This is a genomic window from Aeribacillus composti (assembly GCF_007827555.1).
Taxonomy (GTDB): domain Bacteria; phylum Bacillota; class Bacilli; order Bacillales; family Aeribacillaceae; genus Aeribacillus; species Aeribacillus composti.
This window is the reverse complement of record NZ_VISS01000001.1, coordinates 57,483-115,153: the sequence shown is the minus strand read 5'-3', so window position 1 is coordinate 115,153 and position 57,671 is coordinate 57,483. Positions and strand designations below refer to the sequence as shown.

The 57,671-nt window shown below is 39.0% G+C and carries 48 protein-coding genes, 1 pseudogene, 1 riboswitch and 1 other annotated feature (1 of these 51 only partly in view); of the genes and pseudogenes, 31 read left to right on the top strand and 18 right to left on the bottom strand.

Annotated elements, in window-relative coordinates:
- The 3 genes from FB379_RS00545 to FB379_RS18385 form a co-directional block, all read left to right on the top strand.
- On the top strand, positions 1-3,302 hold the 3' portion of the coding sequence (locus FB379_RS00545) for a lamin tail domain-containing metallophosphoesterase family protein (RefSeq protein WP_144596644.1). 2,167 nt of this gene lie to the left of the window's left edge; the window shows 3,302 of its 5,469 coding nt (coding positions 2,168-5,469); the start codon falls outside the window, past its left edge; the stop codon is at positions 3,300-3,302.
- Positions 3,303-3,906: 604 nt separating this feature from the next.
- A complete protein-coding gene (locus FB379_RS00540; RefSeq protein ID WP_144596642.1) occupies positions 3,907-4,704 on the top strand; it encodes an ATP-binding cassette domain-containing protein in 798 nt (265 codons plus the stop codon).
- Positions 4,652-6,046: a hypothetical protein gene (locus FB379_RS18385; RefSeq protein ID WP_158640142.1), complete on the top strand. Its 1,395-nt coding sequence runs from the start codon at positions 4,652-4,654 to the stop codon at positions 6,044-6,046. Before FB379_RS00540 ends, FB379_RS18385 begins: the two co-directional genes overlap by 53 nt.
- Before the next feature lie 909 nt (positions 6,047-6,955).
- Here FB379_RS18385 and FB379_RS00525 read toward each other — a convergent pair.
- A complete protein-coding gene (locus FB379_RS00525) occupies positions 6,956-7,825 on the bottom strand; it encodes an SDR family oxidoreductase (RefSeq protein WP_066248403.1) in 870 nt (289 codons plus the stop codon).
- Positions 7,826-8,350: 525 nt separating this feature from the next.
- On the opposite strand from FB379_RS00525, the gene FB379_RS18940 reads away from it, so the two are divergent.
- Positions 8,351-8,476, top strand: a complete 126-nt coding sequence (locus FB379_RS18940; RefSeq protein WP_277874769.1) for a GH36 C-terminal domain-containing protein — start codon at positions 8,351-8,353, stop codon at positions 8,474-8,476.
- Complete coding sequence (locus tag FB379_RS18935; protein WP_199757321.1) at positions 8,463-8,633, top strand: GH36 C-terminal domain-containing protein; 171 nt, start codon at positions 8,463-8,465, stop codon at positions 8,631-8,633. Before FB379_RS18940 ends, FB379_RS18935 begins: the two co-directional genes overlap by 14 nt.
- A 196-nt stretch (positions 8,634-8,829) precedes the next feature.
- On the opposite strand, the gene FB379_RS00515 is transcribed toward FB379_RS18935, so the two are convergent.
- The 4 genes from FB379_RS00515 to FB379_RS18380 all read right to left on the bottom strand — a co-directional run bounded on the left by FB379_RS00515 (position 8,830) and on the right by FB379_RS18380 (position 13,427).
- Positions 8,830-10,500: an ABC transporter ATP-binding protein gene (locus tag FB379_RS00515; protein WP_144596638.1), complete on the bottom strand. Its 1,671-nt coding sequence runs from the start codon at positions 10,498-10,500 to the stop codon at positions 8,830-8,832.
- A 15-nt stretch (positions 10,501-10,515) separates the two neighbouring features.
- Positions 10,516-11,754, bottom strand: coding sequence for a radical SAM/SPASM domain-containing protein (locus FB379_RS00510; RefSeq protein WP_066248394.1), 1,239 nt, complete (start codon positions 11,752-11,754; stop codon positions 10,516-10,518).
- A 13-nt stretch (positions 11,755-11,767) separates the two neighbouring features.
- Positions 11,768-13,228: a radical SAM protein gene (locus FB379_RS00505; protein WP_144596636.1), complete on the bottom strand. Its 1,461-nt coding sequence runs from the start codon at positions 13,226-13,228 to the stop codon at positions 11,768-11,770.
- Between the two features lie 70 nt (positions 13,229-13,298).
- Entirely contained in the window at positions 13,299-13,427 is a 129-nt protein-coding gene (locus FB379_RS18380; RefSeq protein WP_158640141.1) for a huazacin family RiPP peptide, read from the bottom strand.
- 151 nt (positions 13,428-13,578) lie between these two features.
- On the opposite strand from FB379_RS18380, the pseudogene FB379_RS00500 reads away from it, so the two are divergent.
- Positions 13,579-14,093: pseudogene (locus tag FB379_RS00500) on the top strand (ATP-binding cassette domain-containing protein); the annotation flags it as partial.
- A 296-nt stretch (positions 14,094-14,389) separates the two neighbouring features.
- A complete protein-coding gene (locus FB379_RS18660; RefSeq protein ID WP_242009261.1) occupies positions 14,390-14,668 on the top strand; it encodes a hypothetical protein in 279 nt (92 codons plus the stop codon).
- Between the two features lie 234 nt (positions 14,669-14,902).
- Here FB379_RS18660 and metH read toward each other — a convergent pair whose 3' ends face one another.
- The 8 genes from metH to FB379_RS00455 form a co-directional block, all read right to left on the bottom strand.
- Positions 14,903-18,325, bottom strand: coding sequence for a methionine synthase (metH, locus tag FB379_RS00490; RefSeq protein ID WP_144596634.1), 3,423 nt, complete (start codon positions 18,323-18,325; stop codon positions 14,903-14,905).
- The gene (locus FB379_RS00485) at positions 18,318-20,177 is read right to left on the bottom strand and encodes a bifunctional homocysteine S-methyltransferase/methylenetetrahydrofolate reductase (protein ID WP_094245331.1); all 1,860 of its coding nucleotides are present in this window, start codon (positions 20,175-20,177) and stop codon (positions 18,318-18,320) included. The genes metH and FB379_RS00485 overlap by 8 nt, the downstream gene beginning before the upstream one ends.
- A gap of 108 nt (positions 20,178-20,285) precedes the next feature.
- Positions 20,286-20,407, bottom strand: a riboswitch (SAM riboswitch).
- 101 nt (positions 20,408-20,508) lie between these two features.
- On the bottom strand, positions 20,509-21,000 hold the full coding sequence (locus FB379_RS00480; protein WP_063387028.1) for a YajQ family cyclic di-GMP-binding protein: 492 nt from the start codon (positions 20,998-21,000) through the stop codon (positions 20,509-20,511).
- A 144-nt stretch (positions 21,001-21,144) separates the two neighbouring features.
- Positions 21,145-21,423 carry an HPr family phosphocarrier protein gene (locus tag FB379_RS00475; RefSeq protein ID WP_063387027.1) on the bottom strand — a complete coding sequence of 93 codons (279 nt, stop codon included), beginning with the start codon at positions 21,421-21,423 and terminating at the stop codon, positions 21,145-21,147.
- A 342-nt stretch (positions 21,424-21,765) separates the two neighbouring features.
- A complete protein-coding gene (locus FB379_RS00470) occupies positions 21,766-21,897 on the bottom strand; it encodes a DUF3941 domain-containing protein (protein ID WP_082829462.1) in 132 nt (43 codons plus the stop codon).
- A gap of 31 nt (positions 21,898-21,928) precedes the next feature.
- Complete coding sequence (locus tag FB379_RS00465; protein ID WP_063387026.1) at positions 21,929-22,807, bottom strand: DegV family protein; 879 nt, start codon at positions 22,805-22,807, stop codon at positions 21,929-21,931.
- A gap of 315 nt (positions 22,808-23,122) precedes the next feature.
- Complete coding sequence (locus FB379_RS00460) at positions 23,123-23,263, bottom strand: hypothetical protein (protein WP_063387024.1); 141 nt, start codon at positions 23,261-23,263, stop codon at positions 23,123-23,125.
- Positions 23,264-23,395: 132 nt separating this feature from the next.
- Positions 23,396-24,205 (bottom strand): Cof-type HAD-IIB family hydrolase, encoded by an 810-nt coding sequence (locus tag FB379_RS00455; protein WP_066248385.1) that lies wholly within the window; start codon positions 24,203-24,205, stop codon positions 23,396-23,398.
- Positions 24,206-24,334: 129 nt separating this feature from the next.
- Between FB379_RS00455 and FB379_RS00450 the strand changes: the two genes are divergently transcribed.
- The 11 genes from FB379_RS00450 to clpB all read left to right on the top strand — a co-directional run bounded on the left by FB379_RS00450 (position 24,335) and on the right by clpB (position 38,390).
- Entirely contained in the window at positions 24,335-25,084 is a 750-nt protein-coding gene (locus tag FB379_RS00450) for an alpha/beta fold hydrolase (protein ID WP_066248429.1), read from the top strand.
- Positions 25,085-25,150: 66 nt separating this feature from the next.
- Positions 25,151-25,459, top strand: coding sequence for a metal-sulfur cluster assembly factor (locus FB379_RS00445; RefSeq protein WP_063387022.1), 309 nt, complete (start codon positions 25,151-25,153; stop codon positions 25,457-25,459).
- A 329-nt stretch (positions 25,460-25,788) separates the two neighbouring features.
- Positions 25,789-26,826, top strand: coding sequence for an N-acetyl-gamma-glutamyl-phosphate reductase (gene argC, locus FB379_RS00440; protein ID WP_130158453.1), 1,038 nt, complete (start codon positions 25,789-25,791; stop codon positions 26,824-26,826).
- 18 nt (positions 26,827-26,844) lie between these two features.
- Positions 26,845-28,065 carry a bifunctional ornithine acetyltransferase/N-acetylglutamate synthase gene (gene argJ, locus FB379_RS00435; RefSeq protein ID WP_063387020.1) on the top strand — a complete coding sequence of 407 codons (1,221 nt, stop codon included), beginning with the start codon at positions 26,845-26,847 and terminating at the stop codon, positions 28,063-28,065.
- Positions 28,028-28,840, top strand: a complete 813-nt coding sequence (gene argB, locus FB379_RS00430; protein WP_242009260.1) for an acetylglutamate kinase — start codon at positions 28,028-28,030, stop codon at positions 28,838-28,840. The genes argJ and argB overlap by 38 nt, the downstream gene beginning before the upstream one ends.
- Positions 28,837-29,994, top strand: coding sequence for an acetylornithine transaminase (locus tag FB379_RS00425; RefSeq protein WP_144596632.1), 1,158 nt, complete (start codon positions 28,837-28,839; stop codon positions 29,992-29,994). Before argB ends, FB379_RS00425 begins: the two co-directional genes overlap by 4 nt.
- Positions 29,995-30,051: 57 nt before the next feature.
- Positions 30,052-31,116 (top strand): carbamoyl phosphate synthase small subunit, encoded by a 1,065-nt coding sequence (locus tag FB379_RS00420; protein ID WP_063387018.1) that lies wholly within the window; start codon positions 30,052-30,054, stop codon positions 31,114-31,116.
- Positions 31,109-34,186: a carbamoyl phosphate synthase large subunit gene (locus FB379_RS00415; protein ID WP_144596630.1), complete on the top strand. Its 3,078-nt coding sequence runs from the start codon at positions 31,109-31,111 to the stop codon at positions 34,184-34,186. The genes FB379_RS00420 and FB379_RS00415 overlap by 8 nt, the downstream gene beginning before the upstream one ends.
- On the top strand, positions 34,183-35,103 hold the full coding sequence (argF, locus tag FB379_RS00410; RefSeq protein ID WP_144596628.1) for an ornithine carbamoyltransferase: 921 nt from the start codon (positions 34,183-34,185) through the stop codon (positions 35,101-35,103). The genes FB379_RS00415 and argF overlap by 4 nt, the downstream gene beginning before the upstream one ends.
- A 358-nt stretch (positions 35,104-35,461) precedes the next feature.
- The gene (locus FB379_RS00405; RefSeq protein ID WP_063387015.1) at positions 35,462-35,641 is read left to right on the top strand and encodes a YjzC family protein; all 180 of its coding nucleotides are present in this window, start codon (positions 35,462-35,464) and stop codon (positions 35,639-35,641) included.
- Between the two features lie 109 nt (positions 35,642-35,750).
- Complete coding sequence (gene clpB / locus FB379_RS00400) at positions 35,751-38,390, top strand: ATP-dependent chaperone ClpB (protein ID WP_144596626.1); 2,640 nt, start codon at positions 35,751-35,753, stop codon at positions 38,388-38,390.
- A 540-nt stretch (positions 38,391-38,930) separates the two neighbouring features.
- On the opposite strand, the gene FB379_RS00395 is transcribed toward clpB, so the two are convergent.
- Positions 38,931-39,113: a YjzD family protein gene (locus tag FB379_RS00395; RefSeq protein WP_063387013.1), complete on the bottom strand. Its 183-nt coding sequence runs from the start codon at positions 39,111-39,113 to the stop codon at positions 38,931-38,933.
- A gap of 146 nt (positions 39,114-39,259) precedes the next feature.
- On the opposite strand from FB379_RS00395, the gene FB379_RS00390 reads away from it, so the two are divergent.
- The 3 genes from FB379_RS00390 (at position 39,260) to FB379_RS00380 (ending at position 42,210) form a co-directional block, all read left to right on the top strand.
- Complete coding sequence (locus tag FB379_RS00390; protein WP_066248368.1) at positions 39,260-39,997, top strand: hypothetical protein; 738 nt, start codon at positions 39,260-39,262, stop codon at positions 39,995-39,997.
- 139 nt (positions 39,998-40,136) lie between these two features.
- Entirely contained in the window at positions 40,137-40,985 is an 849-nt protein-coding gene (locus tag FB379_RS00385) for an NAD(P)-dependent oxidoreductase (RefSeq protein WP_144596624.1), read from the top strand.
- A gap of 274 nt (positions 40,986-41,259) precedes the next feature.
- The gene (locus FB379_RS00380; protein ID WP_066248363.1) at positions 41,260-42,210 is read left to right on the top strand and encodes a BMP family ABC transporter substrate-binding protein; all 951 of its coding nucleotides are present in this window, start codon (positions 41,260-41,262) and stop codon (positions 42,208-42,210) included.
- Positions 42,211-42,256: 46 nt separating this feature from the next.
- On the opposite strand, the gene FB379_RS00375 is transcribed toward FB379_RS00380, so the two are convergent.
- Positions 42,257-42,529 (bottom strand): hypothetical protein, encoded by a 273-nt coding sequence (locus FB379_RS00375; protein ID WP_063387009.1) that lies wholly within the window; start codon positions 42,527-42,529, stop codon positions 42,257-42,259.
- Between the two features lie 213 nt (positions 42,530-42,742).
- On the opposite strand from FB379_RS00375, the gene FB379_RS00370 reads away from it, so the two are divergent.
- The 5 genes from FB379_RS00370 to FB379_RS00350 all read left to right on the top strand — a co-directional run bounded on the left by FB379_RS00370 (position 42,743) and on the right by FB379_RS00350 (position 48,530).
- Positions 42,743-43,675 carry a beta-ketoacyl-ACP synthase III gene (locus FB379_RS00370; protein WP_144596622.1) on the top strand — a complete coding sequence of 311 codons (933 nt, stop codon included), beginning with the start codon at positions 42,743-42,745 and terminating at the stop codon, positions 43,673-43,675.
- A 69-nt stretch (positions 43,676-43,744) separates the two neighbouring features.
- Positions 43,745-44,989 (top strand): beta-ketoacyl-ACP synthase II, encoded by a 1,245-nt coding sequence (gene fabF, locus FB379_RS00365; protein WP_063387007.1) that lies wholly within the window; start codon positions 43,745-43,747, stop codon positions 44,987-44,989.
- Positions 44,990-45,123: 134 nt separating this feature from the next.
- The gene (locus FB379_RS00360) at positions 45,124-45,903 is read left to right on the top strand and encodes a DUF2268 domain-containing putative Zn-dependent protease (RefSeq protein ID WP_063387006.1); all 780 of its coding nucleotides are present in this window, start codon (positions 45,124-45,126) and stop codon (positions 45,901-45,903) included.
- Positions 45,904-45,994: 91 nt separating this feature from the next.
- Complete coding sequence (locus FB379_RS00355; protein ID WP_158640140.1) at positions 45,995-47,641, top strand: peptide-binding protein; 1,647 nt, start codon at positions 45,995-45,997, stop codon at positions 47,639-47,641.
- A 136-nt stretch (positions 47,642-47,777) separates the two neighbouring features.
- The gene (locus tag FB379_RS00350) at positions 47,778-48,530 is read left to right on the top strand and encodes a YjbA family protein (RefSeq protein ID WP_144596617.1); all 753 of its coding nucleotides are present in this window, start codon (positions 47,778-47,780) and stop codon (positions 48,528-48,530) included.
- Positions 48,531-48,644: 114 nt separating this feature from the next.
- Here the strand turns inward: FB379_RS00350 and trpS are convergent, their stop codons facing one another.
- Positions 48,645-49,637, bottom strand: a complete 993-nt coding sequence (trpS, locus tag FB379_RS00345) for a tryptophan--tRNA ligase (RefSeq protein WP_144596615.1) — start codon at positions 49,635-49,637, stop codon at positions 48,645-48,647.
- A gap of 46 nt (positions 49,638-49,683) precedes the next feature.
- Positions 49,684-49,902: a binding site (T-box leader), on the bottom strand.
- A 336-nt stretch (positions 49,903-50,238) separates the two neighbouring features.
- On the opposite strand from trpS, the gene spxA reads away from it, so the two are divergent.
- Positions 50,239-50,634, top strand: a complete 396-nt coding sequence (gene spxA / locus FB379_RS00340) for a transcriptional regulator SpxA (RefSeq protein WP_063387002.1) — start codon at positions 50,239-50,241, stop codon at positions 50,632-50,634.
- A 50-nt stretch (positions 50,635-50,684) separates the two neighbouring features.
- On the opposite strand, the gene FB379_RS00335 is transcribed toward spxA, so the two are convergent.
- Positions 50,685-51,341 carry a TerC family protein gene (locus tag FB379_RS00335; RefSeq protein WP_144596613.1) on the bottom strand — a complete coding sequence of 219 codons (657 nt, stop codon included), beginning with the start codon at positions 51,339-51,341 and terminating at the stop codon, positions 50,685-50,687.
- Between the two features lie 268 nt (positions 51,342-51,609).
- Here FB379_RS00335 and mecA point away from each other — a divergent pair, with 268 nt between their 5' ends.
- From mecA to pepF, 4 genes are all read left to right on the top strand, one after another.
- On the top strand, positions 51,610-52,272 hold the full coding sequence (mecA, locus tag FB379_RS00330) for an adaptor protein MecA (protein ID WP_144596611.1): 663 nt from the start codon (positions 51,610-51,612) through the stop codon (positions 52,270-52,272).
- A 118-nt stretch (positions 52,273-52,390) separates the two neighbouring features.
- On the top strand, positions 52,391-53,902 hold the full coding sequence (gene cls / locus FB379_RS00325) for a cardiolipin synthase (RefSeq protein ID WP_144596609.1): 1,512 nt from the start codon (positions 52,391-52,393) through the stop codon (positions 53,900-53,902).
- Between the two features lie 289 nt (positions 53,903-54,191).
- Entirely contained in the window at positions 54,192-55,385 is a 1,194-nt protein-coding gene (locus tag FB379_RS00320; RefSeq protein WP_144596607.1) for a competence protein CoiA, read from the top strand.
- A gap of 84 nt (positions 55,386-55,469) precedes the next feature.
- Positions 55,470-57,287: an oligoendopeptidase F gene (pepF, locus tag FB379_RS00315; protein ID WP_144596605.1), complete on the top strand. Its 1,818-nt coding sequence runs from the start codon at positions 55,470-55,472 to the stop codon at positions 57,285-57,287.
- 170 nt (positions 57,288-57,457) lie between these two features.
- Here the strand turns inward: pepF and FB379_RS18375 are convergent, their stop codons facing one another.
- Positions 57,458-57,631, bottom strand: coding sequence for a hypothetical protein (locus FB379_RS18375; protein WP_158640139.1), 174 nt, complete (start codon positions 57,629-57,631; stop codon positions 57,458-57,460).
- Positions 57,632-57,671 lie beyond the last annotated feature (40 nt).

Sequence of the window (57,671 nt, the reverse complement as noted above, 5' to 3'; positions counted from 1 at the left end):
CACCCGGATCGGTAAAAGACGGACAAACTCCGAAAGTGAAAGTAACTGTTCCAGCCGATTCAATGGCGCCAACTATTGAAAATTTAACAAATACTGAAAAAGCCATGGAAACGGATAATATTTTCATCAAAGCGGAAGTAAAAGATAATATCGAAGTCAAAACCGTTTCTTTATACTACCGGACAAAAATACAAGAACCATTTAAAAAAGTGAATTTAGAAGAAAACTATAATTCGAGATTATATGAATATACGATTTATTCGCCTGAATTAATTGGGAAAAATGTAGTAGAGTATTATTTTGTCGCTGGCGATGGAGTGAATATCAAGGAGTCTCCTAAGTTTACCGTTCAAATTGGAAATGCAAATAAGAAGCAGGGATTGCGGTTAAATGTAGAAAATGGACAAATTGTTTCAAAAGAAACCGTAGTGAAGGCAACAGGCGATCTTACACCTGAGGAGGTTTCCTTATATATTGATGGAGCAAAACAAACAAATACTTTCCGCACGATTGAATCAGACGTTTATTTTGCCTTTGATGTTCGTAAAACGAATCTTTATTTTCAAAACGGTGTGACGATAGGAAATGACATTTTGAGAATATTTGATGACACCATTAATCAATATACAACAATTACGGTTCCGATTTCGTCGGAAAGGCTGAAAATCGGTGAAGATTTATCAATTGCGATTAGGGCAGGCACAAAGGTCAGTCCATTTGATGAAACATCTGAAGAAAATCGAGATGATTTTTATGTAAAAAATGTGCGATTAGTTTTATCTGACGGCACAACTCTATACAGCAGCGAGCATCAAGATCAAAAACAGGAGATTTCCGTCGGCGACAGTGCCGGATTAAGCCCGGTTGTCGAATTTACGTTCAATATTCCGGATGAAAAATTTACTTCCCTCGGTTACTTATGGAACAGCGAAAATGAAGAAGATGGCGAGCATGAAGTGAAAGCAGTTGACCAAAAGGGGAATGAAGTGAAATCGACAGTTATTGTCGATAACACAATGCCAATCATTAAACCAACTATTGAGGAAGGAAAAAAATATAAAGGACCTTTTGTTATTGATGCTGAAATTCAAGATAAATGGAGTAAAATTAGATCGATCACTGCCAAATTAGATGATCAATATATCGATCTTCCATTTGCAGCTTCGTCAGCACAGCTTCAATCAGGCAAACATCAACTTGTCATTACAGCTATTGATGAGGCAGGCAATGAAGGAAAAAGCGAAGTCACTTTCTATACAGTGGACGAACATCCGCTCTTACCTGATTTTTCCGAAACAGATGAGGATGCTTTAAGTGCTAAATTGTCCGTAAGGGTGGCGGATCCGACAATGGACGATCTTGATGTATCTTTCTTTCAAGCTTTTCAGTATAAAGCATCAGATGAAGAACATGTAGATATTTTGCAAAATGCATCTGATACAGAACCGCCTGCTGGATTTCAAGTTGAAGGCGAAAAAGTTCTTTCGAAAGATGAACGCAGGAAGTTGGAAAACGTAGATGGCGAGGCGCTTGCAACAACATCAACTGAGCAGTTTCCGTATCATCGCTTCAACGTTACCGTTGATCAAAAAGTTGATGAAAATGATGAAATAGAACTTATTTGGAACGGTTCTTCATTGCCGGGACGAAAAGTGACGATGTATGCCTGGAACAATATAGAAAATAAATGGAAGGAAGTTGCTTCACAAACTGCCGGTGAAGAAAGATTTCAATTGAAAGGGAGCGTAATTGCGAAAGACTATGTGAAAAACCAAAAGGTGAGCGTGATCGTTCAAGACCAAATCGCGCAAACTATAGATTATGATTATACGTTTGTATGGATGAGCGATACGCAATATTATTCGGAAAGCTATCCACACATTTATCAAAAACAAGTCGAATGGATTCGAGACCAAAAAGATAATCTCAATATTCAGTATGTATTTCATACAGGTGATCTAGTCGATGAAGCAGATGATCACAATCAATGGGCAGTGGCCGATCAAGCTATGAAAGTGCTAGATGATGCAGGAATCAGATATGGAGTTCTAGCCGGCAATCATGATGTTGGCCATAAAGACGGAAGCTATGACAATTATTATCAATATTTCGGCGAGAATCGGTTTGCAGGTCGTGACTATTATGGAGGTTCTTATAAAAATAACCGCGGTCATTATGATTTAATTTCGGCGAACGGTAATGATTATATTATGGTGTATATGGGATGGGGCGTTTCGGATGAAGATTTGGACTGGGTGAATTCGGTGCTTGAAAAGTATCCCGATCGGAAAGCAATTTTAGCATTCCATGAATATTTACTAGTCAGCGGAAACCGCAGTCCGATTGGAAATCAAATTTTTGAAAAAGTTGTTAAACCAAATAAAAATGTGATGGCGGTATTATGCGGACATTATCATGACAGCGAGACATTAGTCGATGAGATTGATGATAACGGAGATGGAGCGCCTGACCGAAAAGTATATCAAATACTTGCTGATTATCAAGGCGGTCCTGAGGGCGGCCAGGGCTATATCCGTTTGCTGCATTTCAATACAGATACGAATCAAATTTATGTAAAAACATATTCGCCTTATTTAGACGACTACAACTTTTACGATCCGGAACAGTATCCAGGAAAAGATGAATTTATCATTGAAACCGATTTACAACCGCAAGAGAAAAAAGTAGCAACAGATTCTTTTGTTGTCAACGTCTATACCGACAGCTTGATCGGCAAAGTCGAAAACGTTCCGAGTGGCGAAGTGGCCTCTGTCATGTGGCATGATTTAGAGCCAAACCAAGTGTATTATTGGTACACGGAAGCGGAAGATCAATTTGGCGGTAAAACGCGCTCATCGATTTGGTCTTTCCAAACGAAAGAAGGTGAAATTGTTCCAAATCCGGCTGATCCGGGAGAAGGCGGAAATGATCCGGAAAAAGACAACAGGGATAAAGGTGGTCAAGACGATAAAACACCTTCCGAAGGTGGCAGCAAAGAACATAAAACACCTTCCGAAAGCGGCGGCCAAGAAAAAGATCAAGATCATTCGGGTAACGAAGTTCATCCTGAAAACGAAAATCATAATGGAAACAACGGTAGCGGATCAGGCGGCACAAATAATCCTTCTGGTACGGATGGAACTACGGATGGAACGAAATTTGAACAGGTGAGTGAGAATCAAGCTTCGGCATCACTTCCGGATACAGCAACGTATGTGTATCGCTGGCTGCTGATAGGCATGCTGCTGATAGCAATGGGAATGATGCTGAAGATTCGTCACCGCAAAGCTATTTACAAATAAAATAGGCAACCCCCAAAGCACATGTGCTTTGGGGGTTTCTTGGTGCGCCCGACATGGGTGTAATCTCTAGGGTGAAAGTCCCGAGCTCTGAAGGCAGAAGCAGCAGTTAGCATAACGCAAGGGGTGTCCGTGGTGACACGGATTCTGATGGAAGCGGGCGGCAAACTTTGGGTCTCTTGCCTGAATAGTCAGCCGTCCTATGATTTTTTCTATTAAAAAATGACCATTTGAAAACTTCTTCTATATCTATTATGAAAAAACAATTTCTATAAAGTTTGTAAATGATCGGAAATTAAAATTGACAAAAAGAAAAAAGTATTGATAAAATTACCAATGAATTGGAAAATTTCATATAATATTCAAAAAATGAAAGTGAAGTTTAGAGTTTACAAAGAAAATAGATTTTTCCATTATTCATCGGGATAAGCAGTGGTTTTAGCACAAGTATCTTTATACAAAATAAAAGAACTATTTTCAGTTATTGTTGATCGCTGGACAGTGCATTTACGTGAAGAAAAAAGGATAGAAAACATGATCCCGTTTTCTCTCTTTCGATCTATCATAATTGAATGTTTCCAATCAACTGCAAAGCGGGGAATATAGAATGCTGTCATTATATATTCAACACAAGAGACACGGTGATGAATTTGAGCTGAAAAATATAGAAGTGACCATCATGCCTTCTCAAATCACATTATTATTAGGTCATAATGGGGCGGGGAAAACAACCATTATTAAATCACTCTTTGGATTAATGGATTATGTCGGTACTTTATCCGTAAATAACAAAAAGATTGATTTGAATGTTTCTGAAGATGTGGATTATTTGAAGAAAAATGTTTCCTATATTTCAGATGAGATTGCTCTTTTCGATTATTTGACGCCGAAAGAATACTTCTCTTTAATCGAAAACTCATTTAAACATCAGGTAGACCATCAGTTATTAGAAAAGCTTATAAAAATTTTTGAACTTGAAAGGTATCTGCATATACCGATAAGCAATTTATCTCATGGCAATAAGAAAAAAACACAAATTGTTTCACAGCTTTTTAAAGGAAGTGAATTTGTCATCTTTGACGAGCCGACGAACGGGCTGGATCCCGATATGGTCATTATCTTGCGAAAAACTCTTCATTTTTTAAAAACAAAAGGCATCGGGATTCTATTGTCCACCCATCACCTTAGTTTTGGGGAAGAATTGTACGACAAGGTTATTTTGCTTCGAAACGGAAAAGTAAAATTAAATTGTACGCGGGATCAAGTATTTGAGCAGTTTGGCAGAATGTCTTTGGAAGAAATATATGAAGAGGCAAACAAGGATTATTACTTGAAAGCAGAGGAGATTTTAAATGCCCCCGATGTTCGAGATAATAGCGAGGATCGAGATTCCGAAGCAGGTTAAAAAAGCAAAAAATATCTTTTTGAACTACCCGACTCATTTATTGGCAGTTGTTTTAGGAGCGATTCTCCTTTATGTCGTATATGCCTTAATTTTATTTCAATATTTGGATTTCATTCCATTGAATAAGACAGACGCGTTTGATTCAATTTTGGTGTTCAGCATCTTATTGGCATGTTTCCTTATGATATTTTCCAGAGAAAAGCTAAAAAGAAAGGAGTATGCCTTTTTCTTTTTAAACACTTCTATTAATGCGGGTCAATTTGTTGCGGGAAGCTATTTTTTGTTATATGTCTTTTTTAACATCTTCATTTTTTTCGCATTTTTGCCTTTGCTCATTTCTTTTTATATAAAACATATTCAAATACATATCTTTCATATTTTTCTAGTTCTTCTTTTGTTGTTTATTATTTTTTGGTTCATCCTGTTTATTTGGATTTTATCCTCTTTGATTGTCGGAAAATGGCTGGGCAGACATAAAGATGGACTTTATTTCAAATCATTATTATTTATGTCCATCATATGGGGGCTGCATTTTGTTTCTAAACATATGGCGGAGCGTATAGGAAATTTCGGCTTTCTGTTTTGGATCGGTTGTTTGGCCGCTCTTTTAATATTATGGATAGGGATAAAAAATTTATCGGGAAGGTATTTATTTGGTTTATTTCAGCAAAGCCATACAGGTAATTATCCTAAAAAAATAAAAAGCAAGGAATTTAAGCTTAATCATTACGTTATTCATTTTGTATTGGAAGCAATCTATTATTTTCGAAATCGACTTTTTGCGGAAATGGCTCTTATGTTCTCGATTCTCTATGCTCTCACCATAGGGGTTTATATTTTCTCGGATGCAATGACCTTTGCCATTGTATATTCATTTATTATGAATTTAGGTTTAAAAGAACTTATGATTGTTTTGCCTTTATGTATTGGGATGCATTTTAGGCAATATAATCTTTCCATATTTATGATCAATGCACCGGCTTCCGTCTATTTTTTTCCGAGAATATTCATGGCAATAGCAGTAAATTTTATGATTTATTTTTTATTTGTAGTTTTAAATTGTTTTATATTAAATCAAGATTTTCTTCCGCAATTAACCGGAATTTTTTCTATTTTTTTCGTCACAATGCTCTCAACCTTTGCCGGATTTATAGCGAGAATTCATGACGGGAATAAGGCTGTAGCGTTAATTATAATCCTTGTCATTGTGGCAATCATTGATTCTTTTTTACATTATTTCATTTCGCAAAGTTATTATATTGATTTTATATATGTTGCAGGCGGGATTTTTCTATACTTGATTTCTCAAAATATTTTTTTAAGAAGGCCTGTTTTCAAATGATAAAAGTGCTATTAGCAGTCTGGCCTCCAATTTTTCATGAGACGGGATATATCGCAATGAATTATAAAGAGGGGATGAAAAATATTGGACTTCGGCAAATAATCAATTTGAAGTATTTTTATGTAATATATTTCAATTCTGAAATAAATTTGTGCATTTGCTCCAATGGCAGTGTCGATAGTGTGAATAAATATGACTGACAGCTTTTTTGTGAAGATGTTATTTTTAACATCGTTATGTAATTTGCTCTTTTTGTCCTCAAATGGCCTGATGAAAAAAATTGTAAAAGCAATAGAAGAAATGAGGAAGATGTTATGACAACTTTCTTTAGAGCGCTTATGGGCGGAATCAGTTTAGTTTTTCTGTACGCTTTAATAGTTCTAATAACTCCTTTTATTATTCGGTTATCCGGCATCACCCACATTGAATCAAGTCCGAAGATTCTGAACCTTCCCTTATATGTCATCAAAATAGAGGGAAGTAAATTTGTAGCGGAAGCGACCTGGTTAGGCTTAATTCTTTCACTTGTAGCAGGCACGGCTTTTTATTACTTGGTTCATTTCTTTACAAGAAACAGATCCCGTTAATTCATTGAAGGAGCCGCTGAAGAGAGGGGCTTGTAAAAAATTTTGCTTATTTTTCACGACATACCGTCAAGCAAAATATTGAATGCCACGAAATTTTCTTCTTTACTTTGGATTTGAAAGCGATTGATGCAGTCTGTAGAATTTTCCAGAAATTAATAATCCAGTGGAATTCATTTATCAGCATCTGACAGGAGCGAACATGTATCGATGACTTTTGTTTAGCGTATTGATCTGGCCATGTGGATATTGCTCTCAGATATGCCAAGAGCTATTTACAAATAGAAAAGCCCCAAAGTATTGGATTTTGGGGCCTTTTTGCAGATTAACCATTTACGATCGTGCCGCCGTTTACGTGGAGAATTTGCCCTGTCATATAAGTAGAATCGTCACTTGCTAAATATACATAAGCAGGCGCAACTTCCATCGGCTGTCCGGGCCGCTTCATCGCTGTGTTGGAGCCAAAAGAAGCTACTTTTGTACGATCAAAAGTAGAAGGTATGAGCGGTGTCCAAATGGGTCCTGGCGCTACACCGTTGACTCGAATGCCTTTAGGGGCCAATGATAAAGCAAGAGAACGGGTAAATGACGCAATGGCGCCTTTTGTTGCCGAATAATCAATGAGCTGTTCATTTCCATGATAGGCTGTAACAGATGTCGTATTTATGATCGTGCTGCCTGTCTTCATATGGGGAAGAACAGCCTTTGTCATGAAAAAGAACGAAAAAATATTGGTCCGAAACGTTCGTTCAAGCTGTTCTGCTGTAATAAATTCAATTCCTTGCTGCGGATGCTGCTCGGCTGCGTTGTTTACTAAAATATCCACTTTTCCAAATTGATCTTTTGCTCCCTTCACCGCTTGCTGGCAAAATGCTTCGTCGCCGAGATCGCCGGCTATTAAATGACATTTGCGCCCGAGCTGTTCAACATATCCTTTTGTTTCCTTTGCATCTTCATGCTCATTTAAGTAAATGATGGCCACATCGGCACCTTCTTTGGCAAACAGCACCGCAACCGCCCTCCCGATGCCGCTGTCGCCGCCGGTAATGACCGCTGTCTTTCCTGCAAGCTTTCCGCTGCCTTGATAAGAAGGATCATCAAAGATTGGTCTTGGATTCATAAACGATTCAATCCCCGGCTGCACATTTTGCTGTTGAGGCGGAAGTGTATTTGGCTGATTTTGCTGCTGAACCATAAAAACCTCCTCCTAAAACAAGTAAGTATACAGTTAGTATGGGAAGTGGACGGGAATAATAAACAAAAATTGATTAACAGTATATTTTAGAAAAGAATGATTTTTCAAAAAACTATTGATACTATAATCTGTTTTATGGTTATATTTAGGTGAAGTAACAGTATTTGGTTATAAAATAAAATGGAGAATATTTGATATGACATTTGGAAAAAGCGAACCGTTAATAACAGAATGGCTTTTGGGTGATGAAATGTTAATAATAAAGTGGCTTAAATGGAAATTAATGATAAGATGGAGAAATAAAATCGGAGAATATAAAACTGATTCCTGATAAATATTTAGAAGGAAAGACATTATTTTGATTGAGTATCTTAAAAGATAAACTTATTTTTTCGATGAATCTCATCATTTTAAATATTCTTTTTCAACTAATATCGCGAGATTATATCGAATAAAGATCATCGCAAATGGATTCAAAAAGGAACATTTTACCGCTTAATAAGCCCATTTGACGGGGACGGAAATGTGACGGCATGTATGGTTGTTTCAAAAGATCAAAAAGAAGCGCTTGTAGGTTACTACCAAGTGCTGGCAAAACCAAATCACGGATATTCACGCATTCTGTTAAAAGGGTTAAATGGCGATTTTTGAATATGAAATAAAAGGAGTCGAAAACACATTTTTTGGCGATGAACTGATGAACGTCGGCATTCAGCTGACGAACAATATCTTTGATGCCCGCTTCGGGGTCAATGAATCGGGCGATTTTTCTTCAAAACTCTTTAAGCTCAAAGCAAAAGAATGGTAGAAACCGGGGCGCCTGCCTCGGTTTTTTCATTCGAGCCTCAAATACTTCCCCTTACACCCAGAAGGAGTGATGGATTTTTCCCGCAGGCTGGGGCATGGATCGGGGAGGAGTCAAATTGCCCAAAGTGCACAAAATCCGGGCAATTTGCAAAATGCGAACGGTATTTACGGATTTTAGGTTGAAGTCATGAGTTTTGCTAATTGGCAGCGATTGTTGCTTCGCCTTGTGGATGATCATGTAAGTGAATGATTTTGTTGCATACTGTGTCAAAATCATTGCTATGGTCTATAATGATAAAAATGGATTTTGATGAGCCGCTTTCAATTAATTTCTTTATCTTTTCTTTACCGCTAAAATCCATATGAGAAATTGCTTCATCAAACATAATGATGTTTGCCCCTTTTAAAAGGGCTCTGGCAATAGCAATTCTTTGAATTTGGCCTCCTGATAAATTTTTTCCGTTTTCCCCAACTAATGTATTTTCTTTATCAGGCAATTTTTCTATAATATCATCTAAACCAGTCGTTCTCAGCACTTCCATATAAGTATTCGAATCAACGTTTTCTACACCATATTTAATATTGTTTTCAATTGTATCGTTAAATAAATATATTTTTTGCGATACGATGCCAATGTTTTTCCGAAGTGATTTTTTATCTATGTCATCAATCGGTATTCCATTTATAAGAACTTGTCCTTTTCCTTTTTGCACATTATATAATCCCATTAATATTCTAAGTATTGTTGTTTTGCCGGTTCCATTTTTCCCCTTTATTAAAAGCTTATCAGCAGGGGCTAGCGAAAAACTTACATTATTCAAGATATATGGCTGGTCTTCTTTATACCTAAAAGATACACCTTTAAACTCAATGCTCTTAATATCATTTATTTTGACTTTATTCTGTTCCTCGTCTTCTCCTATTTGTTCAATAAATATATGGAGCCTTTTTAAACTTACTAATGCCGGCTGGATCGTTAGAACAGTAGCCGATATATTTTGAATTGGCGAATACAGTCTGGGAAGGTAGTTCATAAATACCATATACCCGCCTATTGTCATACTATTTATTATGACATCTTTTCCACCCATAACGATTAATAAAACAGAGGACAGTGAACCAACCAAAACAATTAATTCCATACCAATTGAATAAAAGATTGATTGTTTAATATTGGCATCCACTAGATCTTTAGCTGCTGAATTGATTTTTTCTGTTTCCTTATCCTCTACCGAGAGATTTTTGACTTCTTCGATACCCTGTACTGACTGCTGTATTTTGTTGTTTAAAACGGCACTTTTTTCAGCTGTTTCAGTAGATATATGAAATATTGAAGACAAGAATTTGTTTGAAATGATGTAATATGCCGGCATTAGCAGACATAAAATTAATGTTAATTTGAAATTGATTGCTGCCAGAATAATAAGGGTAGCAAACAGTTCAAAAAAACTTAGCAAAATTTTAAATGTGTTGGCAGAAAACAATCCCCCTATATTATTTACCTCATTTAATCTTGATGTAATATATCCGCTGGGGTAAAAATTGAAAAACTCCATAGGCAGTTTCAGCAGTCTTGTTGATATATTTTGCCGAAGCTTCAACACTATATTCTGGCTTACTTTTGTAAAAACTACATTGGAAAAATAGTTGAGCATACTCTTAATTACATATATTAATGCAAGTATTGCACTGAATAAAAGAACATAGTGATAATCTTTTTTTGCTATTCCAAAATCAAAAATATTCTTAATGATTAATCCTGGAAGTACAGTGATTGCAGAAAGAACAACTAATAAAAGAAAAGCTATAGACAAGCTCTTTTTAAATTCTTTTAAATAGCTAAACAATAATTTTACGCTGTTGTTCATATATATCGCCCCGGTTTAGTTAGTAGAGGTAACCGTTGATTTTTCTATTTTATTGCAATAGACCATTCCATCAATCCTTTTGGATTTAAAATAATCTAGCGCACGGCAATCAAAGCAAAATAAATTTCTCTCACAATTTGAACAATGTTGAATTTTCGTTTTAGACATCTCCCAAAAAATTTTGTATTCTTTTCTGTGGAAAGCTTCCCAAAGTTTCTCTTTTTTTAAATCTCCCAACTCATAATCCCTTATCATCATGCAAGGATAAATTTTGCCGTCAGAGGAAATAAAGATTTGGCCGTATAAACAGTTGTTATATTTTTTTAAATAGGGAACTGAATTCAAATTGATAGGAATTTCTCTATTTTCAGGGTTCATCATTTCAGCTATTCTGCTAATAGAGTAATATTTATTTGTAGGATATATATAGATATTTTGGTAATTTCTCTTTCCAAATTTTGATTGAATCTCTTCAAAAGAAGAATCATCTAAAGAAGAGACTATTATTGAAACAGTATGAGGTATTTTGTGTGTATCAATTATTCTAAAAGTTTCCTGAATACGTTCAAAAGAGCCGTCAACTTGGGTGATTTTTTCATATTGTTTATTTTTGGAACTGAAAATTTGCAAAGCTAATGAAACATTTTGATCTTTTAAGAACAGGCCAATATCGTTATTTATTAAAGTGCCATTTGTAAAAATGGTAACGTTGATTTTGTGTTTAAAAAGATAATTTAGCAGTTCTTTTAATAAATGCCATTTTAAAAATGGTTCTCCTCCTGTTATAAAGCATTCCTGTATCCCTAGTTTTATGCTTTGATCAATTATATCCTTCCACTCATTGAAATTCATCTCTTCTTTGGCCGGCCATTTTTTACATCCGCATGATCTGTAGATTACATTTTCTTCGGTACAAAATAAACACTTTAAATTACACGTCCCGGTTAACTCAATTACCAATCGATTTAGTCTAAAAGGGATTAATTTATCGTATTTTAATGTAGCAATTCTACTTGTTTTTATTTTTTCCAAGTATACACCATCACGATAATAAGCACCTAAATCATGTTCCAATAAATAATCTATTAATTTATCAGGAATGTTTTCTTTATCCTGTTCGTTATTATTTAATGATTCTATAGCTTCGGCATCAGTTTTATTAAATTGAAATTTCTTTCCGCTTATTAAGTGATAAAGTACCGCCCCTTCATTTCCCTTCAAAAATATGACTTCCGGATGAAGTTTAAAGTTCATACGTTTCCTCTCCTTATTCTCTAATCTCTTGAAATATTCCCGGATTATTTTCTAAAATAGAGTAGTATGTAGAGAAAGAATTTATAATTCCTTCTCTAAAGTTTTTGCAAAAAGTGTCTTTTAATTGAAATCCTTGTCCGTCAGTTTCAGTTATTACATAGCAAAGGTTGCAAATATTATTTAAATTACAATTTTTGCATCCTGCTAAAGCAGAGAAAAAATTATTCATGTAATTAGCTTGCTTAGTTGGATCCAAGCCGGTTTCTATATTTCCAACAGGATAATGAGGATTAATTTTTTCGCACATATGAAAATTTCCATCACTATCTACAGCCAATTTATGGATTCCAGGCAGGCAAGTACCTCTTAACTCATTATTGCTATAAGCAGTATTCATCATAGGATCGAAGATGATGCTTTTAAGAATTGTTTTGGAAAAGTTAGTTGCTTTCTTTTCAAACTGTTTATCTTTCGCTCTTTCAATGAGTCCTTTGATAAAATCTTTTCTTCTTTCTAAATAGGATTGCTCCAACTGGACACCTTTATAGTACTCAGTATTTATATTACTTACCCTGTTTACTCGCTGAATCCGCTTATCCAGTTCAGGATGCTCCATAAAGTATTTATCTAATTTACTAAAATCTGTTAAATTATCATAAGTTATTAATATTCCATAAGGTAGTACCGGTTTATTTAGTCTCACTTTTTCCCGATATATATCATCCATTAAAGCCAGATTTTTAAAAACTCTGTCAAACGTTCCCTTTTCATTGATTGTAACACGGTTTCTATCATGGTTTTCCTTATCACCGTCTAAACTTACAGAAATAGAAAAATTTTTATCAAACATATAATTGATTTTGTCTTCAGTTAATAAATATGCATTGGTTGTTATTGAAAAGAAAATATTGTCAAATACCTTTTTGTAATTATCGTTGGTGTACTCAACAACCTGTTTTATAAGTTTCCAGTTTATTAAAGGCTCTCCCCCATAAAATCCAATGGATATACTTAAATTGGGGTTGTATTGGATACTTTTTATATTTACATTCATATAGTAATCAATAGCGGATTTTGCGGTTTGAAAATCCATACGTTTATTTGAAAAATTCTTTGAATAAAAATAATGATCAGAGTAAATACAATATTTGCATCTGAAATTGCAAGCATCGGTAACAATTAAGCATAGATGCGATATTCCCTCTGTCAGTAGTTTTTCTTTAATAAATTGTTCAGTGATTTTTGGCAATTGAAAATCTGATTGAAAGAGGTTATATTTTACAATTTTATGAAGCAATTCATTTAGATTATTTTTTTTGAAGTCTTCTTCATGAATGGTGTCACCTATCTTAATTTCCGACAAAAAGTTTTTTTCTGATTTATTTACTGGAATAACTATTCTCGTACTGTTGTCATAGCAATAATTACCTTTCTCGGTATCAAATAATAATGGTTCAGTTAAAAATTTAATCATTTCACTTCCTCCTCACTTATAAAGTACCAAGAGCCACAAAATGCGTCATGGCTCTTGGCCTATTAAGATATTAAGCTTTAAAGAAGCGTGCTTCCCCTGCTGCAAACCCTAATACGTCTGCGATCGGTGAGACTGTGTCAGCTGCACATGCAGCACCGCATGTTGCGATGCATTTCACCTGACAGAATAAGGTTGCCATTGTCATCCTCCTTTCTATTTTAACGTTAACCCTGTTGCAACCATCTTAGGGGGAGAAAGTGAAGAGGCCTCTCTACCAAAAATTATAAATGATGAACTCCATTAATTTACAGAAAAATTTTACATATTTTTGAATTTTTCCAACTATATGGGAGGCTATTAAAAAGGTCAATCTGACAGGGCATGAAAACAAGAAAATGATGGAATGATCCGGCGGAATGAGAAAATGGGTGGGAATCGCACAGCTGTTAATGAGAAAGCCGTCGATCTTAATTTTTGATGAACCGACAGCGGGATTGGACATTGAAGAGCGGATTCGCTTCCGCAATTTGCTAAAAAACCTTGGTTTGGAGCATACCGTCATCATTTCGTCGCATATTGTCGAAGATATTGAGTTTTTATGGACAAAGATCGGTGTTTTAAAAAGCGGAACGTCCTATTCGAAGGAACGCCAGCCGAGCTGAAAGCCCATGCGGAAAGATATGTATGGGAATATCGTGTCTCGCCGAATGAATTGGATACCATCATGGCGGAAAATGAAGTGATTCAGCTTCTCGAAGAGGGAGACGACGTGAATGTACGGGTGTTTGCGAAAAAAGAGGAAGAAGGGGCGAAACAAGTCGCACCAAGACTAATTGATCGGTATTTAGCCGTTGTTAGGGGTTGAACTAAAATGAGAGATTATTTAGAAAGCAATTATGCACCTTTGTATTTGACCGAAAGACGATGGGGCTCACTTTTTTTGTCCCTGCTGTGATGTTTAGCTTATCTATGTTGCTTATTCTGTTTGTTCCAAGAGAGGAAGATGATATTCACAGTAATATCATTATTATTCAAGGTTTTTTTATACCGTTTACTTGCTGGTGCCTTATGTATCGGCTGAGTGAAATGTATGAAGAAGGGGCGTATGAAACGTTAGTTCCATATTACTAAAAACGGTTTGGGATGGATTTCTTCCAGTACTTGATTGTCAATATTATCGGGGTTTTTCATTTATGTACCGTTTTTGTGATGAAATACGGGATGACTTCGTTATCTGGTCTTAACGTGATTCATTTTATGATTTTAGTATTATTCTATATGCTTTTTGGCACATCACTTATCGTGCTGATTATAAACATTGAGATTTCTCTAACGATTATCATGATTTACACGGTTTTAGAAGTGCTTACGTTAGGAGAATTTATCCATGGCCGCACATCTTTCTATTCGATCCGCCTGTTTGGGATCCATTTTTATTGAGAAAATGGTTATTTTTGTCGATAACCGTTATCGTGCTAATGTTTATAACAGTTGTTTTCATTCAGCGGGCGGATAGGAAACCGCAATAGGCTATTTTAATACAATTTATTCAAGCTTATGGTTAGGAAAAGCTTTGAGGCGATTTAATAAAAAATGGATAACGAATTGCTAAACGAGCACTTCGTTATCCATATGCATCCGAAAATAGCTTGCCCTTAACGGCGAGACGAAATATTAAAGGACATTAAAATATCGAGCTTCAGGGTGTGAGACGACGAAGGCAGAGACGGATGCTTCCGGTTCCATCATAAAGCCTTCCGTCAGCTGGATGCCGATTTTTTCAGGCTTTAACAGCTTAAACAGCTTCGCTTGATCTTCTAAGTCTGGACAAGCCGGATAGCCAAATGAATAGCGCTGACCTTGGTATTTTGCTGCAAACCGTTCCTGCATTGTGAAGTCAAGCGGATCCGGGAAGCCCCATCGGTCGCGGATCAGCTGGTGCGTCCGCTCTGCAAGACCTTCTGCCAGCTCCAGCGCCAATGCTTGAATCGCATGGCTCCGGAAAAATTCACCGCTTTCTTTAAACTGCATGGCGATGCTGCGAATGTCTTTTCCAGCAGTTACGGCAAACAGGGCGATATAATCATGCGGTGTTTCATCTGACCGTTCGCTTACATAGTCGGCAATGCATAAAAACGGCGGCTTTTCCTGCCGAGGGAATGTAAACGTCTCAATGATTTTATCTTTTGCAGCCGGATCTAAAATGTGAATGGAGTTTCCTTCGCGATAGGCCGGGAAAAATTGATAAATAGCAGATGGACGGAACCAGCCATATTCTTTCCCTAAACGCAGCAATTCATCTATTTCATTTTTTAGTTCTACCGCTTTTTCCTGTTTTTCCAGAAGCATCTGTTTGACATTGCCTTTTAATCCGAGATGGTGTCCTAAAAGCATTTGCATGTTCACATACGGGACGACTTGGGCAATATCAATGTTTTGAATAATGTGTGGATTGCAGTCAGCTGGATGATATACGGTCGGTTTGGACACAGATGATTTTTTTTCAATGATCATAACAGGTTTGCTGCTTTTCTGTCTATTCTGTTTTTCCTCAACTGCGACCGTTCTTTTCTCAAGGAAAGCATCCGGGTTTTCTCTCAGCTTATTGGCAAGCGACAGCCCGTCCATTGCATCTTTCGCATATAACACAGGACCGTCATATTCCGGTGAAATTTTTTGATCGGTAAATTTGCGTGATAATGCAGCACCGCCGACTAAAATCGGAATCGAAATGTTGGCTGTTTTTAAGTCTTGTGCTGTTAACACCATTTGCTGGGCTGATTTGACGAGCAGTCCGGAAAGACCGATAATATCAGGCTTTTCATTATTGACCGCTTCAATCAGCTGCTGCGGCGCAACTTTAATGCCTAAATCAACGACGCGGTAGCCGTTGTTGGAAAGAATAATGTCAACTAAATTTTTGCCGATGTCATGGACGTCGCCCTTGACTGTAGCTAAAATGACTTTTCCTTTGCCGCTGTCATCTTTTTTTTCCATATACGGTTCTAAAAAGGCGACAGATGCTTTCATCACTTCCGCACTTTGAAGCACTTCAGCAACAATCAGCTGATTGTCGTTAAACAGTTCGCCGACAATTTCCATTCCTTTCATTAACGGTCCGTTGATGATATCGAGAGGATCATCATATTTTTCTAGTGCCAGTTGTAAGTCTTCGATTAATCCTTGCTTTGTTCCTTCCACAACGTATTGTGCGAGCCGTTCCTCCAAGGTTAATTCCGTTTTCGGCTTTTTTTCCTCTTTCTTTTTGTCGCGGTAAAAGTTCGTAAATTGTGCGAGCGTCTGATCATTTGTTTCAAATAATAAGTTTTCTGCCAACTTCCGCTCTTCCTCAGGGATCGAAGCGTACCGCTCTAATTTTTCCGTATTGACGATCGCATAATCGAGCCCTGCCTGTGTGCAATGGTATAAAAAAACGGCGTTTAATATTTCTCTGCCGACCGGCGGAAGCCCGAAAGAAACATTGCTGATCCCGAGAATAGTTAAACAGCCGGGAAGATGTTCTTTAATTAAACGGATCCCTTCGATCGTTTCTTGGGCAGATCCGATATATTGCTCATCACCTGTGCCGACAGGGAAGACGAGTGGGTCAAAAATAATGTCGCTTGGACTTATACCGTGTTGATTGACTAAAATGTCATAAGACCGCTTGGCAATCTCCAGCTTTCGCTCCGCAGTCAGAGCCATTCCGTCTTCATCGATTGTTCCGACGACAACAGCTGCACCGAATTGTTTCACAAGCGGGAGAACTTCTTCAAACCGTTCTAAGCCGTCCTCTAAATTGATCGAGTTGATGATCGCTTTCCCTTGTGAGTATTCGAGCGCTTTTCTGATGACATTGGCGTCGGTTGAGTCAATGACAAGCGGCGCTTTTACTTTTTTTACAACCTCGCGGATGAAGTTTTCCATATCTTCAAGCTCGTTTCGGTCCGGATCTGCGAGACAGACATCGATGACGTGGGCGCCGTTTTTCACTTGAGCGCGGGCGATCTCCGCTGCTTCTTCAAATTTTCCTTCCGCAATGAGACGCTTGAATTTACGCGAACCGATGACGTTTGTGCGTTCACCGACAAACAGCGGGCGCATTGATTCATCATAGCGAAGGGGCTCGATGCCTGATACCGTATGTTGATTTTGCTTTTTGACGATTTTTCGCGGTTTTAAGCCTTCCATTGCCTCCCTTATTGCGCGAATATGTTCGGGAGTTGTTCCGCAGCAGCCGCCGACCATATTAAGCCAGCCTCTTTCTGCAAACCCTCTGATTTTTTTTGCTAAAGATTCCGGTGATTCATGGTAGCGACCTTCTTCATCAGGCAGTCCGGCATTCGGATAACAGCTGACAGCGGTATTGGCGATTTCAGACAATGTGCGGATGTGATCGGTCATGAATTCAGGACCTGTCGCACAGTTTAAGCCGACGGCAATTGGATTCATATGTTCAGCTGAAATGTAAAACGCTTCAATATCTTGACCGGCAAGAGTTGTTCCCATCGGTTCTATCGTTCCGGACAGAATGATCGGCACTTCTTTCTTGAGCTTTTGAAAAGCTCGTTGAATTCCTAAGTAACCTGCTTTTACATTGAGCATATCTTGGCTTGTCTCAAGGAGAAGTACATCAACGCCCCCCTCTAACAGTCCTTCCGCTTGAACTTGATAAGCTTCTGCCAATTGTTGGAATGTGACGCCGCCTGTAACGGAGAGCGTTTTAGTCGTTGGCCCCATTGATCCTGCCACAAAACGAGGCCAATCCGGTGTTGAATATTTTTCTGCAGCGCGCTTTGCAATCTCCGCTGCTTTTTTATTTATTTCAAAAGCAAGGTGCCCCAAGTTATATTCCTCGAGGACGATGCTTGTACCGCCAAACGTATTTGTCTCGATAATATCAGCGCCTGCTTCAAGGTACGCTTCATGAATACGGACAATCGTTTCAGGGGAAGTGATGTTTAAATATTCGTTGCATCCTTCATATTCTTCACCGCCAAAATCTTTCGCAGATAATTCTGCAGCTTGAATCATTGTTCCCATGGCTCCGTCTAGTATTAAAATTTTTTTCTCCAGCTGTTCCTTTATGTTATACATGGGAAATCTTCCTTTCTCGTTTTGCCTTTTCTTTTTCATGAATGTATTCCGTCAGCTCGACTGTCATCTCATAATGCAAAAACGGAGTGATTAAGTAAATGCCGTTAAACAGGTCAAATGCTGCGTCAATAAGCGATTTTGCAATGGCAAGTCCTTCTCGTTTCCCCTTTTCTTTATCATTGCCTGCTTTTTGCATCTGTTCGCGAATCGAATCGGACAATTTAATGCCTGGCACTTCGTTATGAATAAATTCAGCATTGCGGCTGCTTATTAACGGCATAATCCCGAGATATATCGGAACATTCAGATGTTTTGTTGCTTCATATACTTCTTCGATCAGCTTCTCCGAGTAGAGCGGCTGCGTAATAAAATAATCGGCTCCGCAGCTGATTTTTTTCTCAAGTCTCTGAACTGCGCGATCAAGATGTCTTACGTTCGGATTGAAGGCGGCGGCTACAGTAAAGTTTGTTTTTTGACCAAGTGATTTTCCGGAGTATGACAAACCTTCATTAAATTGCTTAATTAAGCTGATTAAATCAAACGATGATAAATCATAGACAGAGGTTGCACCCGGAAAATCACCGATTTTGGACGGGTCGCCGGTGACCGCTAAAATATCGTGCAGGCCAAGCGTATGCAGCCCCATTAAATGGGATTGAATGCCGATTAAATTTCTGTCACGACATGTTAAATGAACGAGCGGGCGAAGCTGGAAACGGCTTTTCACAATATTTGCGCAAGCAACATTGCTGATTCTTGGTGTAGCAAGGGAATTATCCGCAAGCGTAATTGCATCAATCCCCGCTTTTTTCAACGCTTTTGCTCCTGTTAAAAATTTTTCCAAGCCGAGCGTTTTCGGCGGGTCCAATTCTACAATCACTGAGCGTCTGTTTTTTGCAATATCTGGGAGAGGAGTTTCTTGACTTTCTTTCATAGGTAAAACATGAATTGGAACATTTCGTTCTTTTACTTCTTTCTCTGTGACAGGAGGGAGGTTTGATACAGCTTCAGCCATTGCCCGAATATGTTTCGGCGCGGTTCCGCAGCATCCGCCGAGAAGCCGGACACCTTGTTTTCGGAATTGAAGAGCCGCTTCATAAAAATAGTGTTCATCTGATTCATAAACTAATCTTCCGTTTTCATACCTTGGCAGGCTGCCGTTTGGAAAAGCGGATAAAAAGGCATGTTCAAACAGCGGCACTTCTTCCAGAGATTGCAGCATATGATAAGGGCCTAAACGGCAATTGAGGCCGACAATATCTGCACCAAGTTCTTCAAGCATTTTCAAACCGTCTGCCAATCTTGTTCCATTTTGAAAGACGCCTTGTTCGTGCAAAGAAACATTTGTGATAATGGGCAAATCCGTTTCTTTTCTAGCTATTTGCAAAACGGTTTTCAGTTCTTCCAAGTCGTAATAGGTTTCTAAAATAATGCCATCTACGTTTTCGGATAAAAGGACATGAAGCTGCTCACGAAAATTTTCGGCAATGTCAGATAGCGTGAAGGCGCTTTTTTGAAACGAACGGATGCCGCCGATTGTTCCGATGACATACCCTTTGTTTTCCGCTTTTTGTAACGCCCTCTTTGCAAGTTCAACCCCTTTTTGGTTGATGATCTTTATATCATCTTCCAGCCCATATCTGGCAAGCTTTATGCGATTGGCGCCGTATGTATTTGTTTGAATAACAGTTGCGCCTGCGTCTAAATAGGCTGAATGAATCCGTTCTATTTCTTCCGGTTTTGAAACGTTTAGCTCATCAAAGCATCTGTCTATTCCGAATGAGTATAGTAGAGTCCCCATTGCTCCGTCGGCAATTAATATATGATTCTGTAAATCTTGTAAAAGCCCCATAAAAAGTCCTCCAATCAAATGAAATAGGCGCCTGCAAGGAGGCGAACACCTATATAAAAAAGAAAAGCCTTCTAAGAAGAAGACTTTTTCTTGAACATTTTCCCCTTCTTCTTATCTTCCGAGCGCAAATTTACGCATCGCTGGATTTAGCACCTTGGTACCCAAAGTTTTTGGGTAATCCGGTTGCTGAAGGTTCATCGGGCCAGTCCCTCCGCTTCTCTTGATAAGAACGCTTTACCGTATGAAATTTTAAAACAACGGATTAATCCTAATTTAACGAATTTTATCAAAATAATCAATATAAAATTTCAATTTTGTGAACAGGGCAAAGCTAGCGAAAATTAATAAATTGTACGTCGATCGGCAAGTCGGCGCTTTTCACAGCTGCAATCACTTTTTGCAAATCGTCCTTGCTTTTGCCGCTTACCCGGACTTGGTCGTCTTGAATTTGGCTTTTTACTTTTAGCCCGGTATTTTTGATCAGCGCATTGATCTTTTTCCCGTTTTCTTTGTCAATTCCGTTGACAAGTTTGGCTCTTTGTCTGACAGTGCCTCCTGAAGCCTTTTCGATTTTCCCGTACTGAATATTCTTGGTTGCGACACCGCGTTTAATCATTTTGCTTACTAATACATCTTTTAGTTGATTCAGCTTATATTCATCGTCAGAGATTAGCACAAGCTCATCTTTTTCTAGGGATATATCGCTTTTAGATCCTTTGAAATCATATCTGTTTACAATTTCTTTTTTCGCCATTTGAATGGAATTGTTCACTTCGGCAATATCCACTTTTGAGACGATGTCAAATGAATTCTCCTTAGCCAACTTTTTACCTCCAATAACGTTATTTACATTCATTATAGTGAATGTCGTTCAGTTGAACAACTCTTTTAGGGGTTCCTCGCAAATTAAATGAAAAAACCGTTACTTAAAGCAACGGCAAGGAAATTAATATCTGCTTAAATGCAATTAAGCTAAAGATGTCGCTTTAGAACATTTAGGGGAAAGAAAGTCTTGTAAGTTTTTTACTGCTTCGAGCGAATCTTCTCCTTCAGCGCTGATGACTACATGACCTTCTAAAAAGGCGGAAAAACCGAGCATGCTTAAAACGCTTTTCGCATTTAATTGGAGCTTTTTTGTTTGGAATAAAATGTAGCTGTTAAATTTAATCGCTTCATGGACAAGGGAAATGACATATTCCGGCTCCATCTCTTTTGTAAGATACACGGAAATTTCATGTTTCTTCATTGTGCCACCTCTTGTATACTTATTTTACAATATCTTACATTAATAAAGGATAGATTCCCACATGTTTGTCATTTCCTCTTACATATAAAAAAATGACCTCCGCTTTCGAATATGGAAACGTTTTGGATTTCTCTGTTTTTTAATGAAATGAATGGCCTAATCAAATTGAAAGTTATTGCCCCGCCCATGTTTTATTAGACAAAAATGAAAACAAAAGCTAGAGAAAAGATGCATACTGTAAGATAAGAAAGCGTCTTTTTCTTTCAGAACGTCCGGATAGAAGAGGTGGAAGACTCGCCTTTAGAGATATTTCAAAAAAAGAAAAAGCCCGACAGGCGGGCATTATAAATGATCCGTTTTCTTTGAGTATTGCCGTTTTCCAAGCTCTCGATTTTTTTCCTTCAATAGATTTTTTTCGTGTCGTTTTGCATTGTTGTCTACAGCTTTTTTATCATTATCGCTTGTTTTGGACATTCAGGAAGCTCCTTTCAATACTGTTATATACTTATGATTTCCATGAAGCTTCTTGAATATGTTTATTTAGAAAAAATACAGCAAGGGTGCCGGGGCCAGAGTGTGCACCAATGACAGCACCGATCGTATGGATGATAATTTCTTTTGGATGAAACGTTTCTTCAATTAATTGTTTTAATTCGAGAGCTGCTTCTTCATCATCACCATGGCTGATGGCGATTGTCTGTTCACTCAATCCGTCTCCACGCTCTTCCATCAGCTCAAGAATTCTCCGGTAAAGCTTCTTTTTCCCGCGGATTTTTTCCAGCGGGATCAGCTTTCCTTCTTCGACATGCAAAAGCGGCTTGATATTTAGCAGTCCGCCAACAAACGCAGATGTTTTGCTGATTCTCCCGCCGCGAGCCAAATATTCCAGGCGATCAACAGTAAAAATGTGCTCCATATGACTGCAATACTCTTTTACTGCATTTGCCATTTGTTCTAAATCAAGTCCTTGTTTTGCTAATTGAATGGTGTAGCGGACAGCAAGTCCATACCCAAGTGAAGCACATTTCGAATCGATAATTTGCAGTTTCCAATTCGGATATTTTTCAAGCAATTGCTGCTGAACCATAACGGCAGTTTGATATGTACCGGACAATTCGGAAGAAAAGGCAATATACAGCGCCGGCTGATTGTCTTTTGCCAGCTTTTCAAATTGATTGGTGATTGTTTCCGGTGATGCTTGTGATGTTTTAGCAACGTTTCCAGCTCTCATATAGTCGTAAACTTCTTTTGGTTTGATTGTCAATTGATCCTCATAGTCCTTCTCGCCAAGGTGGACACGAAGAGGGATGAAAGAAACGCCTTGATCGTTTAAAAAAGAGACAGGCAGATCACAAGCACTATCAGCGATAATGTGAATATTCATTAATCACACCTACTTTTTTTCATTTACATATAGTCTATCTTGATCACAAATAGAAAACAATACAATTTGCAAACTGAAAATTTAAAAAAGAAGGACAAAAAAAAAGAAAAAATGGACGAAACAAGAGGAGCTCGTTTCGTCCATTTCATATTTATTCCTTGTTCAAAATGTGCCGTACAATCGGCATTCTGGATGGTGTTATGCCTGCTCGATTTTTTCTCGATGCAGATGCTGTACAAAGATTGGTCTGTTCAAATTCGATCTGTTCATTATAAAAACAGCCCTTAAAAGGATTCGAAAATGAACGGAAGGGCATTATCCTTCGAAGCTTGCTTCGTTATTGACTCTTGCTTCTGATTCGGCAAACGTCATACGGTATGGAAACTTTTCATCATGTTTTTTGACAGCACCTTTTCCTTGCTCAATGAATCGTTTCGATTTATTCCGTTTGCCCAAGTTGGAATCCCCCTTTTGATCATTGACGAAATGAGTTCGTCAATTATAGGGTATCCCTTTTTAAACATCTAAATCCTTGTCAATTGTTGTGAGGTGTAAAAAGATAATCGAACTTTTGGACTTTTGCAAAGATTAAAGGGACAGCAATTCCTTTAAAAATTTTGCAACTCCGTCTTCTTCATTTGTCAGCGTAATTTCATCAGCAATCTCTTTGAGCGGCTCAATTCCGTTTCCCATTGCAACGCCTAATCCCGCATATTCGATCATTTCCAAATCATTGTCTTCGTCGCCAAAAGCGATAATTTGCTCTCGAGGGATATTGTAAAATTCGGCGATTTTTTGCAATCCGACTGCTTTATTAATGCCTGCTCGGATAATTTCAATAACATGCCACGGGTGAGCCCAGCTTCTGTGGTCTACAACTTCCGCATGAACTTCATTTAAATAATGGCGAATCCGCTTGACATTTTCTTCGTCTGAATGGATTAACATGCTTGTGACATCGCGATTTAAAACAGCTTTTAAGTTGCCGATTTCAATTTTCGGATTTCCTATACTGAAAATATCCAACCATTGTTCATTATGGTAATGAAAATAAACATGATCAAGCACTTCTGCTAAAATGTTATGGACTTGATGCTGTTCGGCGATTTCTACAATCTCTTTTACAACAGATACATCAAGGGTTGTATGATGAAATCCCCAGGATTCATCCAGCGGATGATGGACAAAGGCTCCGTTAAAATTGACAATCGGGGTTTTTAAATTTAATTCTTCGTAATACATTTTGCTCGAGCGGAACGGCCTTCCTGTTGAAATGCATATGATATGCCCTTCTTCTTGTGCTTTTTGCAAAACATTTTTTGTAAAAGGAGAAATCGTTTTGTCATCTTTCAGCAATGTGCCGTCTAAATCCAATGCGATTAAATGTTTTTTGGCCATAATCTCTCCTCATTTTTTGTTTTTATTTAGTGTATCTTTTTTCCATCTTTTTTGTCCACATGTTAAACTAATTTTAGCAAAAAAATAATGAAAGGAGCATCCTAATTGAAGGTCATTGTTGAGCATACGATGGCGGACAATATCCCTGTACTGCATGTATGCAAAGAAGATTTTATAAAAGATGAGCTGCCGCTTGTTGTGTTTATCCATGGATTTACGAGCGCAAAAGAGCATAATTTGCACATTGCCTATCTTTTGGCGGAAAAAGGTTTGCGAGTAGTATTGCCTGATGCGAAATTTCACGGAGAGAGGGATGAGAATCTTTCAGAGGCTGACTTAAATTTAAATTTTTGGAATATTGTTATCAGTTCTGTTAAAGAGCTCGAAAAAATAAAAAATTATTTTTTTGAAAAAGAATTGATTGACGGGAAAAATATAGGGGTAGCGGGAACTTCCATGGGCGGTGTTGCTACACTTGGAGCGCTCACCCAATATCCGTGGATCAAAGCTGCTGTCAGTTTAATGGGCAGCCCAAATTATCAGGAATTTTTCAAATATCTTGTGGACTCCTATCAAAAAGCAGGCTATACCTTTCCGTTGTCTGAAGAAGAAATTCAGCAGCAATTCGATGCGTTGTATGAGTATGATTTATCCGTACATAAAGAAGCGTTATGCAACCGCCCCCTTTTGTTTTGGCACGGGATGAAGGACCAAGTTGTACCGTTCGCTCCTACTTATCAATTTTATGAAGAGATAAAGCCGTTGTATGCTGACAATCCGGAACATTTGGCATTTATTGCGGAAAAGGATGCAGGGCATAAGGTGTCTCGAAAAGGGGTGCTAGAAACGGTTGAATGGTTTGTACGGCATTTGAGGTAGAAAATTTTTAATGTGGCATTAACTTCGATATAATGATATTAACGAATATAAGAGGAGTGGATCGAAATGGATGAAGCGCTGAAGGAAAATATAATGGGTGCTCTTGAACAAGTTATTGACCCAGAACTCGGCATTGACATTGTCAATTTAGGATTAATATATGATTTGGAACTGAACGATGAAGGAGTCCTCAAAGTAACTATGACATTGACGGCAATGGGATGCCCCCTTGCTGGAACAATTGTTCAACAAGTAAAAGCTGCGCTTGACGGAATTCCAGAAATCAAAGATGTCGATGTCAACATCGTTTGGAATCCACCTTGGACGAAGGACCGCATGTCCAGATACGCAAAAATTGCCTTGGGTATTCAATAAAAACTTGTGCAGACTGGCGGAAAAGGCCAGTCTTTTTTATTATGCAAATGTTTTATCAATTTGACTGCAAGTGTCATTATGTTTTTTTTTCGTTTTTATCGCTTCTTTTGTTTATCTCATCACCATAATGGAGCTTTTATCCCGAAACATAACTTGCATTTTTTCTTCAGCATGGCATATCCGGATAATTTGCAAGGGATTTCCTGCTCTCTACTATATTAAGAATCCTTGTTTTTGAACAGAAAAATTATAAATATACAATTGATTTTATTTTTATACAGTATTATAATGGTAACTAATTTAACGGAATGAATTGAAGGTGATTGAGGTTGAATATAGGAATTATCGGGGCAACAGGATATGGCGGTGTGGAACTTTATCGAATTTTAGCCAATCATCGGTATGTCGAAAACATTCATTTATATACATCTTCAGCAGAAAAAAAGAGCTATATTGACGAATATCCGCATTTATCCCATATAAAAGAAAATGAACTAAAACCGCTAGAGCCGGATCAAATAAAAGAAGAAAATGATGTTGTTTTTCTTGCGACGCCGTCGGGGATATCGGCTTCACTGACGCCGGAATTGCTTGACGATCAATTGAAAATCATCGACTTATCAGGCGATTTAAGGTTAAAAAACAGTAATGATTATGAAAAATGGTATAAAAAAGCACCAGCGCCTGAAATGCTTTTGCAGAAAGCGGTATACGGCTTGACAGAGCTGTATCGTGAGGATATTAAGAACGCTAAAATTTTGGCGAACCCTGGATGTTATCCAACTGCAACCTTGCTTGGCCTAGCACCGCTTGTGCGGGAAAAAATCGTCAAAGAGAACTCGATCATTGTTGATGCAAAATCGGGTGTTTCAGGTGCAGGTCGGAACGCGTCGCTTGCTACAAGCTTTGTTGAAATACAAGATAATTTCAAAATTTATAAAGTACATCAGCATCAGCATATACCGGAAATTGAACAGGAGCTTCATAAGTGGGACGAGAAAGTCGGCTTCATTTCGTTCAGCACCCACTTAGTGCCGATGACAAGAGGGATTATGGCGACAATGTATATTGAATTATTAGAAGAATGGAATACTTCAAAATTAGTAGATTTATATGAATCGTTTTATAAACATTCACCATTTGTGAGAGTGCGTACAAACGGAACGTTCCCAAGCACAAAGGAAGTGTTCGGCTCGAATTATTGCGATATCGGTCTTGCATTTGATCAAAGAACAAGTCGGTTGACAGTCGTATCTGTCATTGACAATTTGATGAAAGGCGCTGCAGGGCAGGCAGTGCAAAATTTCAACATTATGTCAGGATTCCAAGAAAATGAAGGACTAAACTTTTTGCCAGTATATCCATAACATCAAGGAGGACTTCTAGTGACAACCAAAATAAGAAAAATAGACAACGGTTCAATTACAACACCGAAAGGCTTTTATGCAGGCGGCTATGAAGCGCACATCCGCTACACTCATAAAAAAGACATCGGCATCATTTATAGTGACGTTTCAGCAACAGCTGCAGCTGTTTACACACAAAACGTTGTGCAAGCTGCCCCAATTTTTGTGACAAAAGAGAGCATTGCAAAGGAAAACAAAATTCAAGCGGTGATTGTCAACAGCGGCAACGCCAATGCCTGTACAGGCGAAAAAGGTTTAAGCGATGCATACGCAATGCGGAAATGGACAGCTGAAAAGCTTGGAATTGCAGATCATCTTGTGGCTGTCGCTTCAACAGGAGTAATTGGCGAATATTTAAACATGGAAAAAGTCCAAGAGGGGATCAACAATATTGAATATGAACGTTCATCAGCAGGAGCCAAAAGCTTTGCCGAGGCTATTTTGACAACAGATACGTGTGAAAAGACTGCCTGCTATCAATTTGAAATCGAGGGAAAACAGGTGACCATCGGCGGAGCAGCAAAAGGATCGGGGATGATTCATCCCAACATGGCGACAATGCTCGGGTTTTTGACGACAGATGCGAATATCGATGAAAAATCGCTGCAGCAAGCTTTTCGAGAAGTTATCGATGAAACGTTTAATCAAATAACCGTTGACGGCGATACATCAACAAATGATATGGTGCTTGTTTTAGCAAACGGAAAAGCTGAACACTCAATGCTGACGGAAGAGCATCCAGATTGGCCTGTTTTTAAAGAGGCGTTGAGAAAAGTAAGCGAAGATTTAGCAAAGCAAATTGCCAGAGACGGTGAAGGTGCGACAAAATTGATTGAAGTTTCTGTTAATGGGGCTAAATCAAAGCAGGAAGCGAACATCATTGCCAAGACGATTGTCGGATCCTCCCTCGTCAAAACTGCAATATATGGAAAAGATGCGAACTGGGGAAGAATCTTGTGCGCCGCCGGCTACAGCGGAGCGGAATTCGATCCGAATCAAATGGAAGTGTATCTCGGCCATATCTTATTATTTAAAAACGGATTGCCAGTTTCATTTTCGGAACAAGAAGCGATCCAATATTTGGATCAGGAAATCGTAGAAATCAAGGTAATGTTAAATAATGGTGAAGCACAAGGAAAAGCATGGGGATGTGATTTAACATATGAGTATGTCAAAATCAATGCAAGTTACCGGACATGATAAACCGATTGTTGTCATTAAGCTTGGCGGCAGCATGCTGGAACAGCTGTCAGAAAGCTTTTTAGACAGCATAAAAGAACTGTTAACTACGAAACGGGTCATTATCGTCCACGGTGGAGGACCGGACATTAACAATATGTTGACAAAATTAAATGTAAAAAGCGAGTTTTACAACGGCATGCGTAAAACGACAAAAGAAGTGCTTGAAATTGCAGAAATGGTTCTTTCAGGAAAAATTAACAAACAGCTCACGGCTCTGTTGACACAAAAAAGTGTGAAAGCGATCGGTCTTTCAGGTACTGATGGTCAGCTAATTGTCTCGTCATTTTTAGATGAAGAAAATCTTGGCTTTGTCGGCAAAGTCGAGCAGATTAATGATGAACTATTGCGTTCGCTGCTAATTCTTGACTATGTTCCAGTCATTGCCCCGATCGGCATAACGGCGGATGGGCAAAAATTAAATATCAACGCAGATCTGGCTGCTAGTGCAATTGCTGAAAAAATAAATGCGGAACAGCTGCTGTTTGTGACGAATGTTCCGGGAATTTTACATGACGGCAAGCTTATTGAAGAAGCGACGGAAACGATGATCGAAAAACTCATTGAACAGAAGGTTATTTACGGCGGGATGATTCCGAAAGTACAGGCGGCTTTAGATGCGCTTTCTGATCAGCTTGAGCATGTGATGATTGTGAGCGGCAACGACCGTATTTTTAAGGAAGGGAAAATGATCGGGACGAAAATTACGAAAAAACGAGAGGTCGTGGTCAAATGAGTTATTTATTTCCAACCTATGCGAAGTGGGATGTGGCGATTGAAAAAGCAGAAGGAAGCTATGCATATGATGCAAACGGAAAAAAATATTTAGATTTTATTTCCGGAATTGCTGTATGCAACCTGGGTCATTGTCCGAAGCAAGTGGCGGATGCCATCACTGAACAGCTGCAAAAGGTATGGCATACTTCTAATCTTTTTCATATCCCCCTTCAAGAAGAGGTTGCCAAGCAATTGGTGGAGCATTCAAGCGGAGATGCCGTATTTTTTGCGAACAGCGGCGCCGAAGCGAATGAAGCCGCCATTAAACTGGCTAGAAAACATACCGGCAAACATAAAATCATTACATTTTACCAGTCTTTTCACGGCAGAACATTTGCGACTATGACGGCTACTGCTCAAGAAAAAGTACATAAAGGGTTCGGTCCTCTCATTCCTACGTTCGAATATCTTCCTTACAATGATGCAGCTGCGGTGAAAAACATTCATGATGAGGATATAGCTGCTTTTATGCTGGAAGTGGTTCAGGGCGAGGGAGGAGTTATTCCTGCAACGAAGGAATTTTTACAGGCGGTAGAAGAAAAGTGCAGGGAGATCGGCGCATTATTCATCGTCGATGAGGTGCAAACTGGAATCGGACGCACCGGAAAAGCATTCGGCTACCAGCATTACGGCATTTCTCCGGATATTATCACTGTCGCCAAAGGATTGGGAAGCGGATTTCCTGTCGGAGCCATGATCGGAAAACAAGAATTGATCGAAAGTTTTTCACCGGGAACACACGGTTCAACGTTCGGCGGGAATTATTTGGCTATGGCAGCTGCGAAAGCAACTTTGGAAACTGTTTTTCAGCCAAGCTTTTTGCAAAGCGTTCAGGAAAAAGGTCAGCGGCTGTTCGAAGGTCTATCAGAACTCTTGAGAGATGTGCCTACTGTAAAAAAAGTGCGGGGTAAAGGATTGCTGCTTGGAATTGAGCTGGATATTGAGGTCAATAAAGTGCTTGCTTCTTTAAGAGAAGAAGGACTTCTAGCACTTTCAGCTGGATCCAATGTGTTACGGCTTCTTCCTCCGCTCACTGTTTCGAATGAAGAAATTGATTTAGGACTGGGCATTATTGCTTCTGTTTTGAAAAAAGAAAAGATCTTCTCTTCCTAAAAGAGAAGAATTTTCTTGCAAATTGTTGTATAAATATACATCAAAGAGGTGTTCAATATGCAAGGTTATCTTGTATTAGAAGATGGAACAGTTTTTGAAGGCAAGATGGATGAAATCGTGTCTCCTGTTAAAGGAGAACTCGTTTTTTATACAGGAATGACAGGATATCAAGAGGTGTTGACAGATCCTTCCTACAAAGATCAAATCGTCGTTTTTACGTATCCGCTTATTGGCAATTACGGTATCAATGATCAAGATTTTGAAAGCAAAAAGCCGCAGGTGAAAGGGGTCATCCTTTTTCAGCTGACTGAACACTATTCCCATTATAAAGCGAACCGTTCATTAAAAGACTATTTACAAAAATGGAATATTCCTTATTTAACAAATGTTGACACGAGAGCTGTTGTCAAACAAATCCGATCAAAAGGGACATTGCATGCGGTCATTTCAAAAGACAAACAATACGACTCTCAGGATAAGCTCTCCGATTTTCCGATTCGCGACGTTTCTGCAAGCGAAATCGAAACGTTTGGCAATGGTGCGACACACATTGCGCTAATTGATTTTGGATTTAAAAAATCGATTTTGAATTCTTTGCTGAAAAGAGGCTGTAAAGTTTCAGTCGTTCCGTTTCATCAAATGGAAAAAGTGTTTGAAATCAAGCCGCATGGCATCGTGCTGTCGAACGGACCGGGCGATCCAAAGCAAATGAAAAATTATTTTTCTACATTAAACCAATTGATGAAGCAATATCCAACGCTCGGGATTTGTTTAGGGAATCAGCTGATTGCCCTGTCGTTTGGCGGGAATACAACAAAGCTCAGATTCGGGCACCGCGGAGCAAACCATCCGGTAATTGATCAAAAAACAGGAAACGTATTTATTACATCACAAAACCACAGCTATGTGGTGGATAAAAAAAGCTTGGAAAAAACACCTCTTAAATTGCGATATACAAATGTCAATGACGGCTCAGTTGAAGGGCTTGAGCATGAAAAATTGAAAGTCATGTCTGTTCAATTTCATCCGGAAGCCCATCCAGGACCGGAAGATGCTAGTTTTATTTTTGATGAATTTTTAGACACATATGTAGCAGCAGGGAGAGAAAAAGTCTATGCCTAAAGATACATCATTAAACAAAATACTAGTGATCGGTTCAGGTCCGATCATTATCGGCCAAGCGGCGGAATTTGACTATTCTGGGACACAGGGATGCTTGGCGTTAAAAGAAGAAGGATTTGAAGTTGTACTTGTTAACAACAATCCTGCAACGATTATGACCGATACGAAAATTGCCGATGCGGTCTATTCAGAGCCGCTTACGGTGGAAAGCATTGAAAAAATAATTGCAAAAGAACGTCCAGACGGCCTTTTGGCAACATTGGGGGGCCAGACGGCTTTAAATCTAGCTGTGGAGCTTGATCAGGCAGGGATTTTGCAAAAATACGGCTTGAAACTGCTCGGAACCTCGATCGAATCGATTCAAAAAGGGGAGGACCGGGAGCTATTTCGAAAGCTGATGATTGATTTGAACGAGCCGATCCCGGAAAGCAAAATTGTGGAGGATGTTCCGTCCGCCCTTCAATTTGCTGATGAAATTGGCTTTCCGATTATCATTCGTCCGGCTTATACGCTTGGCGGCAAAGGCGGAGGCATCGCCTACAACCGAGAAGAGTTTATTTCCATTGTCACAAATGGACTTAAAATGAGCCCAATCAATCAAGTGCTTGTGGAAAGAAGCATTGCCGGATTTAAGGAAATCGAATATGAAGTGATGCGCGATGCAAAAGGTACTTGTATTACCGTCTGCAATATGGAAAACATTGATCCAGTCGGAATTCATACCGGGGATTCGATCGTTGTTGCCCCATCTCAAACATTAACAGATGAAGAATATCAAATGCTCCGGCAGGCGGCTTTGAAAATCATCGATGCATTAAAGGTGGTCGGGGGCTGCAACATTCAGTTTGCACTTGACCCTGAAAGCAAGCAATATTACGTGATTGAGGTCAACCCTAGGGTAAGTCGCTCTTCCGCACTTGCTTCGAAAGCGACCGGTTACCCAATTGCCAGAATGGCTGCAAAGCTAGCTGTTGGCTACTCATTAGCGGAGCTGAAGAACCCGTTAACGATGTCGACATATGCCAGCTTTGAACCTGCACTTGACTATGTAGTTGTCAAATTTCCGCGCTGGCCGTTTGATAAATTTACAAAAGCAGATCGGAAGCTTGGAACAAAGATGAAAGCAACCGGCGAAGTGATGGCGATCGAACGGACGATGGAAGCCGCTCTGCAAAAAGCTGCGGAATCGTTGGAATTAAATAATATCGGCATTTATTTGCCTAAGCTTGTGAAAGAAGATACGTCAGCTCTTATTAACCGCCTCCAGCATGCAGATGATGAACGCTTTTTCATCTTAATGGAGCTGTTAAGAAGAGGAGTTTCTATAGATGAGCTTCACAGCCAGACAAAAATTGACTATTATTTCTTGCATGTTTTCAACCATCTAATTGAACTTGAAGGAAAAGCGAAAAAAGAAAAGCTGTCTCCAAGCCTTTTAAAAGAACTGAAATTTTTCGGTTTTTCCGACCGTTCGATTTCATATTGGCAAAAGACAGAAGAAAAAGAAATCCGAAAGCTCCGTAAAGAGTGGGGGATTAAAGCCATATTCAAAATGGTTGATACATGTGCAGCAGAATTTGAAGCGAGAACAAATTATTTCTATTCTACGTACGTTTTCGGTGAAAACGAAGCTGTCTCCACAAGAGGAAAGAAGAAGGCGCTTGTCATTGGTTCCGGCCCGATTCGCATCGGACAGGGAGTTGAGTTTGACTACAGTGCTGTTCACTGCATTCAAACATTGCAAAAGCTTGGATATGACGCGATCATGATCAACAATAATCCTGAGACGGTCAGCACTGATTATGAAACAGCGGATCGATTATATTTTGAGCCGTTAACAGTCGAGCATATATTAAATGTTGTTGAAAATGAAAACATTGACGTAACGCTCGTCCAATTTGGCGGCCAGACGGCGATCAACTTAGCGGAGAAGCTTGAAAAAGCAGGCGTGAAGCTGCTTGGTACAACTTCTGAGCTTCTGGACATATTGGAGGATCGAGAAAGATTTTATCAGCTATTAGACGAAACGAATATCCCGCACATTCAAGGAGCAATGGCACATACAAAAGAGGAGGCGATATCGGAAGCGAAAAAGCTGCGGTATCCGATCCTGTTAAGACCTTCATATGTTATTGGCGGAAAAGGCATGGTGAAGGTAAAAAATCAAGAAGAGCTGCTTTCGTTAGTGGAGCAGACGGACGAAAATCATTTTCCTCTTCTTTTAGATGAATTCCTTTTTGGTCAGGAAGCGGAGGTTGATTTAATAGCTGACGGGAAAAATGTGTTTATTCCGGGATTTATGGAGCATATCGAGCCCGCTGGTGTTCATTCTGGCGATAGTTATGCGATTTTTCCAGCTGTGTCGTTGTCAAAAGAAATAAAAGAAAAAATGACCGACTATGCGGAAAGAATGGTTCAACATTTGCAATATAAAGGCATTATGAACATTCAATTTTTAATTGATGGTCAGGACGTTTATGTGCTGGAAGTGAATCCGCGTGCGAGCCGGACTGTGCCGATCGTCAGCAAAGTTGCCGGAGTGCCGTTAGTAGATCTTGCGACAACCATTTTAACCGGAAAAATGTTAACTGACTTACATCCTCAAATAGCAGCCCATGAATATGTGGCTATTAAATATCCGGTATTTTCAACGCACGCCCATTCAGATGTCGATATGAAACTAGGTCCGGAAATGAAATCGACGGGCGAAGGAATGTGTGTCGGCAAATCTGTGGAGGAAGCGATGCGGAAGGTATTCGATCATTTATTTCCAATTCATTCGGACGGTATTTTTGTGGATGGAGATAAGAAAGATGATGTACTCGATTATATAAAACCGGTAACGGATAATTTTGAAAGTTGGCTTGAGAAAAAAGAAGCGGTGCTTTATTATAATCCGGAAGAAAACGATCAGGCAAAGGCAAGACGACAAAAAGCGCTTGAACGAGGAATTATGGTATTGACGGAAGAAGCATCATTTCAGGCATTTTTAAGTGCACTAACAGTTAGCAAATACACGCCTATTTCTTTACATGAACTGTCAGATAAAGGAGTCGAAATGAGTTTATGAGCACACTTAAAGGTCGTAACGTTTTAAAGCTACTTGATTTTACATCAGAAGAAATTCAATATTTGCTCGAGGAAGCATTGAAATTAAAGCAAAATCCGCTATCAAACGTCCTTCATGGGAAAACGCTGGCGATGATTTTCGAAAAATCATCCACTCGAACTCGTGTCTCCTTTGAAGTAGGAATGCTGCAATTAGGGGGACATGCGCTTGCCCTTTCTTCAAAAGAGCTTCAGCTCGGGCGCGGTGAGACAATCGCTGATACAGCGAGAGTATTGTCGCGATATGTGGATGCCATTCTTCTCCGCACAACTGACCACAATCGGGTCAAAGAGCTTGCCGAATATGCAACTGTCCCTGTCATCAATGGTTTGTGCGACTTGTACCATCCTTGCCAAGCGTTAGCTGATTTATTGACAATTTATGAGCTGAAAGGCAAATTTTCAGACGTAAAAGTCGTTTATGTTGGCGACGGCAACAATGTCGCCCACTCCCTTATGGTTGGCTGCGCAAAAGTTGGCGCTCATTTTACGATCGCAGCCCCAGAAGGCTATGAGCCAAATGAAAGCATTTTGAAACAGGCGAAAGAAATTGCTGGCGAAACGGGCGGGAAAGTCGAATTAATTCATAATCCAGACGAAGCGGTTCAGGATGCTGATATTATTTATACGGACGTTTGGGTCAGCATGGGACAGGAAGAAGAAACAGAAGCAAGAATGAAAGCATTTAAACCGTTTCAAGTAAATCAATCCTTGCTGGCAAAAGCAAAACGAGATGCAAGCTTCCTTCACTGCCTGCCGGCTGCGCGCGGTTTGGAAGTGACAGATGAAGTGATGGACGGAAGCCAATCAGCGGTATTTTTGCAGGCCGAAAACCGCCTTCATGCGCAAAAAGCAATTTTAAAAGAAATTATGGCTTAACAAGATCTTTCGTTGATAAAGCAGGATGATCTCCTGCTTTTTTCTTTTGAAACCGGGGCGAAAGGTTTTACTCTACTGCATATATATCCAGACAAAAAAGAACGACAGGTGAGACGATTTTGGGAATGATTGTAAATAATGATTCTCGCAGAAACAGTAAAAAGAGCTTTTGATCCAGCATTCGGTGCTTGAACGCTTAAACAATTTTTTCAAAAGGATGCCATATGCAGTGAGTTCGATTTTGGGCGTTGAGTAAAGTTTCGAAGTACATCACATAATGAAAATTATCAAAGGTGTTTCTGTCTATACATGAAAAATCTTCTGATAGCCAACAATAATGTCCAAGGAGGGATGATTCATGGGTCAAAATCGTCAATTCAGGCCTGGTCAAAAAGCACCTAACAACGGAATCTACATCGAAGTCGGCGAGACCGGATCGATGGTGGTCGATCCCAAAAAGGTTGAACTCAAAGCAGGAGATCGATTCCCCGAAACATCCAACCATAATCGGGTTTGGACCTATAAGCGCAAGCCGTAATATTTCGAACAACGCTAAGCCATTCGGAAAACGAATGGCTTTACTTGATTTATAAAGAAGTTATAATAAAATTAAAGGTCAAAAAAAGTCAAAATAGGGGCGTTTCGGTATGGATGTAAATCAATTCACGGAGAAGCTGCAAAAAGGTCTGGTAGAAGCTCAAAAAATCGCAAAAGAACATGAACATCAAGAAGTGGATGAATTTCATATTTTACTTGCTTTTCTGCGGCAGTCTGACGGGATTTTTCCAAGAATTTTAGAAAAACTTAAATGTCCTGTACAACAAATTGAGTCAGCGATCAACGAGTATTTACAAAAAAAGCCGAAAATATCTGTTCACGGAAACGGTGAGGTAAGTATTTATATTTCCCGTACTCTTTCAGAAGCTTTTGCAAAAGCGGACGAAATAAGGAAAGATTTTCAAGATGATTATTTATCAGTTGAACATATTATATTGGCATTTTCCGAATCGAGCTCAAAAGAAGTGAGAGAGCTTTTTCAGCAATATCACTTAACAAAAGCTGCCATATTGAAAGTGTTAAAGGAAATAAGGGGGAATGCTCGGGTGACATCACCTAATCCAGAAAGCACTTATGAAGTATTGGAGAAATACGGCCGTGATTTAGTTAAAGAGGTGAAAGAAGGAAAAATTGACCCTGTCATTGGCCGTGATCAAGAAATTCGGCGCGTGATCCGAATTTTATCAAGAAAAACGAAAAACAACCCGGTGTTAATCGGTGAACCAGGGGTTGGAAAAACAGCGATCGTGGAAGGATTAGCCCATCGGATTGTACGAAAAGATGTACCGGAGGGATTAAAAGATAAAACAATATTTGCTTTAGATATGAGCTCGCTCATTGCGGGAGCCAAGTTTCGCGGAGAATTTGAAGAAAGATTAAAAGCTGTTTTGCAAGAAATTAAAAAGAGCGATGGACGGATTATTTTATTTATTGATGAATTGCACACAATAGTCGGGGCCGGCAAAACAGAAGGAGCGATGGATGCCGGCAACATGTTAAAGCCGATGCTTGCGAGAGGTGAGCTGCACTGCATAGGAGCAACGACACTTGATGAACATCGCAAGTATATTGAAAAAGATCCGGCGCTTGAGCGGCGTTTTCAACAGGTGCTTGTGAGCGAACCGTCTGTGGAAGACACGATTTCTATTTTACGAGGACTAAAAGAACGGTTTGAAATCCATCATGGAGTCAAAATTCATGATTCGGCGATTGTAGCTGCGAGTGAGCTCTCGCACCGCTATATTACAGAACGCTTCCTGCCTGATAAAGCGATTGATTTAATCGATGAAGCATGCGCGATGATCCGCACGGAAATAGATTCAATGCCGACAGAACTTGATGAAGTGACGAGAAGGATTATGCAGCTTGAAATTGAAGAGGCTGCATTGAAAAAAGAAACGGATGACATCAGCCGAATCAGATTGGAAGAGTTGCAAAAGGAACTTGCAAATTTAAAAGAGAAAGCAAATGAAATGAAGGCGAAATGGCAGCTTGAAGTCGAAGGTATTCAACAGCTTAGAAGCTTGAGGGAAGAGCTGGAAAAAGCACGCAGAGATTTAGCTGATGCTGAAAATGAATACGATTTAAACAAAGCGGCTGAGCTGCGCCATGGAAAAATTCCGGCGCTGGAAAAACAAATCAAACAGCTGGAAGAAGAAATGAAGCAGAAAGAGGAAAACAAGATGCTTCGCGAGGAAGTAACAGAAGAGGAAATTGCCGGTATTGTGTCAAGATGGACTGGCATTCCGGTAGCAAAGCTTGTACAAGGGGAAAGAGAAAAGCTTCTGAAGCTTGAACAAATATTAAAAGAAAGGGTCATCGGGCAAGACGATGCAGTTGAATTAGTATCGGATGCAGTTTTGCGTGCGCGGGCAGGCATAAAAGATCCGAACAGGCCGATCGGCTCCTTCCTCTTTTTAGGTCCGACAGGGGTCGGGAAAACGGAGCTGGCGAAAGCATTGGCAGAAGCGCTTTTTGACAGCGAGGACGAAATAGTCCGCATTGATATGTCGGAGTATATGGAAAAACATTCTGTCTCAAGGCTGATCGGCGCACCTCCGGGTTATGTCGGATATGAAGAAGGAGGACAGCTGACGGAAAAAGTTCGGAGACATCCGTACTCGGTTATATTACTGGACGAAATCGAAAAGGCTCACCCAGAAGTGTTTAACATATTGCTGCAAATGCTTGATGACGGCAGGGTGACCGATTCGAAAGGAAGAACAGTTGATTTTAAAAATACAGTGATCATTATGACATCCAACATCGGTTCTCAGCATTTGCTCTCCGGTTTAAATGATGAGGGGGAAATAACAGACGAAGCGAAAAAGAAAGTTCTTGATGAGCTCTCCATGCATTTCCGGCCGGAATTTTTAAACCGGATTGATGACACGATCCTGTTCAAGCCTTTAACAATGAACGAAGTAAAAGGAATAGTAGAAAAACTTTTAAAAGAGCTTCAAGCGCGCCTATCCCATAAACAACTTACACTAAAGATTACAGATGAAGCGAAGGAATTCATTGCAAAAAGAGGATTTGATCCTGTATTTGGCGCACGGCCGCTGAAACGGTTTATTCAAAAGCATGTAGAGACAAAACTTGCGAAAGCGGTTATTGCTGGAACCGTTCATGATCGTGACCAAGTTCTGTTAGGGGTAGAAAATGAAGAAATTGTTATAAAAACGGATTTGCATGCTCATGAGAAGAGCGGAGCAGCAAAATTAGAATAGCTATAAATGGATATTAAAACCCTTCTCAATCGAGGAGGGTTCTTTTTTTTGTGCGGACCATGTAGACATAGGAAACTGTGTCCTGGTGGCGGGGAATCTGATTCGGAGACTAAAAACAGGGCGAGATTCCTATCAGGCTAGTTTCATGGGGAGATTGCACAGCTAAGCAAGCCTGATTCTGCCTAAAAGACTAGAAAACTATAATTGGAAAAGTGTAGTGATTTATAAGTTTTTCCGCCAATCTTAGTTGTGCTGACGTATACGTAACAGCTTCATGTAAATTTGCTAGGCTGAAATCTTAATTATACTGACGTATATGTTAACTGGTAAGGGTCTGTCCAAAGACAAATCTCCATTGAAAACAAAAAATCACAGGGGATGTCTTAAGCCCAAAAATGACTTATTAGACTATCCCCTTTTTTTGAATTTGTCTATATTATGGCGTAACAAGTGAGGCTTCGCCGATAGCAGCAGGCATCTAATCGCTGATTTTCGTTTTAAATAAAAAGAAATTGGCAATTCGCCAATTTCGACAAATTCTTAATGCTCTTCTGAAGGTTCAGCCGGAATTAACTCCCCAATTATAAAGAGAAGTACGGTAAAAACAACAGAGATTATAATTGCTGTTGAAAAATGGAATGCAGAGCCTGTCATGGAAGAAACAACATAGCTGGCCATGTTGACAAGCAAAAACGTCCAAAAAAATGTTGCGAAATATCTCATTATCTTCACCTCGTTTATTCCTGTCTTTACTTATATTATCATACAACATTTTTCATGAAAACGGTTGTTTCGCGATTTTTTTGCGAGCCTTTTTGACATTTCGTACATACATTATAAAAGGTCATCGATGGAAAGGTGGTGGGCAAATGGAAGGTGTTTCGGAAAGATTTTTTCAAATTGAAAACGAGTGGAATGTCATTCATCTTCCGGAAAAGCCGAACGGATTCGGCATCTTGATCATTGGCGATCGAACCCATTTTGTTGAAAATGGTTCAAGCTACTGGTTGGAGCATTACGGGCGGCGTCAGCTGATCAATACGTTAAAAAGCTGCGGATATACATTGTTTCATTCCAATCTTTACGGACGCCATTGGGGCAGCTCTCACGCCGTTTTGTTGGCAAAACAGCTTTATCATCTTGTCATGAAACAAGAAATTTTAAATAAAAAAATCCATATACTGTCTGAAGGTATAGGAGCACTCGTTGCGCTGCAGTTGATGGAAGAGATGCCAAATTCCATCCGTTCATCGGTGATGATCAATCCTTGTTTGGACATAAAAGCCCAAATAGCGGAAGAGAAAAAGAATAAATTTTTTTACAAACAAATGATAAAAGAACTATCAAAAGCTTACCAATTAGAAGAAAAAGCTGTCACCCATTATCCCTTTGTCCGTATACAAGACTTTGTATCAAAAATACCTGTAGGCATCTGGCAGAAAATGAACGGGGGAAGCTATTCCTATAAAATTCATGGAAAAAAATATGAGGAATGGAGAAAGCAGCTGAAAGCTCCAATTCAATTCACATTTTATTTCCAGGAAAATATAAATCGGATCCATGATATGATAAGAAGTTTTTACAAAGAGCATGAAAGAATCTTATAGAAATGGAATTGAGGACTGGGCGAAAATGCTCAATAAGTGAGCAGGCTGCCCCCTTTTTGTTTGAAAAGGGCATTGGACTAATCTTTTCTTTTTTCGCATACGATACAATAATAGTTTTTTCATAAAGGAGGTTTTCAAAATGTCAACTGCCTTAAAGCAGTGTAAACATATTTTAATTGTTGGGGTTCATCAATTTGAAGGCTTTCATATATGTTCAAAACTGGTAGAGGAAGGATTACTAGTCGATGGAGTGGTAATCGTTCCTAAAAATCCGTTGCAAAAAAAAATATGCGAAGAAGAAATGATGTGGCTCGGGCGGAACGCACATTTTCATTTATTGGAAGAAGACAGCTGGATAGAGGATGCTTCCAAAAAGCAATATGATTTGATTTATTATTGTCAAACAGATCATCAACCGATAGACGATGAAGCTGAAAAACACCGATTGGAAAAAACGGTCGAAATCGCATCCCTCAAGCAGACTCCGATTATTTTTATATTTTCTCTTGAAGGAGAGAATCCGCAGGAAGATAGGGATGAAGAAATTGACAGCTGGATGCAGCAAATAGGACAAAAATGGACTTTCCCTTATTTATTTGTTTATCTTCCAACCGTTTTCGGACCTTGGCAGCCGCTAGGCCATTGGATTTCGAACAGTTTGTTGGAATGTACAGGCATCAGCCGTTCCAAGACGAATGCGAATGAAAAAATTGTCATTCGCGACATTCTTCATATTGATGAAATAGTTCCGGTGTTAACAGAATTTGACGAAGATTTGTTTGCGAAAAAAACAATTTACTTGATTTCCGATGACAAAGAGCGCATCAAGAAGGTGATGAGCTTTTTTGACATTTTTCATTACATTTACATGCCTATATCGAAAAGCGAACATCATTTAGTTGTTCCAAAGACGGTCGAAAACATTGAAAAGAGTTTGCAAGAATTAAAAGATTTTTTCCTGCAAAATACACGCAGACTTTATACCTAAATATAAAATTTCTTTACTTCATTGACGGCGTATAGCAAAATAAAAGAGGAATGAAGTGAAACGTGAAAATTTTAGTACTAAATATACATCGTGTTAAAGAGGAAGCTTCCTAGAGAAACGCCTCATAAGCTATATTTCGTGACAATCAAATTGACCGTAAATTCAAAAGATCGTTTTGAACTTAGCTGAGATCGATATGTAATCATTTCGATTATTGAGAAACCTCACCATTTCAATGATGATGCAGTTCACTGGTTTAAAGGAGTTGCTTGGTATGTATAAAAAAATGTTTGTGATCATTTTTATTTTATTATTTCTCGTTGGCTGCGGACAAGCATCAGAAAAAGGAAAACTGAAAAAGGTGGGTTTGCTCGTTCCTGAAACGATTAATGATCAAGTTTGGGGGACAAAAGGGTATAAAGGGCTGTTAAAAATTCAGTCTGAGCTGAATGTAGATGTTTTTTATAAAGAAGGAATGAATTCCGAAGCGGCGGTGAGGGAGGCGGTCGAAGAATTTCACGGAAAGGGAGTTAATTTAATTATCGGGCACGGTCACGAATATGAGGGTTTTTTTAGAGATTTGCTGGATCAATATCCAGATATTCATTTCGTTTTTTTTAATGGTGATGCAAAAGGCCCGAATGCCACAAGTTTAAATTTTGAGGCGCATGCCATGGGCTTTTTCGCAGGAATGGTGGCAGCACATATGACAAAAACAAACGAAATCGGAATTATTGCCGCTTTTGAGTGGCAGCCTGAAGTGGAGGGGTTTTATCAAGGGGCGCAATTTGAAAATCCAAACGTAACCATTCACATTGAATATGTCCAAGGGTTTGATCATGTTGACTTGGCGCTTGAGAAGCTCGATAAGCTTGTCGCAGAAAATGTAGATGTTGTTTATCCGGCAGGCGACAGATACAACGTGCCAGTGATCGAAAAAGTGAAGGAAAAAGGAATATATTCAATTGGCTTTGTTTCAGATCAAAGTGATTTGGGCGAACAAATGGTTTTAACAAGCACAGTACAGCATGTGGATGAGTTGTATTTATTAGTCGCAAAAAAATTTATAAAAGGCGAACTGGAAAGCGGGAATTTATATTTTGATTTTCAAGATGGTGTGATTGATTTAGGGAAGTTCAGCCCTCTAGTAGATAAAGAATTTAAAAATAAAGTTTTAAAATATGTGGAAGAATATAAGAAAACAGGGAAATTGCCTAACGAATAATGCTATGGTGAAATAAAAATTTTGGGGGATGGTTGAATTCATCCCCTTAATTTTTAAATAGTTTTTTAATTTGATTGACGAACGGCTTTATTTCTTTAATGATTGGCTTCAGCTCAGATAATTTTGTCACAATATCATCGACTTGCTCAAAAATTTTTTGATAGTCTGATTGCTCGTTTTGCTCGTTTTTTTCGGAAGTTTTTTCAGAATGAACCGGAAGCTGCCGGCCGAACATAAATTGGGTAAAAAAATCGGGTTCTGGTGCTTCTGCTTTCTCTTTTTCATCTTCCTGCCGCTCGTTTACGTTTTCATCACTCATTCCCGTTTCACCTTCCGTTCTTTTTTCCTTTTCATCCTATTTTATGAAACAAAACTGAGTAAGTAATAGACGATTAGCTCAATCTATCAGTCAAAAACAAGAAAACCTGTAGTTAACTGTTATGAAGCATATTGCTATAAGTAGAAAAATAATATAAAATTAGTACCAAGTCATAACATTTGATAATAATTTTTTGTGAAGGAGATGTTCTTGATGAGAGCTGGGATCATCGGGATAGGCCGTTATATACCGGAAAAAGTTGTGACTAACTATGATTTAGAAAAAATCATGGATACGTCTGATGAATGGATTCGAACAAGAACCGGCATTGAAGAGCGGAGAATTGCTTCAGATGATATGAAAACATCGGATTTGGGCGCAAGAGCGGCATTAGAGGCCATTGAAGATGCAAAAATTTCCCCGGAAGAAATCGATATGATAATAGTTGCGACCGCAACACCTGATCAATCCTTTCCGTCAGTTGCCTGTGTTCTGCAGGAAAGACTTGGTGCAAAACGGGCTGCTGCTTTGGACATAAGCGCCGCATGTTCAGGTTTTATTTATGCGATGGCAACGGCAGAGCAGTTTATACAAACAGGAGCTTATAAAAAAATTCTTGTCGTTGGAGCCGAAAAGCTTTCGAAAATTACGGATTGGAATGACCGTTCAACAGGTGTTTTATTTGGGGATGGTGCCGGGGCGGTTGTTTTAGGAGAGGTAAGTAATGACAGAGGGATTCTCTCATTTGAGCTAGGAGCGGACGGAAGCGGCGGCAAGCATTTATATGAAAAAGGCCATATTGTGATGAACGGGCGTGAAGTATTTAAATTTGCTGTGCGGCAGATGGGAGAATCAAGCATTAATGTACTGGAAAAAGCGGGATTAACGAAAGAAGATGTTGACTTTCTCATTCCGCATCAAGCAAATATCCGCATTATGGAAGCCGCCAGACAACGGCTTGAATTGCCGGAGGAGAAAATGTCCAAGACGATTCACAAGTACGGGAATACTTCCGCAGCATCAATACCAATTTCTTTATACGAAGAAGTAAAAGCTGGTAAAATAAAAGATGGTGATCTTATTGTGATGGTCGGCTTCGGCGGAGGTTTAACATGGGGAGCCATTGCATTAAGATGGGGACAGTAAAATCATTCAATCAAAAATAAAAATGCTTTTTTTCCGTCATACAAACCGAAAAAGGCGAGGTGTAATGATATGGAAAAACGTAGAGTAGTTGTAACAGGCATCGGTGCCGTGACACCGATTGGATTGGATGCGAAAACAAGCTGGGAAAATGCTTTGAAAGGTGTATCAGGCATTGGAGAATTGACGAGAGTCGATAAAGACATATTTCCTGTCAAAGTTTCCGCCGAAATAAACGATTTTAAACCTGAAGATTTTATGGATCGGAAAGAAGCGAGGAAAATGGACCGCTTCACACAATTTGCATTAGCCGCCTCGTTGATGGCGCTTGAAGATTCAGGTTTAAAAATAAATAATGAAAACCGTGAACGGGTAGGCGTTTGGATCGGTTCAGGCATAGGCGGAATGGAGACGTATGAACAGCAATTCGAAACTTTTCTGGAAAAAGGTCCGAGACGTGTAAGTCCTTTCTTTGTTCCGATGATGATTCCTGATATGGCAGCCGGACAGGTGTCCATAGCGATCGGTGCGAAAGGTCCAAATTCATGTACAGTCACTGCCTGTGCAACAGGATCAAATTCAATCGGCGATGCCTTTAAAGTAATTCAACGTGGCGATGCCGATGTGATGATTACGGGCGGAACAGAAGCGCCGCTGACCAAGATGGCTTTTGCAGGTTTCAGTGCAGCAAAAGCGTTGTCGACAAATCCTGATCCGAAAACTGCTAGCCGTCCTTTTGACAAAAACCGCGATGGCTTTGTCATGGGAGAAGGTGCAGGAATACTTGTTCTTGAAGAGCTGGAACATGCTTTAAAACGAGGAGCAAACATTTATGCAGAAATCGTCGGCTATGGATCAACAGGTGATGCCTATCACATTACACAACCGGCTCCTGGCGGAGAAGGCGGAGCACGTGCAATGAAAATGGCAATTCAAGATGCCGGCTTAAAACCGGAAGATATCGATTATATTAATGCCCATGGAACAAGCACCGAATATAATGATAAATTTGAAACATCGGCGATTAAAGAAGTTTTTGGCAGCCATGCTTATCAATTAACCGTCAGCTCGACAAAATCGATGACAGGTCATCTCCTTGGAGCAGCAGGAGGAGTTGAAGCTATTTTCACCATTTTAGCAGTGAAAGAAAATATAATTCCTCCGACAATTAATTATGAAACACCTGATCCTGACTGTGACTTGGATTATGCTGTTAATCAGGCTAAACAAAAAACAGTTCGGGCGGCGCTCAGCAATTCCCTTGGTTTCGGAGGACATAACGCCACGCTCGTTTTCAAGAAATTTGAAGAAGCCTGATGTCAACCTATAGGAAATTAAGGATTATATGAAACCGTTATTGCCTAAACAGGCAGTAGCGGTTTTTCTTTTTAAAAAAAAATTCAAACATCTTTCTTTTCTAATGAATAGTGTAGAAAAGGAGGTGCGAAGATTTGGGAGTTATTGACACAAAAAACTGGTTGAAGGAAAGCCGGAATCCAATCGAGCTTTGTGAAAAGCTAGAGAAATATTTTCACCATTTACAAGCGGAGGAAATCCATCACTACCTGTCACAATACGGCATGCTTCGAACTGGCTATGAACATTGGCTTGTTAAGGCTGATGATTCGAATATTTGGACAAAAGCAAATAACATTTTTTTGAAGTTAAAGAAAAGATGGAACGGTCCAGATGTCCCTATTTTTATTTTTCCTGTTGAAGAGCGAAAAAGTTTTTTTGGGAGAGATTTTAAAGGTCGTTCGGGGTTGTCTTTTCAGGATAAAATGTTTTTATTTTTATCGCCGGATGTAAAAAATGATGAGCTCATTGCGCTATTGATTCACGAATATCATCATATTTGCAGGCTTAGGAAAAATCCGAAGCACGAAAAAGACTATACGCTTCTTGATGCGATTATTTTGGAAGGTTTGGCGGAGCATACGGTTTACAGAACGATAGGTGAGCAGCATGTAACAAATTGGGTGAAAAAATATTCGAAGAGACAACTATACAGCTGGTGGAAAAATTTAATTGTTCCGAATCAAGACATAAAATGGGACCATCCGTTATTCGATCAGCTTTTGTTCGGAAAAGGCTTTTATCCGACCATGCTTGGATACGCAATTGGATATGATATCGTACAAACGTTTTATAAACAAAAACCGTTTTCAACAAAAGAAAGCTTTTATTTGCCTGCCGAACAATTCGTAGAAAGCTATGAAACAAAGGAATAGGCTCCTTTGTTTCTATATTTATTAATAATTTGGACAGACTGTGAATATGAATAAAAAATAGAACGAAACTTCCAATGATGGGGGAATGGATTTGGCACGATTAAAACGACCATGGCTGTATATATCGATTCTCTTGTTTTTATTGCTTATACATGGCTGCTCAAGTCTGGATTATAATAGAAAGCCGCAACCAACGGTTAAGGAGATAAAGGAGGAAGAGCTCGATCCGCTGATTGTTCCGGAAACATTTATAATCGGTTCAACTGAATCGCCGCAGCTTTTTAATCCTTTGTATTCTCTAGATGAATCAAGCTCGCAGTTAGAAGGGATGCTTTTTGATGGACTGGTGACAGTTGATGAGCAGCTGCGACCGAAACCGCATCTGGCTGAAAAGATTCAGCAATCTGAGAATGGACTTGAATATACGGTCACTATTCGGCGCGGGGTCAAATTTCATGACGGAAAAGAATTAACGGCGGATGATGTTGTTTTTACTTACAGCATTCCTTTAAGCCCTGATTATAATGGCGAAAGAAGTTCAGACTTTGAAATGATTGAAAGCATTGAAAAGCTTGATAAGTATACAGTGAAATTCCGTTTAAGAGAAAAAGACGCCTCCTTTCTTCCAGTCACATTATCATACGGCATATTGCCGAAGCATTTGTTGAAAAATGTACAGGTTGCAAAATTAAAGGAGCATAAGTTTAATACATCACAGCCTGTGGGCACTGGGCCTTTTCGGTTCGTAAAATGGGAAAAGAATGGATTCGTAGAGCTGGCCGCAAATGAACATTATTTTTTAGGGAAGCCTCGAATCAAATCAATCAAGTATAAAATTGTTCATAACCAGGAAGCTCTTTACGAACAGCTGAAAAACGGCGAGGTTCATTACGCCCCTGAAATAGAACTAACCAATGTAAAAAAAATAAAAAGGTTAAGAGGATTGGACGTTCAATCGAACATTTCCCATTCTTATGTGTTTATCGGCTGGAATGAAAAAAACGAACTTTTTCAAGATAAAAAAGTAAGGCAAGCCTTGACGATGGCGATCAACCGCAAAGCTATCGTTCGCAAGATTTTGCACAGACAAGGAAAGGAAGCACATATTCCAGAAACGCCTATTGCTTCTATTTTTACCGACGAAATTCAAACATTAAAGTATAACCGGAGAGAAGCAAAAAAGCTGCTGAAAGAAGCGGGATGGGAAGATACGGACAGGGACGGCATACTGGATCGAGAAGGAAAAGATTTCTCGTTTACGTTAAAAACGAACAAAGGAAATGTTGTTCGCGAAAAAGTTGCGTTGCTCGTGCAAAAACAATTGAAAGAGATCGGAATTGACGTGAAAACGGAGTTTTGGGAATGGGAAGATTTAATTAAGCAAATTTCACCGCCGAATTGGGATTACGATGCGTTGATTTTAGAATGGTCGTTATCTAAATTTCCGAATCATTTTGATATTTTCCATTCCAGTCAGAGAGAATATGGATTGAACTTTGTTTGGTGGGAAAACGAACAGGCCGACCTGCTGTTGTCTAAATCTAGAAAAATAATGGACGAAAGCGAACGAAAACAAATTTACAAGGAGATATTTCAAATTATCGAGGATGAACAGCCATATACAGTTTTATACTATCCGAAGGAATTTCGGGCGTTGCCTGAACGGTTAAACGGCTATATTTTTCATCCGAAAAATTACTTTTATAAAGTGCATGAATGGTCCTTTTCTGAAAGCTGACAGGCCTGAAATCCGCATTGATCAAAAGTGGAATACGTAATGATGAAAAGTTTTTTGGGCAATGAAAAATTTGGAATAAAAACCTTCTCCACTGACCATAATGATGACAAACAGTCTTGTAGTAAGGGGGCTAATTATGCTGAATTTGTACGATGTTTGGGTAAACTGGTTTGAAGGAGAAGAAAATGGTTATAATGTTTGTCATTTTCATGAATGGAGAAAGGATGATAAGGTTGAACTGTTAGACCAAGTACCGCTGATTAAAGTGAGTAAAGAACTTTATGATTATATTGAAAATGACTTAAAAGAACTGCCTGAAAAACTTTTAAAGGATGTTTACCAGAAGGCGTACGCCCGGAAAAACCATGAGAGAATTCAGCTAGATTATTGCTTTGTTGTTACGGACGGCAACGGCATTTTAGCAGTAGATACGATCGGATATACGACGCCAATTCGCAAAAGCCGGCTTATCCCAAGACAAGAGCAGCTTGTATATGACATGGTGAAGGATTTAGAGCCGGAATCATACGAGTTCTCACAAACAAATGACAAAGACAAAAAAGATTATCATCTTTTATCCCTTGCACCTGAATATATGCACGGATTAACCCGCAAAGAAAGACAGCTGAAACAGCTTTTGTTTATGGCTCTTGATCAATTGCAATCAACAAAAAATACGGCGGAAATGAAATATTGGTATACGGAATGGAATCCGTACATGTATGGTCAAATTCAATCACTCGGTTTTGAGGAAATTTGGACTATGCTTTATGAAGAAGCGATTGTCGGATGGTCCCAAAAGCATGAACAATTATGCGAACGATTAATAAAAGGGCAGCCTTTCTTTGAAAAGCTTTGGGAAATGGAGCAAGAACCGAAAGTAAATTAAGGAAGAGGGCACTATATCAGCCGCCCTCTTTTTATCGAACATATTTTTTTAAGCTAGTATATTTGTTTTGTTTAATCAGCTCCATCATCAATCGTCATTCGTTCGCTAGCGCTTTTATTTTCGTTTTTTTCTTCCCAATCCCATTGCATTCTCCATTTTTTTCAACATTTTGGATGCTACTTTGTTTGCTTCCTCCCGGCCTCTGTCTAAAATGTCATCAAGTTCATCAGAATCAATGAGCTCATAATATTTTTCCTGAATCGGCTTTAAAGTGTTAATGACGACTTCTGCCAAATCCGCTTTAAATTCACCATAGCCTTTTCCTTCGTATTTTGTTTCCAGGTCGGCAATTGACACGCCAGCTAAAATTGAATAAATAGATAAAAGGTTGGAGATGCCTGGTTTGTTCTCTTTATCATAACGAACCACTCCGTCTGAATCAGTCACAGCGCTTTTAATTTTCTTTTCAATTTTTTTTGGATCATCGAGAAGGGAAATAAACGATTTTTCATTCGCATCGGATTTGCTCATTTTTTTCGTCGGATCTTGAAGCGACATGATCCGGGCGCCGACTTTTGGAATGCGGACTTCCGGAATTTTAAAAATGTCGGCATATTTTTTGTTGAATCTTTCGGCTAAATCCCTTGTCAATTCCAAATGTTGTTTTTGATCCTCGCCGACTGGAACAAGATCCGTGTTGTACAAAAGAATATCAGCGGCCATTAAAGGCGGGTAAGTTAACAGTCCTGCTGAAACAGCTTCTTTTCCTTTGGATTTATCTTTAAATTGTGTCATTCTTTCAAGCTCGCCAATATAGGAAACGCATTGAAGCATCCATCCTGCCTGCGCGTGGGCGGGCACCTCCGATTGAATGAAAAGCGTAGATTTTTCCGGATCGATGCCGACTGCTAAATATAATGCAGCAAGGCTCTTAATGTTTTTTCTTAATTGAAGTCTGTCTTGCGGAACAGTTATGGCATGCTGATCGACAATGCAAAAATAGCATTTATATTCATGCTGGAGCTCTACAAATTGTCTCATTGCTCCGATATAGTTTCCGAGTGTTAACGTGCCGCTAGGCTGAATTCCTGAAAAGATCGTTTTCATGTGCAAACTCCTCCTGATTTTTTATATAAAAAAGCCCATCCGTCCGTATAGGGACGAATGGACCGCGGTGCCACCCTAATTATTTCACAAACATTCATGTGAAATCACTTTTCGTCTTTTAACGCAAGACAAAAACGCCGCAGCTTACTGATTTCAGCTGAGAGCTCAAAAGTCCATTTCCATACCGGACAGTGTTTGTTTCCACCAGCCACAAACTCTCTGAAAACTGTTTTCGGCATGTACTTCTCTTTCTCATCGCCTATGTATTCACTTACAGATGATTATAAAAAAATAGTTTATTCTTTGCAACTTCTCTGCGTCTTTCTGAAAAAATTTCCTTTTTGAAGTTTGATCGAGCCGAAAAAGGGGAAAAGTAAAGAAAGGAAAGTGGTGTTAATTGAGAATATGACCTTGAAAATGATCATCATTCACCGGTTGTAACACTTTTGTTATAATTTGAGAAATAAAAACATATAGGCGAAGTTGCTTTTTTATAGTATAATAATCAATACAAATTACTTTTTTAAATTTATTTTAATGTGAGATTGGCATAGTTTTTATATATACACCTATATTTTTCACGAAAAGGAGAGTGATTGGCATGGTAATATTGTATACATCTCCGAGCTGCACATCTTGTAGAAAAGCAAAATCTTGGTTAGAAAAGCATCAAATTGAATATAGAGAGCGGAACATTTTTTCCGAGCCGTTAACGATCGAAGAAATTAAAGAAATTCTTCGTATGACAGAAGACGGAACAGATGAAATTATTTCCACTCGTTCAAAGGTTTTTCAAAAATTGAAGGTTGATGTCGAATCGCTTCCTCTTCAGGAGCTGTATGATATTATCCGGAAAAACCCTGGAATTTTGCGCCGCCCGATTTTGATAGATGAAAAACGTCTTCAAGTCGGTTATAACGAGGATGAAATACGACGCTTTCTGCCAAGAAAAATTCGCACCTACCAGCTGAGAGAAGCTCAGAGAATGGCAAATTAAAAGGGATCGACGCCTTCCGTACGCAAAGCAAAATAGATTGCGGAAGGCTGTTATTTTTTTGTTATGTTGTAAAAAAGGGCAAAGAAAAGGATGAGACAAGCTGTGAAATAAGGGAGAGTTTGTGCAACAGCTTCAGTTTTCAACAGAGGGGTCATTTTTTCATCCGTTGCCATCATTTTACCTGCTGTATAAGCTAATATTCCTCCGCCCCCGTAAATGAGCAAAGGAAATCGGGACATGCCAGACATGATAAATCTGCTTCCCCAAATAATGATCGGAATGGATATAAGAAGACCTGTTATGACAAGAAAGATATTTCCTCCAGCTGCTCCAGCAACCGCAATGACATTGTCAAATCCCATAAAAAGGTCAGCCAAAACAATCGTTTGGATGGCTTTCCACAATGAGCGGTGGCTTTTCACGGAAGTATGCTCACCTTCATTTCCTGTCAATAATAAAAAGGCAATATACATTAAAAATAATCCGCCAAAAAACTGTAAAAAAGGAATGTTCAATAAATGGACAGCCAGTACCGTTAACAAAATTCGGCTGAGTATCGCGAGCATTGTTCCAAATAAAATACCTTTCCTTCGTTGATTTTCCGGCAAATTGCGGCATGCCAGCGCAATGACAATGGCATTATCTCCTCCTAATATGAGGTCAATGCCAATGATAAGGAATAAAGATGTGAAAAATTGTTCATCCATCAGTCAACCTCTTTTCAAATTATGGCTCGTACAATATATATGAAAAACGAAGTATTTTATGCGTTAATAGGTAAATAACGGTTTTTTTCAAAATCAAGGCTTTTTTTATTTCTTTATGAAGTGATTTATCATACAATAGAATTAGAATTGAACAACTTGGTGCTCGCGATGAAAATTTGGAAATTTTAAATTAGGAAGGAAAAGTGCAACGAATTCGGGGGTTTATTGTCCCTTCCAAAAATTTTAAAAAGAAGGGAAGGTTGTTCAAATGGAAATCGAACGCATTAATGAAAACACAGTAAAATTTTATATTTCATATGTTGACATAGAGGAACGAGGATTTGACCGGGAAGAAATCTGGTATAACAGAGAAAGAAGCGAAGAGCTGTTTTGGGAAATGATGGATGAAATTAATGATGAAGAAGACTTTCCGCTTGAAGGACCGTTATGGATTCAAGTTCATGCTAATGACAAAGGGCTTGAAGTCATTGTTACAAAAGCTCAGCTGTCAAAAGACGGACAAAAGCTGGAGCTTCCGGTAGTCGATGAAAAATTTAGGGAAATCCCGGTTGATGAAAATATAGAATCTTTGTTGGACAAACATTTTAATATGTCTGAACGATCTGCCTCAGATGAGAAAGATGAAACGGCGCAATTGCAATTTGTCATAAAGTTTCAGGACTTTGAAGACGTTATTTCGTTAGCATCCCATCGTTTGGACGGATTTTTGAATAGCTTATATGTATTTGAACAAAAATATTATTTATTCGTTGAATTTTCGGATAAAGACGATGAACAAATTGAAAATTTGCTCAGCATTATGCTTGAATACGGCCAGGAATCAAGGATGACAATTCACCGTCTTGAAGAATACGGAAAGCTGATTATGAAGGACAATGCCTTGGAACAAATCGAAACGCACTTTTCTTAAATTGCCGATTTCATGTTCGAAATCGGTCTTTTTTACTTAAGGAACGCTTAATATCTCAGATCAAATGAGATATGTCCAAATCGAGAGATAAGAAATATCGATTGCCTGGAGGAAGCTTATGAGAAAATTTCTGCAAGTAATCGTTTTTGCCATTGGTCTAGCCGTCATCTTATATTTAACAAAGAACATCTGGGAGGAATGGTTTTTAGGAGCCGTTTCCATTTTGTTCACGTTATCCATCATTTTTATCGGTTTTGTTATTTTCTTGGAAAACCGCCACCCAACTCAAACGCTTACTTGGCTTGTTGTTTTAGGAGGATTTCCATTAATAGGCTTCTTCTTTTATATATTTTTTGGAAGAAATGTCCGGAAGCATCGTCTATTTAAGAAAAAAGCTTTAATAGATGAGCAAGCTTATGCCAAATTTGAAACCAGCTTTCATACTTATGAAGATAAAATTAAATTCATGAGAAATCACCAGCGCCTTTTATTTAAGCTCGCCCATAAGCTTGGCCGCAGTCCGATTTCTTTTCGGACAAATACAAAGGTGCTGACGAACGGCATTGAAACATTTGACCATATTTTTCGAGAGCTTCAAAAGGCGGAAGATCATATTCATCTTGAATACTATATTGTTCGGCATGATGTAATTGGGCAAAAATTAAAAAAGCTGTTGATCGAAAAAGCGAAAAACGGTGTAGAGGTTCGATTTTTATACGATGCAGTCGGCAGCTGGAAGCTGTCCAAAAAATACAGGAAGGAGCTTCTTGATGCCGGGGTGGAAATGGTTCCATTTTTACCTGTAAAGCTTCCGTTTTTGTCTAACAATATTAACTTTCGCAATCATCGTAAAATTATTGTGATTGACGGAAAAGTCGGCTTTGTCGGAGGTTTAAATATAGGAGATGAATATTTGGGAAGAAATCCGTATTTCGGCTTTTGGCGGGATACGCATATGATGCTCGAAGGGGAAGGAGTACGGACGCTCAATCTTATTTTTTTACAGGATTGGTATTATATGACTGGGCAGAAGCTGCTTACCGATCGATATTTGCTGCCTCATTTTCAAATGGACGATAAAGAAGGAGGCGTTCAGCTAATCGCCGGCGGTCCTGATAATAAGTGGGAGGTCATTAAAAGCTTGTTCTTTTCGATGATCGTTTCCGCAAAAAATTCGATATGGATCGCCTCACCGTATTTTATTCCTGACGAGGATATAAAATCCGCTTTAAAGATTGCTGCGCTGAGCGGCATTGACGTTCGTCTCCTCGTTCCGAAAAGGCCTGACAAACGGATTGTATTTTATGCGTCGCGATCTTATTTTCCGGAGCTTTTAGAAGCCGGGGTTAAAGTGTACGAATATGAAAAAGGGTTTATGCACAGCAAAATCATTATTGTTGATGGCGAACTGGCATCGATCGGTACGGCGAATATGGATATGAGAAGTTTTCATTTGAATTTTGAAGTAAATGCTTTTTTATACCGAACGGACAGCATTGAAACGCTTGTAGAGGATTATATTCGAGACATTGAAAATTCAAGTGTCATCGACCTTGAACAATTCAAAAAACGCCCGCTATATATAAAGCTGTTTGAATCAACGTCGCGGCTTTTGTCTCCTTTATTATAAAACACCGTTTTTGATACAGCGGTGTTTTTTTTAGGATAAAGCTCTATTTGAGCGGATTTCACAACACCACGGGTGAATTGCCGACCGTCACGATGTAAAATGGCGAACCTTTATTGAAACGAATGAAGCAACATCTAACTTCCGCCTCTTTAGCGGCAAGCATGCGTTTTTGAAAAAAGTATATTTTTCCATGAATTGTTTCTGGCATCTTTTAAAACTTATGAAAAACGCTGCTTTTGAAAGGATTTTTTTCCCTTTTGTCGAATGTTTCTATTTGTGAAAGGAAGTGATGATTTATATGCTTGTTGCCCTTTTGCGAAACGGCGAAAAAGTAAATGTCGCCGCCCCCTACTGGTCGACAGAAAGGCTTCTAAAACTGAAAGAAGAGCATGCCTTTTTTTGTCCGGCTTGCAAGGAGCCGGTAAAATTAAAAATAGGCAAAATCAAAATTCCTCATTTTGCCCACTTAACGGCCTCTTGTCAGGCTGATTCGGAAGCGGAAAGCACGTACCATTTGAACGGAAAAAAGCAATTGTATGTTTGGTTGAAAAGGCAGCGGTTAGCTGCGGAAGTGGAAAAATTTATACCTTCTATTGCACAACGAGCGGATCTGTTTTTATCTTTTCAGCATAAACGGTATGCGATTGAATACCAATGCTCTAAAATTCCCCCTGATCAGGTGATAAAACGGACAAATGGCTACAAAAAAGAACGAATTAAACCGATTTGGATATTAGGCTGGAAACAAATGAAGCAAGTCGGTGAACATCAATATCGACTGACTTCTTTTCATTGTCAGTTTCTTCATTCCCCGCAAAACGATCATCCTTTTATCATCAATTATTGCTCAGATAAGAAAACCTTCATCTTTTTTTCCCATCTGATTCCGTTTTCTAAACAGAATATTTTTGCCGCATCTGCTATGATCTCCCCAGAGTCGTTTTTCTTTCGAGATTGTTTGCAAGGAAAGAGTCTGGCGGCAAACGGTTTATGGAAGCATTGGCTGAAGAAAATAAGTCAATATCGCTTAAAGCCGCTGTTTCAAAAGACGAACGAAGAGCGAAAGCTGCAAAAAAAGGTTTACGAAACAGTTGGCTTATCTTTATCGCAGCTGCCAGTTGAAGCTTTTATCCCTTTAAAAAGCGGTTATATGGTTGATGAGGCGGTCTATATTTGGCAATGCTCAGTTTTATTATTTATTGAAACATTGCGCGCAGATGAAGTATTTCACGCAGAAAAGCTAGTTTGGCACCTTAAGAAAATAGGGATGAAAGAAAGAAGCTGTAGCGTAAAAACGGATTTAAAAAAGCCGATTATTGAATATTTAACGACTCTTTCCCATTTAAAATTTTTGCAGCCAATCGGTCCATATTCGTTTCGAAAAACATCATCTCCTTTTCATTTGGAGTCGATGGAAAAGCGTGAACAACGTCTTGGACATTATTTGGACAAGGAAGGTATGTTTTTTTCTGCTGTAGAATAATATAAGCATAGTGATTTATTGCGTTTTGAAAAAAATTTCAATATGATGGAAACAGACTGATTTTTTTAAAGGGGGAAATCGAGAATGGGCAATGAAACAGCTGTCAAAAGGCTGCCAAAACGGGAAGAAATCCCTGTTGAGTATACTTGGCGGCTAGAAGATATTTTTGCTTCTGATGATGAATGGGAAAAAGAATTTGAAGAAGTAAAGCAGCTAATTCCAAAAATCGGTGAATATAGAGGAAAATTAGGTCAATCCTCCGATCTGTTATATGAGGCGCTCTCTTATCAAGATTCCGTGATGGAGAGGCTTGGAAAGCTTTATACATATGCCCATATGCGCTACGATCAAGATACAACTAATTCTTTTTATCAAGGATTGAATGACCGGGCAGCAAATCTTTATACACAAGCTTCCAGCCTCTCATCCTATATCGTTCCGGAAATACTATCCATTGAAGAAGAAAAGCTTCAGCAATTTTTGAAAGAAAATGATCAATTGAAGCTTTATGCACATGCCTTGGACGAAATCAACCGGCAAAGACCGCACGTGCTCGATGCGGAGCAAGAGGCTATTTTAGCTCAAGCTGCGGAAGCCCTGAGCACTGCCTCCAATACGTTTGGAAAATTAAATAATGCGGACTTGGAATTTCCAGCAATTAAGGATGAAAATGGAGAAGAAGTGGAAATCACTCACGGCCGTTATATCCAGTTTTTGGAGAGTGAAAATAGACGAGTCCGTCGCGATGCGTTCCAGGCATTATACGCAACATATGGAAAATTTAAAAATACGTTTGCCAGCACATTAAGCGGAGCTGTTAAGAAAAATAATTTTTATGCGAAGGTGCGGAAATATGAGAATGCCCGCCAGGCTGCACTAAGCGCCAACAACATTCCCGAGGAAGTCTACGACAATTTAGTAAAAACGATCAATGAACATTTGCCGCTGCTCCATCGTTATGTCGATTTGCGGAAAAAAGCGCTGAAGCTTGATGAACTTCATATGTATGATCTTTATACGCCGCTTGTACAAAACGTCGATTTGAAAATCACGTATGAAGAAGCGAAAGACATCGTATTGAAGGGGCTTGCTCCATTAGGTGAAGAATATGTCGGCATTTTACAAGAAGGCTTTGAAAACAGATGGATTGACGTTAAGGAGAATAAAGGGAAACGAAGCGGAGCTTACTCCTCTGGCGCCTATGGAACAAATCCATATATTTTGCTGAATTGGCAAGATAATGTGAACAATTTATTCACACTTGTTCACGAGCTTGGCCATTCGGTGCACAGCTACTATACAAGAAAAACACAGCCGTATCCGTACGGAGATTATTCTATTTTTGTCGCGGAAGTGGCTTCTACATGCAATGAAAACTTGTTAAATGAATATTTGCTCAACACGATCGATGATGAAAAGAAACGTTTATACTTGCTGAATCATTTCCTTGAAGGGTTTAGAGGAACGGTATTCCGCCAAACGATGTTTGCTGAGTTTGAACATTATATCCATTTGAAGGCGCAAAACGGAGAGCCGCTCACACCGGAATTTTTGACGCAAACGTATTATGAGTTAAACAAAAAATATTTTGGTGACAACATTGTGGTCGATGAAGAAATAGGCTTAGAATGGGCAAGAATTCCGCATTTTTATTACAATTTTTACGTTTATCAATACGCAACAGGCTTTAGTGCTGCAAGCGCCTTGAGCAAGCAGATTTTATCGGAAGGAGAAACTGCCGTTGAAAGGTACATTAATTTCTTGAAAGCGGGAAGCTCTGATTATCCGATTAATGTGCTGAAAAAAGCAGGGGTCGATATGACATCAACCAAGCCGATTGAAGATGCATGCAAAGTATTTGAAGAAAAGCTGACGGAGATGGAGGAGCTGCTGTTAAAGTAAAGTGAAAGAAAACAGGAGCATCATCTGAATCCAAAAAATTAGTGGCATGAGTTCGATCTGGAACTGGACTCATGCCTTTTTTGTTTCCGGTCATATAAAAACTGCACCTCCAATTGTCAGTTGTATCTACTAATTGAGATGCAGTTCATCATCCCGTCCTCTTTTTTATCTTAAAATCCGCGGAACGTTTTTCGATGGTTAAACAGAAGAAACGATATGAAAAGAGAAATAAAAAGCAGGGGGGCAGAAACGAAAATCGGTGCGAGATTCATCATTCCTAACAGATTATAAAAAAAAGCGAAGATGACGAGCAGCAGGCTGATTATGAGCCAAAATGTTTTCACGATTTTTCCCTCCTACACATGTTCTAAAACGAGGAAAAAG

Bases quoted from the DNA above. Each gene is read 5' to 3' on its own strand.
- FB379_RS00540 (WP_144596642.1), top strand. From the start codon at position 3,907: ATGCTGTCATTATATATTCAACACAAGAGACACGGTGATGAATTTGAG.
- FB379_RS18385 (WP_158640142.1), top strand. From the start codon at position 4,652: ATGCCCCCGATGTTCGAGATAATAGCGAGGATCGAGATTCCGAAGCAG.
- FB379_RS00525 (WP_066248403.1), bottom strand. From the start codon at position 7,825: ATGGTTCAGCAGCAAAATCAGCCAAATACACTTCCGCCTCAACAGCAA.
- FB379_RS18935 (WP_199757321.1), top strand. From the start codon at position 8,463: ATGGCGATTTTTGAATATGAAATAAAAGGAGTCGAAAACACATTTTTT.
- FB379_RS00515 (WP_144596638.1), bottom strand. From the start codon at position 10,500: ATGAACAACAGCGTAAAATTATTGTTTAGCTATTTAAAAGAATTTAAA.
- FB379_RS00510 (WP_066248394.1), bottom strand. From the start codon at position 11,754: ATGAACTTTAAACTTCATCCGGAAGTCATATTTTTGAAGGGAAATGAA.
- FB379_RS00505 (WP_144596636.1), bottom strand. From the start codon at position 13,228: ATGATTAAATTTTTAACTGAACCATTATTATTTGATACCGAGAAAGGT.
- FB379_RS18380 (WP_158640141.1), bottom strand. From the start codon at position 13,427: ATGGCAACCTTATTCTGTCAGGTGAAATGCATCGCAACATGCGGTGCT.
- metH (WP_144596634.1), bottom strand. From the start codon at position 18,325: ATGTATAACATAAAGGAACAGCTGGAGAAAAAAATTTTAATACTAGAC.
- FB379_RS00485 (WP_094245331.1), bottom strand. From the start codon at position 20,177: ATGGGGCTTTTACAAGATTTACAGAATCATATATTAATTGCCGACGGA.
- FB379_RS00475 (WP_063387027.1), bottom strand. From the start codon at position 21,423: ATGAAGAAACATGAAATTTCCGTGTATCTTACAAAAGAGATGGAGCCG.
- FB379_RS00470 (WP_082829462.1), bottom strand. From the start codon at position 21,897: ATGTCCAAAACAAGCGATAATGATAAAAAAGCTGTAGACAACAATGCA.
- FB379_RS00465 (WP_063387026.1), bottom strand. From the start codon at position 22,807: ATGAATATTCACATTATCGCTGATAGTGCTTGTGATCTGCCTGTCTCT.
- FB379_RS00455 (WP_066248385.1), bottom strand. From the start codon at position 24,205: ATGGCCAAAAAACATTTAATCGCATTGGATTTAGACGGCACATTGCTG.
- FB379_RS00450 (WP_066248429.1), top strand. From the start codon at position 24,335: ATGGCGGACAATATCCCTGTACTGCATGTATGCAAAGAAGATTTTATA.
- FB379_RS00445 (WP_063387022.1), top strand. From the start codon at position 25,151: ATGGATGAAGCGCTGAAGGAAAATATAATGGGTGCTCTTGAACAAGTT.
- argB (WP_242009260.1), top strand. From the start codon at position 28,028: ATGAGTATGTCAAAATCAATGCAAGTTACCGGACATGATAAACCGATT.
- FB379_RS00425 (WP_144596632.1), top strand. From the start codon at position 28,837: ATGAGTTATTTATTTCCAACCTATGCGAAGTGGGATGTGGCGATTGAA.
- FB379_RS00420 (WP_063387018.1), top strand. From the start codon at position 30,052: ATGCAAGGTTATCTTGTATTAGAAGATGGAACAGTTTTTGAAGGCAAG.
- FB379_RS00415 (WP_144596630.1), top strand. From the start codon at position 31,109: ATGCCTAAAGATACATCATTAAACAAAATACTAGTGATCGGTTCAGGT.
- argF (WP_144596628.1), top strand. From the start codon at position 34,183: ATGAGCACACTTAAAGGTCGTAACGTTTTAAAGCTACTTGATTTTACA.
- FB379_RS00405 (WP_063387015.1), top strand. From the start codon at position 35,462: ATGGGTCAAAATCGTCAATTCAGGCCTGGTCAAAAAGCACCTAACAAC.
- clpB (WP_144596626.1), top strand. From the start codon at position 35,751: ATGGATGTAAATCAATTCACGGAGAAGCTGCAAAAAGGTCTGGTAGAA.
- FB379_RS00395 (WP_063387013.1), bottom strand. From the start codon at position 39,113: ATGAGATATTTCGCAACATTTTTTTGGACGTTTTTGCTTGTCAACATG.
- FB379_RS00390 (WP_066248368.1), top strand. From the start codon at position 39,260: ATGGAAGGTGTTTCGGAAAGATTTTTTCAAATTGAAAACGAGTGGAAT.
- FB379_RS00385 (WP_144596624.1), top strand. From the start codon at position 40,137: ATGTCAACTGCCTTAAAGCAGTGTAAACATATTTTAATTGTTGGGGTT.
- FB379_RS00380 (WP_066248363.1), top strand. From the start codon at position 41,260: ATGTATAAAAAAATGTTTGTGATCATTTTTATTTTATTATTTCTCGTT.
- FB379_RS00375 (WP_063387009.1), bottom strand. From the start codon at position 42,529: ATGAGTGATGAAAACGTAAACGAGCGGCAGGAAGATGAAAAAGAGAAA.
- FB379_RS00370 (WP_144596622.1), top strand. From the start codon at position 42,743: ATGAGAGCTGGGATCATCGGGATAGGCCGTTATATACCGGAAAAAGTT.
- fabF (WP_063387007.1), top strand. From the start codon at position 43,745: ATGGAAAAACGTAGAGTAGTTGTAACAGGCATCGGTGCCGTGACACCG.
- FB379_RS00350 (WP_144596617.1), top strand. From the start codon at position 47,778: ATGCTGAATTTGTACGATGTTTGGGTAAACTGGTTTGAAGGAGAAGAA.
- trpS (WP_144596615.1), bottom strand. From the start codon at position 49,637: ATGAAAACGATCTTTTCAGGAATTCAGCCTAGCGGCACGTTAACACTC.
- spxA (WP_063387002.1), top strand. From the start codon at position 50,239: ATGGTAATATTGTATACATCTCCGAGCTGCACATCTTGTAGAAAAGCA.
- FB379_RS00335 (WP_144596613.1), bottom strand. From the start codon at position 51,341: ATGGATGAACAATTTTTCACATCTTTATTCCTTATCATTGGCATTGAC.
- mecA (WP_144596611.1), top strand. From the start codon at position 51,610: ATGGAAATCGAACGCATTAATGAAAACACAGTAAAATTTTATATTTCA.
- cls (WP_144596609.1), top strand. From the start codon at position 52,391: ATGAGAAAATTTCTGCAAGTAATCGTTTTTGCCATTGGTCTAGCCGTC.
- FB379_RS00320 (WP_144596607.1), top strand. From the start codon at position 54,192: ATGATTTATATGCTTGTTGCCCTTTTGCGAAACGGCGAAAAAGTAAAT.
- pepF (WP_144596605.1), top strand. From the start codon at position 55,470: ATGGGCAATGAAACAGCTGTCAAAAGGCTGCCAAAACGGGAAGAAATC.